The organism is Agrobacterium sp. NPDC089420, from assembly GCF_044900305.1.
Classification (GTDB): domain Bacteria; phylum Pseudomonadota; class Alphaproteobacteria; order Rhizobiales; family Rhizobiaceae; genus Agrobacterium.
Window position 1 is genome coordinate 171223 of record NZ_JBJDMY010000008.1, and the last position, 56035, is coordinate 227257.

53 protein-coding genes and 2 pseudogenes (2 of these 55 running past the window's edge) are annotated in these 56035 nt (G+C 60.5%); 29 read left to right on the top strand and 26 right to left on the bottom strand.

The genetic code is table 11. The annotated features are described in order from the left end of the window. From ACI2KA_RS14865 to ACI2KA_RS14880, 4 genes and pseudogenes are all read left to right on the top strand, one after another. Positions 1-4255, top strand: the 3' portion of a protein-coding gene (locus ACI2KA_RS14865; protein WP_404503239.1) for an MG2 domain-containing protein. 1202 nt of this gene lie to the left of the window's left edge; the window shows 4255 of its 5457 coding nt (coding positions 1203-5457); its start codon lies beyond the left edge, outside the window; its stop codon occupies positions 4253-4255. Next, positions 4252-6330, top strand: coding sequence for a penicillin-binding protein 1C (gene pbpC / locus ACI2KA_RS14870; RefSeq protein WP_404503240.1), 2079 nt, complete (start codon positions 4252-4254; stop codon positions 6328-6330). The genes ACI2KA_RS14865 and pbpC overlap by 4 nt, the downstream gene beginning before the upstream one ends. 69 nt (positions 6331-6399) lie before the next feature. Then, positions 6400-6640 (top strand): annotated as a pseudogene (locus ACI2KA_RS14875) (ABC transporter permease); the annotation flags it as partial. Positions 6641-6696: 56 nt separating this feature from the next. Then, a complete protein-coding gene (locus tag ACI2KA_RS14880; protein WP_404503241.1) occupies positions 6697-7452 on the top strand; it encodes a sulfite exporter TauE/SafE family protein in 756 nt (251 codons plus the stop codon). A gap of 158 nt (positions 7453-7610) precedes the next feature. On the opposite strand, the gene ACI2KA_RS14885 is transcribed toward ACI2KA_RS14880, so the two are convergent. Further along, positions 7611-8423: an HpcH/HpaI aldolase/citrate lyase family protein gene (locus tag ACI2KA_RS14885; RefSeq protein WP_404503242.1), complete on the bottom strand. Its 813-nt coding sequence runs from the start codon at positions 8421-8423 to the stop codon at positions 7611-7613. 27 nt (positions 8424-8450) lie between these two features. Then, a complete protein-coding gene (locus tag ACI2KA_RS14890; protein WP_404503243.1) occupies positions 8451-8591 on the bottom strand; it encodes a hypothetical protein in 141 nt (46 codons plus the stop codon). A gap of 458 nt (positions 8592-9049) precedes the next feature. On the opposite strand from ACI2KA_RS14890, the gene ACI2KA_RS14895 reads away from it, so the two are divergent. Beyond that, complete coding sequence (locus ACI2KA_RS14895) at positions 9050-10747, top strand: SEL1-like repeat protein (protein WP_404503244.1); 1698 nt, start codon at positions 9050-9052, stop codon at positions 10745-10747. Positions 10748-11058: 311 nt separating this feature from the next. Here ACI2KA_RS14895 and ACI2KA_RS14900 read toward each other — a convergent pair whose 3' ends face one another. Next, positions 11059-12024 carry a LuxR family transcriptional regulator gene (locus ACI2KA_RS14900; RefSeq protein ID WP_404503245.1) on the bottom strand — a complete coding sequence of 322 codons (966 nt, stop codon included), beginning with the start codon at positions 12022-12024 and terminating at the stop codon, positions 11059-11061. A 33-nt stretch (positions 12025-12057) separates the two neighbouring features. Next, entirely contained in the window at positions 12058-12459 is a 402-nt protein-coding gene (locus tag ACI2KA_RS14905) for a hypothetical protein (RefSeq protein ID WP_404503246.1), read from the bottom strand. Between ACI2KA_RS14905 and ACI2KA_RS14910 the strand changes: the two genes are divergently transcribed. The 5 genes from ACI2KA_RS14910 to pip all read left to right on the top strand — a co-directional run bounded on the left by ACI2KA_RS14910 (position 12458) and on the right by pip (position 15564). Beyond that, a complete protein-coding gene (locus ACI2KA_RS14910) occupies positions 12458-13054 on the top strand; it encodes a hypothetical protein (RefSeq protein ID WP_404503247.1) in 597 nt (198 codons plus the stop codon). The two genes, ACI2KA_RS14905 and ACI2KA_RS14910, sit on opposite strands and share 2 nt — an antisense overlap. Before the next feature lie 119 nt (positions 13055-13173). Then, positions 13174-13896, top strand: coding sequence for a DUF6892 domain-containing protein (locus tag ACI2KA_RS14915; protein WP_404503248.1), 723 nt, complete (start codon positions 13174-13176; stop codon positions 13894-13896). 9 nt (positions 13897-13905) lie between these two features. Next, a complete protein-coding gene (locus ACI2KA_RS14920) occupies positions 13906-14064 on the top strand; it encodes a hypothetical protein (protein WP_404503249.1) in 159 nt (52 codons plus the stop codon). Positions 14065-14128: 64 nt separating this feature from the next. Then, positions 14129-14626, top strand: coding sequence for a GNAT family N-acetyltransferase (locus ACI2KA_RS14925; RefSeq protein ID WP_404503250.1), 498 nt, complete (start codon positions 14129-14131; stop codon positions 14624-14626). A 125-nt stretch (positions 14627-14751) separates the two neighbouring features. Continuing rightward, complete coding sequence (gene pip / locus ACI2KA_RS14930; protein ID WP_404503251.1) at positions 14752-15564, top strand: prolyl aminopeptidase; 813 nt, start codon at positions 14752-14754, stop codon at positions 15562-15564. Between the two features lie 80 nt (positions 15565-15644). Here pip and ACI2KA_RS14935 read toward each other — a convergent pair whose 3' ends face one another. After that, positions 15645-16277, bottom strand: a complete 633-nt coding sequence (locus ACI2KA_RS14935) for a CatB-related O-acetyltransferase (protein ID WP_404503252.1) — start codon at positions 16275-16277, stop codon at positions 15645-15647. Positions 16278-16751: 474 nt separating this feature from the next. On the opposite strand from ACI2KA_RS14935, the gene ACI2KA_RS14940 reads away from it, so the two are divergent. After that, positions 16752-17558, top strand: coding sequence for an alpha/beta hydrolase (locus ACI2KA_RS14940; protein WP_404503253.1), 807 nt, complete (start codon positions 16752-16754; stop codon positions 17556-17558). A gap of 344 nt (positions 17559-17902) precedes the next feature. Next, positions 17903-19843 (top strand): GTP-binding protein, encoded by a 1941-nt coding sequence (locus ACI2KA_RS14945; RefSeq protein WP_404503254.1) that lies wholly within the window; start codon positions 17903-17905, stop codon positions 19841-19843. A 237-nt stretch (positions 19844-20080) separates the two neighbouring features. Here the strand turns inward: ACI2KA_RS14945 and ACI2KA_RS14950 are convergent. Both ACI2KA_RS14950 and ACI2KA_RS14955 read right to left on the bottom strand, forming a co-directional pair. After that, positions 20081-20459, bottom strand: a pseudogene (locus ACI2KA_RS14950) (transposase); the annotation flags it as partial. Between the two features lie 622 nt (positions 20460-21081). Continuing rightward, positions 21082-22245 carry a M20 aminoacylase family protein gene (locus ACI2KA_RS14955; RefSeq protein WP_404503255.1) on the bottom strand — a complete coding sequence of 388 codons (1164 nt, stop codon included), beginning with the start codon at positions 22243-22245 and terminating at the stop codon, positions 21082-21084. A 223-nt stretch (positions 22246-22468) separates the two neighbouring features. Between ACI2KA_RS14955 and ACI2KA_RS14960 the strand changes: the two genes are divergently transcribed. Together ACI2KA_RS14960 and ACI2KA_RS14965 are read left to right on the top strand one after the other, a co-directional pair. Beyond that, positions 22469-23527 (top strand): D-alanyl-D-alanine carboxypeptidase family protein, encoded by a 1059-nt coding sequence (locus ACI2KA_RS14960; protein ID WP_404503288.1) that lies wholly within the window; start codon positions 22469-22471, stop codon positions 23525-23527. A gap of 197 nt (positions 23528-23724) precedes the next feature. Beyond that, positions 23725-24864 (top strand): CobW family GTP-binding protein, encoded by a 1140-nt coding sequence (locus ACI2KA_RS14965; protein ID WP_404503256.1) that lies wholly within the window; start codon positions 23725-23727, stop codon positions 24862-24864. Between the two features lie 96 nt (positions 24865-24960). On the opposite strand, the gene ACI2KA_RS14970 is transcribed toward ACI2KA_RS14965, so the two are convergent. From ACI2KA_RS14970 to ACI2KA_RS14990, 5 genes are all read right to left on the bottom strand, one after another. Then, positions 24961-25197, bottom strand: coding sequence for a sulfurtransferase TusA family protein (locus tag ACI2KA_RS14970; RefSeq protein ID WP_404503257.1), 237 nt, complete (start codon positions 25195-25197; stop codon positions 24961-24963). Next, entirely contained in the window at positions 25194-26489 is a 1296-nt protein-coding gene (locus ACI2KA_RS14975) for a L,D-transpeptidase family protein (RefSeq protein WP_404503258.1), read from the bottom strand. Before ACI2KA_RS14975 ends, ACI2KA_RS14970 begins: the two co-directional genes overlap by 4 nt. A gap of 194 nt (positions 26490-26683) precedes the next feature. Next, positions 26684-27637 carry an acetyl-CoA carboxylase carboxyltransferase subunit alpha gene (locus tag ACI2KA_RS14980; protein ID WP_404503259.1) on the bottom strand — a complete coding sequence of 318 codons (954 nt, stop codon included), beginning with the start codon at positions 27635-27637 and terminating at the stop codon, positions 26684-26686. A gap of 62 nt (positions 27638-27699) precedes the next feature. Next, positions 27700-28686 (bottom strand): site-specific tyrosine recombinase XerD, encoded by a 987-nt coding sequence (locus ACI2KA_RS14985; protein WP_404503260.1) that lies wholly within the window; start codon positions 28684-28686, stop codon positions 27700-27702. Next, positions 28683-28856 carry a histidine kinase gene (locus tag ACI2KA_RS14990; RefSeq protein ID WP_404503261.1) on the bottom strand — a complete coding sequence of 58 codons (174 nt, stop codon included), beginning with the start codon at positions 28854-28856 and terminating at the stop codon, positions 28683-28685. The genes ACI2KA_RS14985 and ACI2KA_RS14990 overlap by 4 nt, the downstream gene beginning before the upstream one ends. A gap of 189 nt (positions 28857-29045) precedes the next feature. Between ACI2KA_RS14990 and ACI2KA_RS14995 the strand changes: the two genes are divergently transcribed. Continuing rightward, the gene (locus ACI2KA_RS14995; RefSeq protein WP_404503262.1) at positions 29046-29627 is read left to right on the top strand and encodes a shikimate kinase; all 582 of its coding nucleotides are present in this window, start codon (positions 29046-29048) and stop codon (positions 29625-29627) included. Between the two features lie 5 nt (positions 29628-29632). Further along, a complete protein-coding gene (aroB, locus tag ACI2KA_RS15000) occupies positions 29633-30766 on the top strand; it encodes a 3-dehydroquinate synthase (protein WP_404503263.1) in 1134 nt (377 codons plus the stop codon). 117 nt (positions 30767-30883) lie between these two features. On the opposite strand, the gene ACI2KA_RS15005 is transcribed toward aroB, so the two are convergent. Next, positions 30884-31165, bottom strand: a complete 282-nt coding sequence (locus ACI2KA_RS15005) for a BolA family protein (RefSeq protein WP_404503264.1) — start codon at positions 31163-31165, stop codon at positions 30884-30886. Positions 31166-31279: 114 nt separating this feature from the next. Between ACI2KA_RS15005 and ACI2KA_RS15010 the strand changes: the two genes are divergently transcribed. From ACI2KA_RS15010 to ACI2KA_RS15025, 4 genes are all read left to right on the top strand, one after another. Further along, positions 31280-31915: a J domain-containing protein gene (locus ACI2KA_RS15010; RefSeq protein WP_404503265.1), complete on the top strand. Its 636-nt coding sequence runs from the start codon at positions 31280-31282 to the stop codon at positions 31913-31915. 68 nt (positions 31916-31983) lie between these two features. Next, a complete protein-coding gene (cobS, locus tag ACI2KA_RS15015; protein ID WP_003509875.1) occupies positions 31984-32973 on the top strand; it encodes a cobaltochelatase subunit CobS in 990 nt (329 codons plus the stop codon). A 107-nt stretch (positions 32974-33080) separates the two neighbouring features. Beyond that, positions 33081-34985 (top strand): cobaltochelatase subunit CobT, encoded by a 1905-nt coding sequence (gene cobT, locus ACI2KA_RS15020; protein ID WP_404503266.1) that lies wholly within the window; start codon positions 33081-33083, stop codon positions 34983-34985. Between the two features lie 37 nt (positions 34986-35022). After that, positions 35023-35997 (top strand): esterase-like activity of phytase family protein, encoded by a 975-nt coding sequence (locus tag ACI2KA_RS15025; RefSeq protein ID WP_404503289.1) that lies wholly within the window; start codon positions 35023-35025, stop codon positions 35995-35997. Positions 35998-36031: 34 nt separating this feature from the next. Here ACI2KA_RS15025 and ACI2KA_RS15030 read toward each other — a convergent pair whose 3' ends face one another. Further along, entirely contained in the window at positions 36032-36667 is a 636-nt protein-coding gene (locus tag ACI2KA_RS15030) for a queuosine precursor transporter (RefSeq protein ID WP_404503267.1), read from the bottom strand. Between the two features lie 154 nt (positions 36668-36821). Then, positions 36822-37112 carry a 50S ribosomal protein L28 gene (rpmB, locus tag ACI2KA_RS15035; RefSeq protein WP_003509888.1) on the bottom strand — a complete coding sequence of 97 codons (291 nt, stop codon included), beginning with the start codon at positions 37110-37112 and terminating at the stop codon, positions 36822-36824. A 252-nt stretch (positions 37113-37364) separates the two neighbouring features. Here rpmB and ACI2KA_RS15040 point away from each other — a divergent pair, with 252 nt between their 5' ends. Further along, a complete protein-coding gene (locus tag ACI2KA_RS15040) occupies positions 37365-38138 on the top strand; it encodes a DUF3108 domain-containing protein (RefSeq protein ID WP_404503268.1) in 774 nt (257 codons plus the stop codon). Between the two features lie 111 nt (positions 38139-38249). Here ACI2KA_RS15040 and ACI2KA_RS15045 read toward each other — a convergent pair whose 3' ends face one another. Together ACI2KA_RS15045 and gloB are read right to left on the bottom strand one after the other, a co-directional pair. After that, the gene (locus ACI2KA_RS15045; protein ID WP_404503269.1) at positions 38250-38690 is read right to left on the bottom strand and encodes a cupin domain-containing protein; all 441 of its coding nucleotides are present in this window, start codon (positions 38688-38690) and stop codon (positions 38250-38252) included. Further along, on the bottom strand, positions 38690-39460 hold the full coding sequence (gloB, locus tag ACI2KA_RS15050) for a hydroxyacylglutathione hydrolase (protein ID WP_404503270.1): 771 nt from the start codon (positions 39458-39460) through the stop codon (positions 38690-38692). The genes ACI2KA_RS15045 and gloB overlap by 1 nt, the downstream gene beginning before the upstream one ends. A 119-nt stretch (positions 39461-39579) precedes the next feature. Here gloB and ACI2KA_RS15055 point away from each other — a divergent pair, with 119 nt between their 5' ends. The 3 genes from ACI2KA_RS15055 (at position 39580) to ACI2KA_RS15065 (ending at position 42461) form a co-directional block, all read left to right on the top strand. Next, positions 39580-40341, top strand: a complete 762-nt coding sequence (locus ACI2KA_RS15055) for a class I SAM-dependent methyltransferase (RefSeq protein ID WP_404503271.1) — start codon at positions 39580-39582, stop codon at positions 40339-40341. An 84-nt stretch (positions 40342-40425) separates the two neighbouring features. Continuing rightward, complete coding sequence (gene hisC, locus ACI2KA_RS15060) at positions 40426-41532, top strand: histidinol-phosphate transaminase (RefSeq protein ID WP_404503272.1); 1107 nt, start codon at positions 40426-40428, stop codon at positions 41530-41532. Further along, complete coding sequence (locus ACI2KA_RS15065) at positions 41532-42461, top strand: prephenate/arogenate dehydrogenase family protein (protein WP_404503273.1); 930 nt, start codon at positions 41532-41534, stop codon at positions 42459-42461. Before hisC ends, ACI2KA_RS15065 begins: the two co-directional genes overlap by 1 nt. A gap of 68 nt (positions 42462-42529) precedes the next feature. Here ACI2KA_RS15065 and ACI2KA_RS15070 read toward each other — a convergent pair whose 3' ends face one another. Further along, complete coding sequence (locus ACI2KA_RS15070; protein ID WP_404503274.1) at positions 42530-43531, bottom strand: DUF2125 domain-containing protein; 1002 nt, start codon at positions 43529-43531, stop codon at positions 42530-42532. Between the two features lie 49 nt (positions 43532-43580). On the opposite strand from ACI2KA_RS15070, the gene ACI2KA_RS15075 reads away from it, so the two are divergent. Next, positions 43581-44132: a gamma-glutamylcyclotransferase gene (locus ACI2KA_RS15075; protein ID WP_404503275.1), complete on the top strand. Its 552-nt coding sequence runs from the start codon at positions 43581-43583 to the stop codon at positions 44130-44132. Here the strand turns inward: ACI2KA_RS15075 and ACI2KA_RS15080 are convergent. The 4 genes from ACI2KA_RS15080 to ftsE form a co-directional block, all read right to left on the bottom strand. Continuing rightward, positions 44105-44902: a lysophospholipid acyltransferase family protein gene (locus ACI2KA_RS15080; protein WP_404503276.1), complete on the bottom strand. Its 798-nt coding sequence runs from the start codon at positions 44900-44902 to the stop codon at positions 44105-44107. The two genes, ACI2KA_RS15075 and ACI2KA_RS15080, sit on opposite strands and share 28 nt — an antisense overlap. A 116-nt stretch (positions 44903-45018) precedes the next feature. Beyond that, positions 45019-45735, bottom strand: a complete 717-nt coding sequence (locus tag ACI2KA_RS15085; protein ID WP_404503290.1) for a YdcF family protein — start codon at positions 45733-45735, stop codon at positions 45019-45021. 128 nt (positions 45736-45863) lie between these two features. Then, positions 45864-46871 (bottom strand): cell division protein FtsX, encoded by a 1008-nt coding sequence (locus ACI2KA_RS15090; protein WP_404503277.1) that lies wholly within the window; start codon positions 46869-46871, stop codon positions 45864-45866. Next, positions 46864-47523 carry a cell division ATP-binding protein FtsE gene (gene ftsE / locus ACI2KA_RS15095; RefSeq protein ID WP_003497447.1) on the bottom strand — a complete coding sequence of 220 codons (660 nt, stop codon included), beginning with the start codon at positions 47521-47523 and terminating at the stop codon, positions 46864-46866. Before ftsE ends, ACI2KA_RS15090 begins: the two co-directional genes overlap by 8 nt. A gap of 200 nt (positions 47524-47723) precedes the next feature. Between ftsE and ACI2KA_RS15100 the strand changes: the two genes are divergently transcribed. The 3 genes from ACI2KA_RS15100 (at position 47724) to ACI2KA_RS15110 (ending at position 49510) form a co-directional block, all read left to right on the top strand. Continuing rightward, on the top strand, positions 47724-48395 hold the full coding sequence (locus ACI2KA_RS15100; RefSeq protein WP_404503278.1) for a hypothetical protein: 672 nt from the start codon (positions 47724-47726) through the stop codon (positions 48393-48395). Between the two features lie 70 nt (positions 48396-48465). Beyond that, the gene (hpt, locus tag ACI2KA_RS15105) at positions 48466-49008 is read left to right on the top strand and encodes a hypoxanthine phosphoribosyltransferase (RefSeq protein WP_077985217.1); all 543 of its coding nucleotides are present in this window, start codon (positions 48466-48468) and stop codon (positions 49006-49008) included. A gap of 142 nt (positions 49009-49150) precedes the next feature. Then, positions 49151-49510: a response regulator gene (locus tag ACI2KA_RS15110; protein ID WP_279655841.1), complete on the top strand. Its 360-nt coding sequence runs from the start codon at positions 49151-49153 to the stop codon at positions 49508-49510. Positions 49511-49771: 261 nt separating this feature from the next. Here ACI2KA_RS15110 and ACI2KA_RS15115 read toward each other — a convergent pair whose 3' ends face one another. The 4 genes from ACI2KA_RS15115 to argH form a co-directional block, all read right to left on the bottom strand. Next, positions 49772-52486: a TIGR02302 family protein gene (locus ACI2KA_RS15115; protein WP_404503279.1), complete on the bottom strand. Its 2715-nt coding sequence runs from the start codon at positions 52484-52486 to the stop codon at positions 49772-49774. A 164-nt stretch (positions 52487-52650) separates the two neighbouring features. Next, complete coding sequence (gene lysA, locus ACI2KA_RS15120) at positions 52651-53919, bottom strand: diaminopimelate decarboxylase (protein WP_404503280.1); 1269 nt, start codon at positions 53917-53919, stop codon at positions 52651-52653. A gap of 13 nt (positions 53920-53932) precedes the next feature. Continuing rightward, on the bottom strand, positions 53933-54136 hold the full coding sequence (locus ACI2KA_RS15125) for a lipoprotein (protein WP_404503281.1): 204 nt from the start codon (positions 54134-54136) through the stop codon (positions 53933-53935). Positions 54137-54230: 94 nt separating this feature from the next. Continuing rightward, positions 54231-55631, bottom strand: coding sequence for an argininosuccinate lyase (argH, locus tag ACI2KA_RS15130; protein WP_404503282.1), 1401 nt, complete (start codon positions 55629-55631; stop codon positions 54231-54233). 24 nt (positions 55632-55655) lie between these two features. Between argH and ACI2KA_RS15135 the strand changes: the two genes are divergently transcribed. Next, on the top strand, positions 55656-56035 hold the 5' portion of the coding sequence (locus ACI2KA_RS15135; protein WP_404503283.1) for a TlpA disulfide reductase family protein. Its footprint extends 283 nt past the window's final position; 380 of the gene's 663 nt are visible here — the first part of the coding sequence; its start codon is at positions 55656-55658; its stop codon lies off the right edge, out of view.

The window sequence follows — 56035 nt, forward strand, 5'->3', positions numbered from 1 at the left end:
CTCGCTGCTTGCGAACTCGCAGTTTCTGACACAGATGGACGGTTACAATGCCGACCGTATCGAAAACGAGCTCGGCGAACTCGTCTGGCAGGGTTCGATCGATATCCAGCCCGATCTCAACAAGGATGTGATAACGAGCTTCCCGGTGGATGAGGCCCTCCCGGAGCGGAAACCCGGCATCTATGTGCTCACCGCCGTACCGCCGGGCACCGCGCCGGAAACCTGGGATTCGCGCGCCACGCAATGGTTCCTGGTGTCCGATACCGGCATCACCACCTATGCCGGAACCGACGGCCTGAATGTCTTTGTCCGTGCACTCGGCAGCGCCAAGCCGCTCGCGGATGTGGATCTGCAGCTGCTCGCCAAGAATAACGAGGTACTGGGCACGGCAAAAACCGACGCGGACGGCCGTGCGGTATTCTCGGCCGGCCTGATGCGCGGCACCGCTGCGCTGGCGCCGGCAATCCTGACGGCGCGCAACGGCGACAAGGATTACATCTTCCTCGACATGACCCGTGCCGGCTTCGACCTCTCCGACCGCGGCGTGACGGGACGTGCCGCCCCCGGCGCGATCGACGTGTTCAGCTGGACCGAGCGCGGCATCTACCGCGCCGGCGAGACCGTGCATGCGGCAGCCCTTGCCCGTGATGTCGACGGCAAGGCAATCGAGGATCTGCCGCTCACTTTCATCTTCTCGCGCCCCGACGGTGTCGAGGACCGGCGCTTCGTCAGCGATGGCAAGGCGCTTGGCGGCCATGCGGTCGATCTGCCGTTGCAGGCCAATGCCATGCGCGGCACCTGGACATTGCGCATCCATACCGATCCGAAGACGGCTGCCATCAGCGAAAAGAGCTTCCTCGTCGATGATTTCGTGCCGGATCGCACCGAGTTCGATCTTTCCAGCAAGGCAAAACAGATCGACCCGGCTGCGGAAACCGCAATCGACGTCGATGGCCGTTATCTCTATGGCGCGCCCGCAGCCGGCCTGACGCTGGAAGGCGAGGTCGCGATCAAGCCGACGCGCACCAGCGCCGATTTCGAAGGTTATTTCTTCGGTCTGGCCGATGAGGAAAGCGAAGAGGAAAACCGCACCACGCTTGCCGATCTGCCCGCGCTGGATGAAGAGGGCAAGGCGAGCTTCAATGTCGATCTGACCGACCTTCCTTCCACCACGCAGCTTCTTTCCGCCAACATCACCGTGCGTATGCGCGAGGCTGGCGGCCGCGCCGTCGAGCGCTCCTTGACGTTGCCCATCAAGGCGGATGCCCCTGTCATCGGCATCAAGCCGCAATTCTCCGGCGATCTTGCCCAGAATTCCGTCGGCCGTTTCCACATCATCGGGGTCAGCGCCGACGGTGCCAGACAGGCGATGAATGGCCTTACCTGGAAGCTCATCAAGGTGGAGCGGAACTATCAATGGTATCGTCAGGGCAATTCCTGGCGTTACGAGCCGGTGGAATATACCAAGCAGCAGGAAGCCGGCACGCTGTCGGTCGATACCAATGGCGGCGAGATTTCCGTGCCCGTCACCTGGGGCCGCTACCGGCTGGAAGTGGAGGGTGCGGGCAATGGCGCACCTGTTTCCAGCGTTGAATTCGATGCCGGTTTTTATGTCGAGGCAAGTTCGACGGAAACGCCGGATGCGCTGGAAATCGCTCTCGACAAGCAGAGCTACAAGATCGGCGATACGGCCAAACTCAAGGTTTCCTCGCGTTTTGCCGGCGAGCTGATGATCACTTCCGGTTCCGAGAAGCTGATTTCCGTTCAGAATGCCGAGATCGGCGCGGATGGCGGCGAGATCGACATTCCGGTCACCGAGGAATGGGGTGCGGGCGCTTACGTCACGGCCACGCTGTTCCGGCCCGGCGATGCGCAGGAAAGCCGCATGCCGATGCGCGCCATCGGCATCAAATGGCTCGCCGTCGATCCGGCCGAGCGCAAGCTTGCCGTCACCCTCGGCGCGCCGCAGAAGACGCTGCCGCGCCAGCCGATTGAAATTCCGATCACGGTTGCCGGCGCTGGTGTCGGCGAAAAGGCCTATGCCATCGTCGCGGCCGTGGATGTCGGCATTCTGAACCTCACCCGCTATGAACCGCCGAAGCCGGATGAATGGTATTTCGGCCAGCGCCGGCTGGGGCTTGAAATCCGCGACCTTTATGGACGCCTGATTGACGGTTCGCTCGGCGCCACCGGCCGGTTGCGCACCGGCGGTGACGGCGGCGGGGCGGCCCTTCAGGGCAGCCCGCCCACCGAAAAGCTGGTGGCCTTCTTTGCCGGTCCGGTCGAACTCGACGCTGACGGCAAGGCGACGGTGAGCTTCGATATTCCGCAGTTCAACGGCACCGCCCGCATCATGGCGGTGGCCTGGACAAAAACGGGTGTTGGCCATGCGGTCTCCGATGCGGTCATTCGTGATCCTGTCGTGGTCACGGCCAGCGCGCCGAAATTCCTCGCCCCCGGTGATGTCTCGCAATTGCGGCTCGATATCGCCAATACCGACGGCGAGGCCGGCGATTACCGGCTGGATGTGACCAGCAACACGGCCTTGACGGTGGATCAGGGCGAGATGTCGCAGACATTGGCGCTGCAAAAGGGTGGAAAGTCGTCACTGACAGTGCCGCTGACGGGTGAACAGCCCGGCAATGGAGCGATCACCATCAAGGTCTCCAACGCATCAGGTGTCTCGCTGGAGCAGGTGCTGAATGTTCCGGTGCGCCCGGCCGTTCTGCCTGTCACAACGCGGCGCGAAATCAAGATTGCGCCCAATAGCAGCCTGACGATCAACGGCGATCTTCTGGCCGACAGCATGCTGCTCGGCTCTTCGGTCGCCGTCAACGTCACGCGCTCGCCGGCCTTCGATATTCCGGCGCTGGTGATGATGCTGGACAAATATCCTTACGGCTGCGCCGAGCAGACGACGAGCCGCGCCTTGCCGTTGCTCTACCTTTCGGAGCTGACGAAGGATAGCGGCATGGCCGAAGACCCCGATACCCGCCGTCGGGTGCAGGAGGCGATCTACCGCGTGCTGTCCTTCCAGTCGAGCTCCGGCAGTTTCGGCCTCTGGTCGCCGGGTTATGGCGATCTGTGGCTGGATGCCTATATCAGCGACTTCCTGACCCGGGCGAGGGAGCAGAACTACGACGTGCCCGAAGCGGCCATGGTGCAGGCGCTGAACAACCTGCAGAACGGCCTGTCCTATGACAGCAACGTCAAGGATCGCGGCAACGAGATCGCCTATTCGCTTTATGTGCTGGCGCGCAACCGCAAGGCGGCGATCAACGATCTGCGATATTATGCGGATACGGCGCTCGCCGATTTCCCGACGCCGCTTGCCAAGGCGCAGGTTGCCGCCGCCCTTTCGCTTTATGGCGATCAGGCCCGTTCCAAGGCTGTGTTCGGCGCTTCGCTCGACATGGCAAGCCGTGCCACCAATGTCAGCTTCGCGAGAGCGGATTATGGCTCCGCCCTGCGCGATGGCGCAGCGACGCTGGCGCTTGCGGCCGAAAGCCGTCCGGTTCCGGCCGTCGTGCCGCAGCTTGCCGGTGCCGTGGCCAAGGAATGGGAAAAGAAGCCCTATACCAGCACCCAGGAACAGGCCTGGATGCTGCTGGCTGCCCGTGCCGTCAAAGGCGAGGACAAGGACATCCGGCTCGACGTGAACGGCGACCTGCAGACCGGCGGTTTCGGCAAAAGGATGAGCGGCGATGAATTGCTGGCGGCCCCCTTGAAGATCGCCAATGCCTCGGCCGATCCGGTCACGGCTGTCGTCACCACGGTGGCGCCGCCGGCGCAGCCGCTTGCCGCCGGCGGCGAGGGCTTCACCATCACCCGCACCTATTATTCCATGGATGGCGAGGAGGTGAACCCGAGCGAGGTCACGCAGAACGAGCGTTATGTCGTGGTGCTGAACGTGGTGCCGCAAAATAACTGGCAGTCGCGCATTCTGGTGACGGATCTTCTGCCCTCCGGTTTCGAAATCGACAATCCGAGCCTCGTCAATTCTGCCGAGCTGTCGAATTTCGACTGGCTGCCGGAAACGGAAGCGGCGCATACCGAATTCCGCTACGACCGTTTCGTCGCGGCCTTTGACCGCTCAGCCGGCGACAGTTCGGAGATTGCGCTCGCCTATGTGGTCCGCGCTGTCACCCCCGGCACCTATGATCATCCGGCGGCTTCGGTCGAGGATATGTACCGGCCGCAATTTGCCGCCCGCACGGCAACCGGCCGCATGGAGGTGCGCTCGGCAACCCCATGAGGCGAAAAAAGGCGATCATTGTCGGCATCATGACGGCCGCGTTGCTTGTCGGCGGCGCGGCCTTCGGTCTCGATGCGCTCGACAGGGCCTATCCGCCGCCGCTGGATGCTGCGCGGCAGCGGTCTTTCGAGGTGCTGGATCGTGACGGCAAGCTGTTACGCGCCTTCGCGACCCCGGATGGACGCTGGCGGCTGAAAACGACGGCCGTCGAGGTCGATCCGCAGTTCCTGCGCATGCTGGTAGCGTATGAGGACCAGCGTTTCTACGAACATCACGGGGTCGATCCCTGGGCGTTTTTGCGCTCCGCCTGGCAATTGGCCAGCAATGGCCGGATCGTTTCCGGCGCCTCGACGCTGTCCATGCAGGTGGCGCGGCTGATCGAGCCGCGTGCCGACCGGTCGTTTTCGGCGAAAATCCTGCAGGCTGCGCGCGCGCTCCAGATCGAGAGACGGCTGGATAAGGCCGAGATTCTGGATCTTTATCTGAATATCGCCCCCTATGGCGGCAATATCGAGGGTATTCGCGCCGCAAGCCTTGCCTGGTTCGGCAAGGAGCCGGGCCGGCTCGACACGGCGGAGGCGGCCCTGCTGGTGGCGCTGCCGCAACTGCCGGAAAAGCGACGCCCGGACCGTTTCCCGGAGGCGGCAAGGCAGGCGCGCGAGCGGGTGCTGCAACGGCTTGCCGTCGAGCGCGTGGTGGGCGAGGGAGAGGCGGAGCGTGCGGCGCTTGCGGGTGTGCCGGCCAGCCGGCGCGATCTTCCGGCCTATGCGCCGCATATGGCCGTCGCCGCACGGGTGAAATTCCCAAATACCGCCGAGGTGCGCTCCACGCTGAAGCTACCGATCCAGCAGGAGCTGGAAGGTGTCGCCCGTCATGCGGCGGAAAAGCTGGGTGACAAGGTTTCCGTCGCCATCGTCATGGCCGACGCGCAGACCGGCGATATTCTGGCGGAAGTCGGCTCGGCGGATTATCTCGATACGGCAAGGCGTGGTTTCGTGGAGATGAGCCGGGCCGTTCGCTCACCGGGCTCCACCCTCAAGCCGTTTATCTATGGCCTTGCCTTCGAGGACGGCCTTGTCGGGCAGGAAACCATTATCGAGGATCGCCCGGCCGATTTTTCCGGTTACCGGCCGCGTAATTTCGACATGCATTATCAGGGCGATGTCAGCATCCGGCAGGCGCTGCAACTGTCGCTCAACGTGCCTGCCGTCAAGCTGCTCGATGCCGTCAGCCCATCGGCGCTGATGGTGCGGTTCCGGCGGGCGGGCGTTCGGCTTGTGCTGCCCGCCAGTGAGGCGCCGGGGCTTGCAATTGCACTCGGCGGCGCCGGCATTTCTCTTACCGATCTGGTGCAGCTTTATGCCGGGCTTGCCGGTGGCGGCGATCCCGTGCGTCTCGGCGACGGGGTCCGCTCGGCTCCGGAACGGCTGGGGGGTGACCGGCTGTTTTCCGATGCCGCGATCTGGAATGTCTCCGATATTCTCTCCGGCGTGCTGCCGCCGCTCGGCATGAAGCAGCGTGGCATCGCCTACAAGACCGGCACCAGCTATGGTTATCGCGATGCCTGGTCGCTGGGCTATGACGGGCGGCACGTGATCGGTATCTGGGTCGGCCGGGCCGACAATGGCGCGGTGCCGGGCATTGCCGGTTATGCGACGGCGGCTCCGATCCTGTTCGAGGCTTTTGCAAAATCCGGTGTGGCGATCACGCCGCTGCCTGGCGCACCCTCCGGTGTCGCGCGTGTTGCCGTGAGCGACCTTCCCGCCAACCAGCGGCGTTTCACCACGACGGCCAGCGGCCTGCTTTCGGCCTCGAGACGGGAAAGCGCCCCGCGCATCGTTTACCCGCCGGAGGGCGCGCGGGTGGAGCTTTCCGGCCAGTCGGGCATTTCGCCGCTGGTGCTCAAGCTGCAGGGCGGGCGTGCGCCTTTCCGCTGGCTTGCCAATGGCAGGCCCCTGCCGGACGCTTCCCACCGCCGCAACAGCGAATGGCGACCGGAAGGCCAGGGATTTTCGACATTGACGGTGATCGACGCCGATGGCCGCGCTTCGAGCGTGCGCGTTTTCATCGAGTGAGCGTTGCGGACTGCCGGCTGCAACGCGCTTCGCCATATCTGCTTTTTTGCCAAATCGAATATCGCCGGTCAGGCCGGCATGGACGTTGTGTCCGGACGCGATGCCGTCTCGCCGCGGCGGTCATCGACGGGGCGTCGTTTCGGGCGGCCGGGGTCGCGTCTTCGGCAGGGTGAGCCCGGGGCTGATGATGTCGGGCTTCACATTTCCGCGCGCGGATGCTTACTATCGGGAGATCATCAAGGGACTGATCATCGTCAGCGCGGTCGTTGCTGATGCCCACCGTCAAAAAGCCCGGCTTCGGAAGGGCTGATATCCATGCGCGCGGTGCCCCGGCGGGGTGCCGGCGGCAATGCTGAGGAGATGCATGTGAACCTTTTCAACTCTCCTCTGGAACTGGGCGTTACCGTGCTTGCCGTTGTCCTTGTCGGGCTTTCCAAGGGCGGGCTCGGTGGCATGAGCCTGCTCGGCGTGCCGCTGATGGCGCTGGTGATGTCGCCGGTTACGGCGGCCGCCATCCTGCTGCCGATCCTTGTCGTCATGGACATGGTCGGCGTGGCGGCGTGGCGCAATTGGGTCGACTGGCGGATCATGCGTCAGCTTCTGCCGGCGGCCGTCGTCGGCATCGGGCTCGGATGGATGACCGCCGAGATTACCTCGGACGCCGTGGTGCGCCTGATTGTCGGCCTGGTTTCGGCCGTGTTCGTGCTGCGTGTCGTTCTCGCCAGAGGCGTTCTGGCGACGGTCGCCAGGGAACGGCCGATGGCGGGGCGGTTCTGGAGCCTGCTTGCCGGTTACACCAGCTTCGTCGCCCATGCCGGCTCGCCGCCGCTGCAGGTTTATCTGCTGCCGCTTCGCATGGACCCGAAGGTCTTTACCGGCACGAATGTGATGTTTTTTGCCATCACCAATGTCCTGAAACTCGTGCCTTATGCGGCTCTTGGCGGTTTCGGCGCGCAGAATCTCGGCCGTGCCGCCCTGATGGTGCCGCTGGCGATCGCCTCCACGTGGCTTGGCGCCTGGACGGTGCGTCACATGCGCGCCTCGATCTTTTATCCGCTGACCTATGTGTCCGTGGCGCTGGTGGCGGTGAAGCTGATCTGGGACGGCGTGACGGGGCTTTAGAGCGCCAGCGCGCTGCCGCCGGCCGGGATCGTGACGGCAGACAAGGCCGCCGGTTCCGATTGCCGGGCCTGGTCCCCTCGAAATATGCTCGGAAAAATAATCCGTTCAGCCGCCTGGCCGCAAGGATCGAATTTCCCGGCCCCAACCAGGTTCGGCGTTCAATATCCCCCTTTGCCGTCGGTTTTTCGGGTGGTCTTTTCAACCAGCCGGCGCCAGGTCGCGGTCGATTCCGCCGCTGCCGCTGCCAGAAGGCGTGAATCGCCGGAAACGGTCGTCATGTCGAAACCCCATTCCACCGCACGCGCCGCATAATCCGCCGTGCCGCAATGGATGGCCGCCTTGATGCCGTTGCGATGGCAGGCATCGCGAATGCGCTTGATGGCGGCGATGACTTCGGGCTCCTCCCGGTCGAAGGCGGGCGTCAACTGCCCTTTGGAAAGCGAAAAGCTGAGATCGGCCGGGCCGACATAAATCCCGTCAAGCCCGGGGGTGGCGGCGATCTCCTCGAGATTGTCCATCGCCTCCGCCGTTTCGATCATGGCAAAGGCAAGGATTTCGTCATTGGCCTCTGCGGCATAATTGCCGCCGGCGGCGTAAACGGCGCGAGTGGGGCCGAAGCTGCGTTCCCCGAGCGGGGGATATCGCATATATCGCACAAATTGCTCGGCCTGCGCCCGGTTGTTGATCATCGGGCAGATGATGCCATAGGCGCCCGCATCCAGAACCTTCGATATCCAGGCTGCGTCAAGCCAGGGCACCCGCGCCATCAGCACCTTGTCGGAGGCGCGCATCGCCTGAAACATGCCGAGTACGTCCTTGTAATCGACCGCGCCGTGCTGGATGTCGATGGAGATGGCGTCGTAATCCTGCGCCGCCATGATCTCGGCGCTGAACGGGCTGGCGATCGACAGCCAGCCATGCAGCACCGGACGCCCGTCGGCCCAGATCTCCTTCAACTTGTTCTTTCGCATGGGATTCTCCTGCAGAAACAGCCATCTTTAAAAGACGATCTCGGCTCGTGCGGTTTCGAGAGAGTCGCTAATCACCTCGATACCACCTTTGCGCCCCGTGTCGGAATGGTTCGTGCCGCCGAAAACTGCTTCGCGTGCGGCGGGCGCGAAACTGTTGATGCCGGCCATAGGATGATTGAACTCCACAGATTTGTCGCATCACTCTGTTCTCCAGAGACTGGTTCATGGATGCAGGCGCAAGGAAGCCGAGCCCCTGGCGTTTCTGCTAAAGATATTGGGCGACTTTATGGGAGTGACGCATTCCGATCTCCTGCGATAATCTCGCTTGCCGATGCGTCCTGTCGGAAATTTCCTGGCTCAGGGAGATGTAAAACCTATGGTGCTTGCGACCGTCATCATGCGTCCCCATTGTTTCTCATGCTGTCGGTGGCGAATATCGCGTCGAGCAGGCTCTCGTGGGCAAGACGTAAATGAAAGGCGGGATTTTCTCGCGATTTCTTCTAATCTGGCGCGCTTTTTATCAGAAACCACTTGTCTACGGTCATGAAAAAATGCGTCGGTTCCCCTGGAATAGCCCGTTCTTGCACCAATCACAGACTTTCGCCTAAAGCCGGAAACGACCCCAAATGCCATCCATGATGACAAAATATCTGACGACGCTTGCAGACCGTTATTTCGAGAAGCGCATGGCAGGCCCTGTGCCGGAAAAGCGCTGGCACGGGCTTTACGATGTTCCACTCGACGATTTGAAGCAGCGGGCAATCTCCGGCGATGCCGATGCTGCATTCGTACTGGGCGACATTTACGACCAGGGTTATTCCAACGTCACCCTCGATAGGGTGGTGGCGGTCGAGTGGTACGAAAAGGCCGCCGCGCTCGGGCATGGCGACGCGATGAACAATATCGCCAGCATGTACCAGCACGGCGACGGCCCTTTCCCGGTCGATTTCGGCAAGGCGCGCGATTACTACGAGCAGGGCGTCAAAGCCGGTTGCGGCACGGCCATGGGCAATCTCGGCCATTTTTACACCGATGGCAGGGCCGGGCTGAAACAGGATCATCGCCGCGCGGTCAAGCTCTTCAGCCGGGGAGCCCACCTCGGCGACAGCGATTCCATGGTCAGCCTCGGCCATCGCTATAGTACCGGCACCGGTATCCGCAAGAGCCCGATCCGGGCGCTGTATTGGTATCGCCGCGCTTTTCAGGCCGGAAATCCGCGTGGCGCCAACAATCTTGGCGTCGCCTATTATTATGGAACGATCGTGAAGCAGGATGCGGAAAAGGGCGTCCAGTTGCTTCTCGCCGCGCTTGAAGCCGGTTTCGACCGCGCGGCCTACACGCTCGCCGTCGCCAACGAGGAGGGCAAAGGCACGGAGCACGATCTGGAGGAGGCGCTCTATCTGTACCGCCGCGCGCGCATGGGTGGCCGTGAGGATGCGGATGAAGCAATCGAACGGGTACTGACAAGGATGGGTGAGGAGTTTTCTGCGGCCGACGATCCCGAGCAACGGCTCGAAGACCTGCGGATCATGATCCGCGATCGGGAGAAGCGCTTCAGCGTGGAGGCGCTGCTTCTGGAACTCGCCCGTGTCTGTGAGCAACTGGTCGAGGATGAGGAGAACCCCGCCGCTGATCAACCCCATGTGCTGGGCAGATCGAGCCTGATCCGCGGTTTCGTGTTGTGGAAGCAGCGTAACCCCGCCTATATCGAGCCGGTTGAAACCGCGCTTGCGATCGATGACCGGCACCCCTTCCTGACGCCACCCGAACGCGCTTCTCTGATGACCGCCAGGGCCGTTGCGTTCGCCCGTGATCGTAAGTGGCAGGAGGCGGTCGATCTGCATCGTGGCGCGCTGGCGATCGTTGAGGCCGACCCGGAAGCGGAGGAGAATGTCGTGCTCGCCGCGATGACCGATCTTGCTTTCTGTCTGCATGAAGCTGCCGAATTCAAAGAGGCGCGCAAGCTTAATGCGGAAGCTCTCGAACGAGCCGAGATCGTCTTCGGCAAGGACGATCCGGCTCTGTTGCGTATAATCGGCAATCTCGCCCAGAACGAGTTCGCGCTCGAACATCCAGACAGGTCGGTGGAACTTATGCGCCGACGGCTGGCAATCGCCGAACAGCATGAAATTCTCGACGTGATCGGCGCGACGCTACGCGATCTGGCGATTGCCAGCTTTTCGGCGGGTGACCATGCCGGCGCGGAGGATTTGTTTCGTCGGCAAGTCGCTTTTGCAGAGCGCAACGGCGACGGTGACGACATCGCCCGTGCTCGCGCAGACCTGGACGGCCTGTTTGAACGGTTGGGAAAGAGGCCGCGATAAGTTGGGGTGGGCCTCGCAGATGAACATCGCTTGTGCGGGTTGTTTTGTCTCTTGATGCATCCACGCGTGGTTCAAGTCAGCTGTAAGCCCCGATCATGGATTTCGTAACGTTTTTTGTAAAACAGATGGGCGCGTCGCCGCGAGGCTTTGAATATGCACTTCGGTTGCCCCATCGTCGGCCTCTGCGATCTGTGCTGTAAGAACAGGCACACGTGCCGGGATGGGACGTGGCCTGGAAGGAGCCATAGATGGCCAGAGGAAGTCAGCGCATTAAGGCGATGGGAGAGGTAAATGGTCCACCTGCGGCCGGATCACTTATTCCGCGCTTCCATGCTGAGAAGGGCTCGGACTAGGGCTGCCTGATGACGAACACCGGTTTTGTCGAAGATGCGTTGCATCTGGGTACGGACAGTGTTGACACTGACGCCCATTTGCTTGGCTGCACTGGCAAGGTCATCTCCAGCGACGATATGGTGTGCCAACCTGATCTGTGCGGCAGACAGGCCATAAACCTCCCTCGCCACATTAACTCGGCGCGTGACGGTCTCCGCATCTTCGAAAGAAACGAAGGTCCTTCCATCTTCCAATAGGACCCAGCAGTGCATAGGCGCACCAGCCTCGTCTTCTCCGAGCGGCACCGCCCAAGCTTGCTTCGGCGATAAACTTAGCCTGGTCTGGCCTTTCAGCTCATGGTGCGCCAGGCGCACCGTCTCACAGAGTGCATGATCTGCCTGCGGCCGCCGAGCACGTATGCGACCCGTCGCCATCGCAAGGCCCTGATGGTCTTGTATCCGCAGCTGCGCTTGGCGGTTCGTCCACAGAACACGCGCGTCCTCATCAACCTCTATCAGCGGACATTCGGCCTGTTCGACGGTGCTTTCCATCATCACTACACAGCCGATCTTCCACATATCCTCCACCTTATGAAGGATTTTCAGCTCACGTTTAAGGTCTTCACCGCCATCGATGCCAATCTGGTCATATGTCACCCACGCCATAGTCCCCGCGATAACGATGTTTACCCTCTCCCACCGAATATTGTCGGTGAATGCTCGCTTCTCAGGGTATCGCTCAATGATGTTTTTGAGTCGCGTCTCGATCGCATCCCAACCTTCGTCGATCCTGATACCCAAGGAGGCATAATATTCCATTCGCCGGGTCTGCGGTGAATGAAGCCAATGTCTCCTCAAACCCTCGAAGTCTCGTTGTAGCCATGCCTCGGTTTCAGCATGGATCACCGCTAGTATCGCGGCCTTGTCGGCCTCGCTTCCAGCCATTCGGCCATCCCCTCAGATTGATCAGTCTTCACGCTAAACCGCCATACTCAGCACGACGACGACCACAGCCGCAAGTGCGGTTGCACGAAGGAGCGCAGGTCCGACGTCGATTGCAGCTATGCATTCCGAGTAATAGTAATCCTCGTCGCGGGCGGTGGTAATCGCCCGCATTGAATTCCGAACCTGAACTAGAGCGAGACCGTAGATATCCATGACTACCTCGTGAGAGCTTTGATCTTCGGATTGTGGCACGGAACGATCTGGCAACGTGTCATCCGAGCGGATGACAGCGGGATTTGGCGCGTGACGGCGGCGACGGATTCCATAATGGCCGTTCACGGCTGCGGCGGAACTCATATGCGCATGTCTGAAACCGGGTGGAAACCAGACCTGCCATGTTCTATCGAACAATTCACACGCTTTGGAGACGAACATGCCCGATAGGTTTCCGCGAGGTTCAAATATGCGCTTTACGTCGGATGGCGAATTGAGCCGCTCCGCTCGACTGCGGGGTCTGGAGACGTTTGCGGCGGCTGTTGAATATGTTCAGCGCCTTCCGTACGGTCGCACCAGCAAGCCGGACTTTCGAATTGTGCTGACTGAGGGCAGAGGCACGTGCAGTAGCAAGCATGCTTTCCTTGCGGCACTTGCGCGAGAGAACGGGTTGGTCATCGAACTTGTTCTGGGCGTTTATGAAATGACGGAAGAAAACACTCCGGGCGTCGGAACCGAACTGGCCCAAAACGGGCTCTCCGCTATACCTGAAGCACATTGCTTTCTGCGCACTGATCGCGGTGTTATTGATGTGACCATGCCGGAAGGATCACGAAACAGCGATAAGCGACATTTCTTACATGAAGAAGTGATCACGCCAGAGGACGTGGGTATCTACAAGGCCATCGTACATCGACGCGTACTTGCAGATTGGCTAAATAGCGCAGATCGCGAGGGACTTGACCTCGAGGCAGCGTGGCAAATTCGAGAAGCGTGCATTGCTGCGCTCAGCCGTGCAAGGGCTAAACCCGGCTAGAAGGTGGCAGCTGCGGCCAGTGTCTGGACTGCGGTTAGGTTACTTTCGGTTAGAACTGCGATGATGCAGCAGTTCAGCGTGGTCAACGGGCTCAATGTCATGGAGATACAAGCACATTTATGCTGAAACGACGTGGTCTTCTAGCCATCGGAGCTATTCTCGCAACTCTTGGGCAGTCTCGGGTGGCTGCTGCATCACGCTACCCTGCGCCTGAAAATAGGCCGGGGGTACCGTTCGATGATCCCAATCTGAAGCTGGCGATCCTATCCAGCCTGATCGACAAGCAACTGATCGATCTCGGAACTCCACAGCAGCTCGCTGAGCATGTTCTTGGAAGGCCCGTTGATCTTGAGAACGAAGGCTACAAGCCTATTCCCGCAGTTCGAGCCTATCTGGATCGCTACCCTCTCTCGTCCGACCTCCTGTATCAGATCGACGAGCTTGTTCTAGATGGAGGGAACTCCATCTATCGATATGTCTGGTTCTTCTGGGATGGAGAGGATGATATCTTTGACATCAACAGCCTTGCCGGGATCAAGCACTGCCCGAACATCAAGAGCCTTGATCTGACGTCGATGATCGGGACTGTCGACCTTCGTGACCTCCTGCCGCCATTCAAGGTCGAGACCATCAATGCAGGAATTGGGTTAGAGAACATCCCGGCTCTGCTCGACATGCCCAGTCTACGAAGCGTCCGTATCCTCGACGACCAGCTTTACACAGAGGTGACCACTCCGGATCATCCCAATCGACATGTGATGGAAGCGTTGAAGGCTAGGGGAGTCTCCGTCTGGGTCCATTGGGTATCCAGTTACGATGAGAACCGCCCCGCATACCAATGAAACTTGATCTTGGGCACGCTTTCGGAAATTGACGCGGCCAAGCGGGCCGTCAACAAGGGCATCGAAAGCGACCTTCACAAAAGATTTGGGTCGATGCCTTCTATTGGTGCTGAGCACGATGATGACTTCTGGGTCTTGGTGGTCATCAATGAACCAGAAATCGATTGACGAATACTCTGCGCGTACGCTGTCCTTCTAATTATTGAGTCGATGCGTGTCGGAGGTGGCGATTATGCTGGAAACTGAACGATTGATCCTGCGCCCATCAAAAAAGGCGGACGTTCCGGAGCTGTTTGAATTCCTCGGAGACCCTGCGGCAATGCAGCATACCCATAGCGATAAAACGCTTCGGGAGTGCCGCCGGCGGGTATTGGTTCATGAATGGCGAAGACGCCGTGATGGCTGTGCGCCATGGGTTGTCGTACGCCGTGAAGACGGCCGAATCATAGGATGGGGTGGACTATATGAAGACCCTTTCGATCCGGGTTGGGATTTTGAGGTCGGGTATTATTTTCGTCCCGAGGCCTGGGGAAGGGGTTATGCTTCCGAGCTCGTTCGCGCAGCATTGGGTGTTTCGGATCATCAGCTCAAGCTTCCAGAAGTCTGGGCTATGGCACATCCAGACAACGGTGGCTCAAAACGAGTTCTGGAGAAGGCGGGTTTTATGTTAGCCCGTCATCTCCCCGATCGAAACCGCTTGTTGTTTCGAAGGTCACGTCCGCTCGAATAATGATGAGCGCACTTAGCGCTTTTGCGTCCTGACCTCGTTCGACAATTTGTGATCAGAAGGCAAGACTACGTGCCACTTCTGTATCTCGCGAGCGCAGCCAGCAGCGCGCGGCAGCCAGCATCAGTATGCCGACGGGTGGCAACGCCGACTACCGACGACTGTTCAATCCCGACCGATACGATGTCTTGTTGTTCGACCAGCGTGGATGCGGACGCTCGACGCCCTATGCGAGCCTGGAAGCGAATACGACGTGGCACCTCGTGGCTGATATGGAACGTCTGCGCGAGTTCGTTGGCGTCCAGAAGTGGCTGGTGCTGGGCGGATCGTGGGGATCAACGCTGGCAATGGCTTACGCACAAACCCATCCCGGGTGCGTCAGCGAGCTGATCCTTCGGGGAGTTTATACACTCACACGAGCCGAGCTTGACTGGTACTACAAGTTTGGTGTCTCCGAAATCTTCCCGGAAAAATGGGGATGCTTCATCGCACCTGTTTCTGAAGAAGACAGGGGCGATCTGATCGGAGCCTATCGAAAGCTGCTGACATCAGACGACCCTGCTGTCCAGGTTGAAGCAGCCAAGGCCTGGACGTTATGGGACGGCGAGACCATCACGCTGTTGCCGGAACCGAGCTTCTCATCCAAGTACAGGGATGGTCACTACGCCCTTGCCTTCGCACGGTTTGAAAACCACTACTTCATTCACGATTGCTGGATGGAAGACGGACAACTCCTGCGCAACGCTCATAGGCTTCAGGGAATTCCCGGTGCGATTGTTCACGGTCGCTATGACATGCCGTGTCCTGTGAAAAACGCCTACCTTCTGCATAAGGCATGGCCTGATGCTTCGTTCAGCCTTGTAGAGGACGCTGGTCACGCGACTACCGAGCCCGGCATTCTGGACCAACTCATCAGAGCGACGGATCGGTTCGCGACGTAGCTTCCTCAACTGTAGCGGCGCATTGCACACCTGTTGCTTCGGGCATCTATCCCGATGCCGGAAATGCCGAACATTCACCTTCAAGCCAGTCTGAGCGCGGCCATGTCGCCGCTGCTGAGCGCAGCCAGATTGGCTTCGATTTTCTCTATCGGCCAGTCCCACCAGGCGAGATGGAGCAATTCGCCGATGACTTCATTCGAATAACGCATTTTGATGATAGATGCTGGATTTCCGCCGACAACTGCGTAGGGTGGTACATCCCGGGCGACGACCGAAGCGGCAGCGACAATCGCACCCGCTCCTATGTGAACCCCTGGCATGATTGCCGCGTTCTGGCCAATCCATACATCGTGGTCCACGATCGTGTCCTTGACGGGCAGGTCTTTGTAACCAAACGTCTCTGGCTTGAAGATGCGAAATGGATAGGTGGTAAAACCAGTCATTGGATGGTTCGCTGAACTGGTAATAAAGTAGCTTCCTCTCGCGATCTGCACAAACTTTCCGATCACCAGTCGCTCACGCACGCCGTGACCGAGGTAGGGGGCCAGGATCACGGCCGTCTCGTCGGGTTTCCCAGCATGCGTATAATAGCTGAAATCACCGATCTCCATACGGGGGTGATCTATGACGTTCTTCAGATACACCGTCTCCCGATATACAGTTCCGTCCGGCAAAGTAATCGGATGGATGGCATTTGCGTCAAGAAGAGGCATGGAGGACCTTTCAAGCATACCGCTAGTCAACGGTTCCGAGACGGAATCCTATAGAAAAATTGCGGATGATTTTGTTGCTGCCAAACTATTTTCTCCCGATCGGGGAATCCATCACGAGCTGAGTATCGCTCCGATGAATAGTTTTGATGGCAAAGCTCCCGTGCCGTACACGTCTACCTGCGTCACCATTCTGGCAAAACAGGACTGCAAGGCCAGTTTTCCTCCATAACTCGACGCTGGACAGGTCGCCTGCGCATCTCTCCGCAGCACTTGGAAGCGGATGTACCGAAGCAGGGGGGCTTTCTTGGTAGTCCGCGAAATCCGGGGTAAATTTCGTTGGATGGCGACGCCTGATGTACAACGATTTTGTCCGTCAACGAAGGGCATCTTAGACAAGAAATCAAGTGCGCGATATTCGCCGAGTTGCGGTATGTTCTCATCGATTCCGTGCAAGAATACCGAGAGATAAATGTGATGACGTCAGAGAAAACTGTTTCATTCAAATCTGGCGGGCAGACGATTATGGGAACCATACGTCATGCTAAAACCTCTGAAAACCCGACGTTTTTGCTGCTCCATGGCTTTGCAGGCACGCGGAATGAACTTGTGATTCCGTCACTCGGGATCGGGATTTTTGAATACGTTGCCGCCGCGTTGGCTGATCTGGGCCATTCCTCCTTGCGAATTGATTTTCGCGGCTCGGGCGACAGTGATGGTTCTACCGAAGAGATGAGCTACTCAACACAGATTGACGACTGCTTGGCCGCCATGGATTTCATCGCCGCCCAACCGAGTCTGGGAAATGGCAAGATTGTCTTACTTGGTTGGAGCCAAGGCGGACTGGTCGCGGCGGCGGCTGCGGGCCGAACCAATCGCCTATCAGGGGTGGCACTGTGGGCCGCTGTGGGAGAGCCCCATATTTCTTTCCCCGGCTTGATCGGCCAAGATGCCTATCTGCGAGGTCTGGACAGCAAGGGGGCAACGAAATTGACGTTGCCTTGGGGAGCGTCCATTACGCTGGGACCACAATTCTTCTTGGAGGTTGCAAGTTTTGCTCCTGTGGCGGAACTATCCCGGTACGTAGGCCCCGCTTTTATTGCAGAGGGCACCCTTGATGACGCAATACCTCGCGGAACCGCGAAAAAGTTTGCCGCAGCTCATGCTGGAGAGAACATTGTCTGGGAGGTCGCCATGGACCATGTGTTCAACACGGCCTCCAGCGTAGAAACCCTGAATAGTTTAATCGGCGCTACAGTCCGCTATTTAAGAAATCATGGATAATCTCATCGCAAGCTCCAGCAGCAATTAGACTGCTTAGCCAACGAACAAAGCGTTCGTACTCCCCAAGGCTTTCGAAGCCATGGATTTTGAATAGTTCGATACGCGAATATTTCTGATCCATCGCCATCTTCGAACGCAAAACCGCTGGACGTGACGCTCTGGTGCGAAAGTTGCCCCAAACTCCACCGGCAATCCGTATTGACGATCCCGGCCCGCTGTCACTAATATCGGTCGCTCGCCTGAACTTCAGACGCTGCCTCAATAGACGTTCACCTTGGAGGTCCCAATGCGCCGAGTCCCTTCTCAAAAAACTCAGATCAGAAATTTTGAGAAGATGATTGGACATGCGCACTTTGAATCTGGGCATTCTAGCCCATGTGGACGCAGGCAAAACCAGCCTCACTGAACGACTCCTTTTTGATACCGGTGCCATCGACAAGCTGGGAACCGTTGATGGTGGAAATACCCAGACGGACAGTCTGGAACTCGAACGGCAGCGCGGTATCACTATCGCTGCTGCCGTCGCTGCGTTTCGGATTGGAGACCTTTCCGTCAATCTGATCGACACGCCTGGCCATCCCGATTTCATTGCCGAGGTGGAACGGGTGTTGCGATTGCTGGATGCCGCGATTGTCGTCGTCTCGGCCGTTGAAGGCATACAGGCCCAGACGCGAATTCTTGTTCGCGCGCTTCAGCGCCTGGGAATTCCTTTCCTGTTTTTTGTGAACAAGATTGACCGGGTCGGAGCGCGGTACGAGGACGTGCTAGCCGATATCGCCCGGCAGTTGGCCGTCCGGCCACTTGCCATGTCGAGCGTCACCAATATCGGTAGCCGTCGTGCCGTGGTAGAAGCGATCGATATGGAGCGGGAGCCCCACTTTTCCCGAATGTGTGAAATACTTGCCTTGGACGATGCAACTTTGCTTGACGACTATGTCCTAGCTCCTGAGCGATTGGGTACGCAGAGACTGCAAAAGGCCATCGCGACACAGGTATCCAAGGGTCTTGTACACCCGGCTTACGGTGGGATTGCGATGACCGGAATCGGGGGGGCCGACCTCATCGATGCGATAGAAACTCTGTTGCCCAGTCGCCTTCCCAACCCGTCGCTCCCTGTACGGGGTAGCGTCTTCAAGATTGAACGCGGCTGGGGTGGCGAAAAACTCGCCTTCATTAACCTCGAAGCCGGAACTGTAAGCGCTCGCGACACTATCGAATTGCCAACCGGGCCCACCAAGATAACGAGCCTCCAGGTGTTCGGCGAACCGGGATTGCGCAGATGCGATCACGCCAGAGCCGGACAGATCGTGAAGGTCGGAGGTCTCGCGGGAGCGCGGATCGGCGACTTGATCGGACCGGACACGGGACGCGCTTTTATGTACCAGTTTGCGCCGCCAACAATTGAAACACGTGTCGTGGCACGGCGGCCGTCGGAAAACAGGGCATTGTGGCTTGCCTTGCAGCAGCTTTCGGAACAGGACCCGCTCATCAATCTGCGTAGCACGGAGGATGCAAACGAGATGTATCTGTCACTTTACGGAGAGGTGCAGAAGGAGATCGTTCAGGCCACCCTTCTTGCAGAATTTGGGGTCGATGCGACTTTCGAGGAAAGCACTGTCATCTACGTTGAAAGACCAGCTAGGCCGGCAAACGCGCTCGAAACAATATTCAGAGACCCCAATCCGTTTCTTGCAACAATCGGCCTGAGGGTCGAACCTCGACCATCTGGCTCAGGAAACGCATATACGGTGGAGGCCGATGTCGGGCAGATGCCGATCAGCTTCTACCGTGCAATAGAGGAGACGGTATTGGAGACTCTCAAGGCTGGTGTTTTCGGTTGGCAGGTCATCGATTGTCAGGTCGTGCTCACTGGCGTCCGGCACAGTTCCCCATCCAGCACTGCGGCAGACTTCCGTGGGCTCACACCTTTGGTTCTGGCCGAGGCACTTTCTCATGCGGGAATGGTCGTCTGTGAACCCGTCGAGCATTTCCAACTGGAGATTCCGTTACCTACGCTTCCGGGGATGGCAACACTTCTCGCCAAGTGTGGTGCCTTGATATCGGAGACATTGATCGAGAACAGCGTTGCTCGACTGGACGGCATGATTGCGTCCATCCATGTTCAGGGTATCCGCCGCCAGCTTCCAGGGCTTACCAGTGGTGTCGGTACCATGGAAAGCACGTTCGATCATCACGCACCTTTGAGCGGTCCGCCACCCCGTCGCTCCCGTACGTCGGCAAACCCGTTCAATCGCGTAGAATTTCTTGCAATGACCCGACGATAAACAAATGGCCTGTCCCAGCCATAACAGTCATTCTTACGCGATCCCGGAGTCATTGCTTTGGCGGCATCTTCGGAGCTGGTTTGGAGCCAGTTGTCTATCATCGTGCGCGTAACCGCACTGAAAGGGGGGGCTCATTGTGGCCTGCCCCCACGGGGTGATCCGTTTGGAATGTTATTGCATGCTCGGCCTGCTGGCCACTATTGGTTTTGACGCCGGTCCATTTTGGCGAGACCAGGCCGCTGCTTCGTCATCCGGGGTCTTGGCGATCTTGCGCTGCGTGGAGCGATGCTGACCGAGAACCCGGCATGCCCGACGCTCGGATACCTTCAGTTCATCGATGACATGGTCCACGCAAGCGCGGCGACGGGCGGGGCTCAGAAGTTTCCCTTGGCGGCCTCGGCAAGGATCATCTTGTCCAGCGTGAGGTCGGAAACTGCACGCCTCAGCCGGGCATTCTCCGTTTCAACTCTTTCAGGCGCTTCACCTGGCCGCCCTTCAGGCCGTCATATTCGCTCCGCCATCGATAACATGTAACTTCCGTCACGCCTATCGACCGGATCGCTTCCGCCATCGATTTTCCCTGCGCATTCAGCACGTCAACTTGACGAAGCTTCATGACGATCTCTTCTGCCTTTTTGCTGCCATTTCAATGTCCTTCTGAGGCTCATAAGCCATACTTCATGAAGGATCACTTTTCAGGGGGGAAGACCACATTTTTGGCTCCAGGCAAACCTATCGGAGCATTTCGACCCAACCAAGTGAAATAGCGACAAACCTATGGAGCGCAATCATTTATCAATGACTTACATCATAATCGCTTCAGGAAATTTGGTGTCCACGAGAGGATTCGAACCTCCGACCCCAGGATTCGTACCACTTCGGCTTTAACCGCCGTCCCGTCGCCAATGGACAGGACGTTCGTGGTCTGGACTGTCCCTTCACCATGGGCCTTACGGCCTTTAGGTGCTGCCCATCCAGTCTCTACACCTTCACCGGATTTCTCCGGAGCTTGGCTCGGGATTGGCATGCTGGAAGACCAGCGAAGCTTTCCCCGACTTTGAGCAGATCGATTGCGTCGTTTCCGGGCGCAACCCCCAATTTGTCTTAGGAATCCTGTGCTCTATCCTGCTGAGCTACGTGGACACTGAACTGCTCTTTAACCCGAGGCAGCCGGCGGATCAACCGCGTTCTTCATCACGGTCGATCTCTTCCTCGGCTTTCTTCGCATCCGCCGGCAATCAGCGCGTCAGGCGCTGTTCGGCCAGCTTCACCCAGTAGGAAATGCCGTGGGCGATGGCCTCGTCGTTGAAGTCGTAGCCCGGATTGTGAAGTCCGGCCGAATCGCCATTGCCGATGAAGATGAAGCAACCCGGTCTTTCCTTCAGCATAAAAGAAAAATCCTCGCCCGCCATGGACGGATCGACGTCGGGATCGACATTCGGCTCGCCAGCCACATCGCGGGCCGCATGAATGGCGTAGTCGGTCTCAGCGGCGTGGTTGAAGGTCACCGGGCAATAACGCTCGTAGACGACTTCGGCTTCCGCGCCATTGGCAAGCGCGATGCCTTCCGCCATCTGCTTGATGCGCTCCTGGGCGAGGTCGCGCACCGTTTCGTCCAGGCTGCGGACCGTGCCGGCGATCAGCGCCTCATTGGGGATGATGTTGTGGCTGGAGCCGGCGTGGAAACGGGTGACGGAGACGACGACGGAACGGATCGGATCGGCGTTGCGCGAGGCGATCATCTGCAGGTTGCCGACAATCTGCGCGCCGATGGTGATGGGATCGATGGTGCGGTGCGGCTGCGCGGCGTGACCGCCGCGACCCTTGACCGTGATCGAGAACTTGTCCGGTGCCGCCATGATGCCGCCCTTGCGGATGGCGAAGGCGCCGAGCGGAATGCCCGGCATGTTGTGCATGCCATAGACCTCGTTGATGCCGAAGCGCTCCATCAGCCCGTCCTCCACCATGGCGAGCGCGCCTGCACCGCCTTCTTCGGCGGGCTGGAAGATGACGGCGATCGAGCCGGCGAAATTGCGGGTCTCGGTGAGATATTTGGCGGCGCCGAGCAGCATGGCGGTGTGGCCATCATGGCCGCAGGCATGCATCGCGCCCGCCGTTTTTGATGCCCAGGGCTTGCCGGTTTCCTCGATTATGGGCAGCGCGTCCATGTCCGCCCGGAAGCCGATGGTACGGTTGCCCGGGAGATTGCCCCTGATGATGCCCACTACACCGGTGCGGCCGAGACCGGTCACGATTTCGTCAACGCCGAAGGATTTCAGCTTGTCGGCGACGAAGGCCGCGGTGTTGTCGACATCATACAGAATCTCGGGATTTTCATGCAGGTGACGCCGCCATTCGCTGACTTCCTGCTGAAGTTCGGCGGCTCTGTTCAAAATCGGCATTCGTTCATTCCTGGGTTCATCGGTGCGGCGCGTGGTAAAAGCCATCCTCCGTGGTGGATAGTGCGCCGCATAATTGACGTAATCAATGTACTTTGCCATTGCTAGGACATATATGGTGAATATTGCCATTCCCCGACCGAAGACGGGAATTCGAGGACAAGCCTTGCCACAGACATTCAAATCGCCAAACGCCGCCCGGCGGCTTTCCGCAGCCATTGCCATCATGGCCGCCGGCCTTGTTGCCACGGCGCCCGTGGCCAATGCCAATCCGAAAATGGTGGTGGATGTCAAAACCGGCAAGGTGATTTCCCATCAGGAAGCCTTCGCCAAGTGGTATCCCGCCTCGCTGACCAAGCTGATGACCGCCTATATCGCCTTTTCGCAGATGAAGGCCGGCAAGATCAGCCCGCAGACGGAAGTGGTGATGAGCAAGAAGGCCGCCGATCAGCCGGCCTCGAAAATGTATTTCAAGCCGGGCCAGAAGCTGACGATGGACAGCGCGCTGAAGCTGCTGCTCATCAAGTCCGCCAATGACATCGCCGTGGCGATTGCCGAGACCATCGGCGGCACCAGCGAGAATTTTGTGGCGCAGATGAATGCGCAGGCGCAGCGCCTGGGCATGAGTTCCACCCGTTATGTGAACCCCAACGGATTGCCCGGCAAGGGACAATACACGACGGCCCGGGATCTGGCGCTGCTGGCGCTGATCATCAAGCGTGAGTTCCCGGAATATGCCGGCTATTTCTCGCTGGAAGGCGTCACCACCGGCAAGAAGAACTACGCCAATTTCAACATGCTGGTCGGCCGTTTCGATGGCGCCGACGGCATGAAGACAGGCTTCATCTGCGCCTCCGGCTTCAACCAGGTCTCGTCCGCCGTGCGCAATGGCCGTTCGGTCATCACCGTGGTGCTGGGCGCAGACAGCCTTGCCGGACGAACCGACCAGTCCGCCGATCTGCTGCAGATGGGGCTGACGGCGCCTTCCGGCCAGGGCGTTTCGCTCGCGTCACTGGCGCCCTATGGCGACACCGGCGATGTGAATGACGTCAGCGCCGAAATCTGCAATCCGAAGGCTGCCAAGGTGCGCAGCGAAAGCCGCGATGAGGCGGGCCGCATGGTCATCCATTCGCCCTACGTGACGGAAATGACGCGACCGCCGGAATATTCCTTCGCCGGCCTCATTCCGGGCAGCGAGACCGTGGCCGTCAACACCGCCAAGGGCGCGGCCGGCAAGGGTGAACTGGCCAACGTGCCGATCCCGATTCCGCGGCCGACATTCTGATTGATCGGGGCGGCTCCCTTCAGCGCTTGAGGCTGGACGCGGCTTTCGGATTGGCTATTCGCAGCATCGATCTGTTATGATATTACAGTGTCGCCCGTGGCATTCAGGCTCCGGGCGATTTTGTGACTATCGCGCTGTTCCGGGTCGAATATCATCCATCGATGTGCCGGAGCCGCGCTCAACCATACAGGCAAGGCATGTCTCGCGAGCGTATACCGGTCACCATCATCACCGGATTTCTCGGCGCCGGAAAATCGACGCTGCTCAACCGGCTTCTCAAAGACCCCGAGATGAGTGACGCCGCAATCATCATCAATGAATTTGGTGACGTCAGCATCGATCACATGCTGGTCGAAAGCGCGGGTGAGGGCATCATCGAACTGGCGGAAGGCTGCCTGTGCTGCACGGTGCGCGGGGAACTGGTGGATACGCTGGCGGAACTGATGGATGGAATCCAGACTGGCAAGCTGAAGCCGGTGAAGCGGGTTGTGATCGAGACCACGGGCCTTGCCGATCCTGCCCCGGTCATGCAATCGATCATGGGCAATCCGGTGATTGCGCAGAATTTCGTACTCAACGGCATGATTACGGTGGTGGATGCCGTCAACGGCTTGTCCACGCTCGATAATCATCAGGAATCCGTGAAGCAGGCGGCGGTGGCCGACCGTCTGGTCGTGACCAAGCGCGCGCTCGCCGATGCCGCCACGATTTCAGCGCTGACGGCACGCCTGCAGGCGCTCAATCCGCGGGCAACGATCGAGGATGCTGACAGCGTCGACTGGAGCGCTGCAGAACTTCTCGACAACGGCCTTTACGATGCCGGCAGCAAAAATGCCGATGTCGGCCGCTGGCTGGGCGAAGAGGCGGTACACGATCATGACCACCACCATGATCATGACCATCATCACGGTGATGATCATCACCATCACCATCACCATCATCACGACGTGAACCGGCACGATGCATCGATCCGTTCCTTCTCGATCATTCACGATCAGCCGATCGAGCCGATGGCTGTCGAAATGTTCGTGGATCTGCTGCGCTCGGCGCATGGGGAAAAGCTCCTGCGCATGAAGGCCATCGTCAAGCTGTCGGATAATCCGGCCCGGCCTCTGGTGCTGCATGGGGTTCAGGCTATTTTCCACACGCCGGAGCGCCTCGCGGCTTGGCCGGACCCGGCTGATCAGCGCACGCGCATGGTGCTGATCACGAAGGATTTGCCGGAGGCTTTCGTACAGGACCTGTTCGCCGCCTTCACCGGCGTGCCGGGCATCGACCGGCCGGACAGGCAAGCGATCACGGATAATCCGCTGGCGGTTTCGGGGTTGCGGTTCTAGGGCGTGCCGTGATGGTCCAGGCCGGTGGGTGTGGTTCACCCCCCTCTGTCCTGCCGGACAAAGGGGTAAGCCCCGAGCGCCGCCGTCGAATGTCGCTTACCCGCCCTTCACAATCCGAAACCGATGCCCCTTGTCCACCGCAACCGTCTCGACCAGACTGTGGCCATCCTCATTGCACATATGGGCAATATCGATCACCGCCAGCGGATCGGTCGTCTCGACGGTCAAAACATCGCCTGTCTTCAGCGCCGCAAGCTTCTTGCGGCTTCTCAAAACCGGAAGGGGGCATTTAAGCCCCCTCAAATCGTAAATTACTTCGGTCGCTTCGCTCATTCCTTGGCCCAGAACTTCCAGAACGGCTTCTTTTCCGGTGCTTCCGGTGCCGGTGCCGCGGAATAGGCAAGCGGGTTCAGGGCCGGGACCGGGATGCTCTGGGCTGCAGCACCGGTCTGACCGGCTGCTGCGGGGGTGGCCGCGGCAACCATGGTCGGGGCCGCGGGAGCAGGGTTCGACTGTGGTGCGACGGGCTGGACAGCGGAAGGTCGCGGGCCGCGCAGGGACGAGGCGGTTGCGGTCGTCGTCGGTGAGGAAGACGTCACCTGCTGCGCCTTTTTCTCCATCAGCGCGGCATATTCCGTTTCCTTCATCAGCTTGCCGGCCTTCAGCGCCGAGCCGGTCGGGGCATAGGCGGGCTCGCGGCCCTTGCGCTTGTCGGCCACCAGCGCCTTGCGCTCCGCCTCGCTCGGATCGTACCAGGCCATGCCGTCATATTTCTTCATCGCCTTTTCATAAGCGAGATCGTAGGTCTTCTCGTAGCTCGACAGCGCGCTGACCAGCGCCGGCGGCGTGCTCATGGCCGGGCATTGGGCAGACGCGTTGAAGCTGCCGCCTTCCGTCTGCTGGTTGAAGACATATTTCTTCTCGCAGACATTCACGTCCGGCGGGCGCTTGGTGACTTCGAAATTGTCGTAACCGACCTTCAGCATCTTCCAGAATTCCAGATGCTCGCTCTGGCGGTGGCGGGCCATGTTTTCCGCCGTCATGCGGAAGGGAAAGGCCTGCAGCTGCACGGTCTTCTGGCCGCCCTTGAAGGCGTCGCGCGCGAAACCGTAGATTTCAAGAATCTGCGCATCCGTCATCGAATAACAGCCGGACGACGAGCAGGCGCCGTGGATCATCAGGTTGGTGCCGTTGCGGCCATTGGCGGCATCGTAACGGTTCGGAAAGCCGGTATTGATGGCAAGATAATATTTCGAGTTCGGATTGAGATGCGCGGGCGTCAGGTTGTAGAAACCTTCCGGCGCCTGGCGGTCGCCTTCCTTCACCTTCGGGCCGAGTTTGCCGGACCAGGCGCAGATCTGATATTCCGCGATCTTGTCGAAGCGGTTGTCGCGCTTGGCCTTCCAGATTTCCAATGCACCTTCTTCCTTGAAGATGCGGATCATGATCGGTGAGGTGCGGTCCATGCCCCGCTTGTCGATTTCGGCCAGAATGGCGGGAGACAGCGGGTAATCGACCTTGTTCTTGACGTGGGAGACGTCACGTTCGACGGTTTCGAGCGTATCGTTGCAGCCGGCGAGAATGAGCGCGGTACAGGCAAGAAGTGCAAAATGTGTCAAACGCATGATCTGATCCGAAAGACGATGGCACGAAGCGGCGCAAGTTCTACACCGTCCCGCGTGTATTTTAAATACGGTATTAACCGTTTACATCTTCTTAACTGAATCGGATGTCGTCCCACCACGGCCGCCGATACATCGATTGATGTGATCGGACTATGGCCGAGTTGGGGCGATATTCAAGGAAAATAAGGCTGGATTTAAAGGTTTCTGCCGATATCCAGGAACTTCTGGCGGCGTTCGGCGCGCAATTGCGTGCCCGAACGCTGCGAAAGATCGGAAAGCGCCTTGGCAATCACATCGCCGGTCGCGCCGATCACCGTGGCCGGATCGCGGTGCGCGCCGCCGATCGGTTCGGGGATGATTCCATCGATGACGCCGAGCGATTTCAGGTCTTCCGAGGTGATCTTCATGTTGGTTGCGGCTTCCTTGGCGCGGGTGGAATCGCGCCACAGAATGGAGGCCGCACCTTCCGGCGAGATCACCGAATAGATCGCATGTTCGAGCATGTAGACGCGGTTGCCGGTGGCGATCGCGATTGCACCGCCCGAGCCGCCTTCTCCGATAACGACGGAGACGATCGGAACTTTCACATTGAGGCACATCTCGGTCGAGCGGGCGATGGCTTCCGCCTGGCCGCGTTCTTCCGCGCCGACGCCGGGATAGGCGCCTGCGGTATCGATGAGGGTGATGACCGGCAGCGAGAAACGATCGGCCAGTTCCAGCACGCGGATCGCCTTGCGGTAACCTTCCGGGCGCGGGCTGCCGAAATTATGCTTCAGGCGGCTCTTGGTGTCGTTGCCCTTTTCCTGGCCGATGATGGCGACGGGCTGGCCGTTGAAACGGGCAAGACCTGCCTGAATGGCGGCGTCTTCGGAAAATTTGCGGTCGCCGGCCAGCGGCGTGAAATCGGTGAACAGCGCCTTGGCGTAGTCGACGAAATGCGGACGCTGCGGATGGCGCGCGACCTGCGTTTTCTGCCAGGCGTTCAGCTTGGAATAAATGTCCTGCATCGCGTCGTTGACGCGCGATTCCAGCCGGTTGATCTCCTCCGAGGTGTCTATGCTCTCGTCTTCATCGGCAAGCTTCTTCAGCTCGATGATCTTGCCCTCAAGGTCCGAGATAGGTTTTTCGAAGTCGAGATAATTGTGCATGAGATCCGTTTCCGATCGTTTTGCGCAAGGTTTGACCGGATTATCCGGCGGTTCCGGTCGCTCTAATCAAGGTTTTTGCCCTGTTTGGCAAGGGGGTGATGTGTTTGTACCAGCTCTTGCAAGCGTTCTTCCAGCACATGTGTATAGATTTGTGTCGTGGAAATGTCGGAATGGCCGAGCAGTTCCTGCACGGCGCGCAGATCCGCGCCGTTCTGCAGCAGGTGGCTGGCAAAGGCGTGACGCAGGACGTGCGGCGATACTGCGGATGGAGTGAGACCGGCGCGAATGGCGATGTCCTTCAGGTCGCGGGCGAAGACCTGGCGGGGCAGGTGTCCTTCCTTGCCGTTCGAGGGAAAGAGCCACGGGCTTTCCGGCGCGTCGGCTTTTTTCCGCGCCCCGCTCCTTTCCGGGGCGAGCGCTTTTCGGGCGGCCTCATATTTTTCCATGGCCTCGATGGCGGCGCGCGACAGCAGCACCATGCGATCCTTATTGCCCTTGCCGCGGATCATCAGGAAACGGCCCTCCTGGCGCAGCACCTTGACAGGCAGGGAGACCAGTTCGCTGACGCGCATGCCGGTGGCATAAAGCAGTTCGAGCAGCAGGTGCATGCGAATGCGGGCAAGCTGGCCGGGGCCGGGCGTGGCCGCTTCCTCTGCGGCGAGGCCGAGCAGCCTGTTGACGTCGGCGACGCTCATCGTCTTCGGTAAAGCGAGCCCCTTTTTCGGCGCGTCGATGATGTCGGTCGGCTCATCGCCGCGCAGCCCTTCCGCATAGAGAAAACGATAGAACTGCCGCATGGAGGAAAGGCGTCGCGCCTGTGAGGTGGCGGCGAAACCCTGGGCGGAAAGATGGGTGAGATAGGCGGAAAGCTCAGGCGTCTGCGCTTCCGTCAGCGATTGACCGCGGCCAGCCAGAAATTCGCGCAGGTCGGCGAGGTCGCGCTCATAGGAAGAGAGCGTACTGGCGGCCGCGCCCCGCTCCGCGCTCATCATTTCCAGAAAACTTTCAAGCCGCGCCCCATCGCGCCCTCCCGCCTGCCGTGCGCTCATGGGCTGCGCCTTGCCGGCTCCGCCGCCGGCGGATTCAGCCGCTCGGAGGGGATGCGTACTGTCACTTCGCGGTCGCGCGGTTTCACGACCATGACGAGCAGCACCATGCCGCCATAGATCAGCCCCGCGATGGTCGCCAGTATCATCGTGAAGCGGAAGAGGGTGGGCATGCTGGCTCCATCAGGGTGGCGGTCTCAACCTATATGCGGTGCGGCGAAAGCGGCGGCAAGCTCAAAAAGCCCGCTGACGCCCCGCGCCGCATGCGGCGATGATTGTGATTCACCGCAATTCAGTCAGCAATTTGGCTTGACGCTTCGTAAACATTTGCCGATATCCATGCCAAACGGGCTTTCAAATTTATGAATGAAACGAATTTATCGGTCCCGGCCACGCTCGGGGAGCAAGCGCGGGCAAAGATCGGACGGCGCAACATCGTCTTCGTCGGACTGATGGGGGCTGGAAAGTCGGCGGTAGGCCGTATCGTCGCCCAGCAGCTCAGGGTTCCGTTCGTCGATACGGATGTCGAAATCGAGCGCGTGTCGCGCATGACGATCTCCGAGCTTTTCGCCACCTATGGCGAGGAGGAGTTCCGGGCGCTGGAAACGCGGGTCATCAAGCGGCTTCTGCGCGGCGGTCCCAAGGTGATTTCCACCGGCGGCGGCGCCTTCATCAACGACAATACCCGGCGGCACATCACGCGCGGCGGCATTTCGCTGTGGCTGAAGGCCGATCTCGATGTTCTCTGGGAAAGGGTCAACAAGCGCGACCATCGCCCGCTTCTCAAGACCGAAAATCCCAAGGCCACGCTGGCGGCCCTGATGGAAAAACGCTACCCGATCTATGCGGAAGCGGATATCACCATCCTGTCGCGTGATGTCCGCAAGGAAATCATCGCGACCGAAGCGCTGGCCGCCATTGCCGGCCTCGAACAGAAAGACTGATCCCCATGACGCCTTCCGAAATCCATGCCGATGAACGCCTTGTCCATGTGCCGCTCGGTGAGCGCGCCTACGACATTCTGATCGGGCCGGGCCTGATCGGTAGGGCGGGCGGCGAGATTTCGGCGCGGCGGAAGGGCAGGCGCGCGGCGATCATCACCGACGAGCATGTCGCGCCGCTTTACCTCGAAGGCCTGATGGACGGTTTGCAGACGGACGGCATCGAGGCGGTGTCGCTGACCCTGCCGGCCGGTGAAAAGACCAAGAGCTTCGAGCATCTGGTCACCGTCTGCGATGCGGTTCTCTCCGCAAGGGTGGAGCGCAACGATGCCGTGATCGCGCTCGGCGGCGGCGTGATCGGCGATCTTGCCGGTTTTGCCGCCGGCATCGTGCGCCGCGGCGTGCGCTTCGTGCAGATACCGACGTCGCTTCTGGCGCAGGTCGATTCCTCCGTCGGCGGCAAGACCGGCATCAATACTCGCCACGGCAAGAACCTAGTCGGTGTTTTCCACCAGCCCGATCTGGTGCTGGCCGATACGGCGGTGCTCGATACGCTGAGCCCGCGGGAGTTCCGCGCCGGTTACGCCGAAGTGGTGAAATACGGCCTGATCGACAAGCCGGATTTCTTCTTCTGGCTGGAAAAGAACTGGGATGACATCCGCGCCGGCGGCCCGGCCCGCATTCAGGCGATTGCCACGAGCTGCCAGGCCAAGGCCGATGTGGTGGTGGCCGACGAGAAGGAAAACGGCGTGCGCGCGCTTCTCAATCTCGGACACACCTTCGGCCATGCATTGGAAGCCGCGACCAATTACGACAGCAAGCGGCTGGTTCACGGCGAAGGTGTCGCCATCGGCATGGTGCTGGCGCACCAGTTCTCCGCCCGCCTCAACCTTGCCAGCCCCGATGATGCGGCCCGCGTCGAGGCGCATCTGAAGGCTGTCGGCCTGCCGACGACGATGAAGGACATTCCCGGCGAATTGCCGCCGGTCGAGACGCTGATGACGGCGATCGCGCAGGACAAGAAGGTCAAGGGCGGCAAGCTCACCTTCATCCTCACCCATGGCATCGGCCAGTCCTTCGTCGCGGATGACGTGGCGGCGTCCGAGGTGCAGTCCTTCCTGTCGGAGAAACATCCGGGGTGAATTGGCGCCGAGCAGTGCGGTGAACGCCCCCTCATCGCCTCGCGTGCCCCCGACCTTCTCCTTGGCGGGAGACGGTTGCCGAAAGGGCCGGATGAGGGGAGAGGACTTGCTCGGGGTTTAAAACCGCACCGTTTCCCCGGGGGCGGCCGCCTCAATCGCCAGCGCATGAAGGCCGGCATCGAGTTCCGGCTTTAAGAGCGCGTTGATTGCCCGGTGACGCTCGACGCGAGACTTGCCGGAGAAACTCTCCGACACTATCTGAACACGCATGTGCGTCTCGCCCGTGCCGGTGATATCCGGCTGGTGGCCCGCATGCATCCGGCTTTCATCGACCACCCGCAGGCGCTCCGGTGAAAAGCTCTCACGGAGCTTCGTTTCTATACGGTCTCGCAGGGACATGCGAAGGGCTCCATTCCTGTTGGCTGGTCTTGAAGGGGGCTACCTAAAAGCCAGCAACATTCCGCTTTGTCAATTCTTGTTGTGCGGCTTTTCGCACCCCATAATCAGGGCATCATGAAACTGGATTCGAAATATTTCGACCGCATCCGCACGCGCCGGAAAAGGGAGCGGGAACCTGAGGTTCAGGCCCCCACCTGCCAGTGGGACGGATGCGACAAGCCGGGCGTTCACCGGGCACCTGTCGGCCGCAATGCCGAGGGGCAATTTTTCCTGTTCTGCTTCGAGCATGTGAAGGAATACAACAAGGGCTATAATTATTTTTCCGGCCTGTCCGACAGCGAGATCGCCCGATACCAGAAGGAAGCGATCACCGGGCATCGTCCCACCTGGACGGTGGGTGTCAACAAGACGGCGCGCGACAGCCCGCTGCATTCCACCCTGCGGTCGGGCACCGCTGGCGCAAATGCCCGTATCCGCGATCCTTTCGGCTTCACAGGCGGGTTTGCGGGCAGTGCAAGGGCTGGCGGACAGCGCCTGCAGCAGGACCGCAAGCTGAAGACGCTGGAGGCAAAAGCCTTCGATACGCTCGGTCTTTCTGCCGGTGCGAAGCAGGAAGAGATAAAAAGGCGCTACAAGGAGCTTGTCAAAAAGCACCATCCTGATGCTAATGGTGGCGATCGTGGTTCGGAAGAGCGTTTTCGGGCTGTTGTTCAAGCATATCAATTGTTAAAGCAGTCAGGTTTCTGCTAAGCCAACTTACGTGTTTACCGCCTGATTGATGATGTGGCCGGGTGGCTGCCGCCCGCCTTGGAGACGTGATGAGCAAAATCGACCTTGATATTTCCAACCTGCCCGACACGACGGTGTCCGTGCGGGAGGTTTTCGGCATTGATACGGATCTGCGGGTTCCCGCCTATTCCCAGGGCGACGCCTATGTGCCGGACCTCGATCCCGACTATCTTTTCGATCGCGATACGACGCTTGCGATCCTTGCCGGTTTTGCTCACAACCGACGCGTCATGGTGTCCGGTTTCCACGGCACGGGTAAATCCACCCATATCGAGCAGGTCGCCGCCCGCCTCAACTGGCCGTGCGTCCGCGTCAACCTCGACAGCCATGTCAGCCGTATCGATCTCGTCGGCAAGGACGCCATCGTTCTGAAGGACGGCAAGCAGGTCACCGAATTCAAGGACGGCATCCTGCCCTGGGCCTACCAGCACAATGTCGCGCTGGTTTTCGATGAATATGATGCCGGCCGCCCGGACGTGATGTTCGTCATCCAGCGCGTGCTGGAATCCTCCGGCCGCCTGACCCTGCTCGACCAGAGCCGCGTCATCCGTCCTCACCCGGCCTTCCGCATTTTCGCGACCGCCAACACCGTAGGCCTCGGTGATACGACCGGCCTTTACCACGGTACGCAGCAGATCAACCAGGCGCAGATGGACCGCTGGTCCATCGTCACCACGCTGAACTACCTGCCGCACGAGCAGGAAGTGAACATCATCGCCGCCAAGGTGAAGAGCCTCGACAATCCGAAGGGTCGCGAAACCGTTTCCAAGATGGTGCGCGTGGCCGACCTTACCCGTTCGGCCTTCGTCAATGGCGACCTTTCCACGGTCATGAGCCCGCGTACCGTCATCACCTGGGCGGAAAATGCGGAAATCTTCGGCGATCTCGCCTTTGCCTTCCGCGTGACCTTCCTCAACAAGTGCGACGAGCTGGAGCGCACGCTGGTGGCCGAGCAATATCAGCGCGCCTTCGGCGTCGAGCTCAAAGAAAGCGCCGCGAACATCGTTCTCAGCGCCTGATCGTCCCCGGTCTGTCCGGAGAAGATCACCGATGACTTGAAGACGCTGGCGGCCGCGCATCCAGGGGATGGGCGCGCCGCGAGCGTCGGCAACTGACAGGAAAGACAATGGCAGGGCGCGGCGACAATTCCAGAGCGAAACCGGGTACGGCGGTCGATACGGAGCCGTTGCGTCAGGCGATTGCCGGATGCGTGCGATCCGTTGCCGGCGATGCCGAGGTGGAGGTCGTCTTCGCCAATGAGCGGCCGGGCCTTGCCGGCGAGCGCATGCGTCTGCCGGAAATCTCCAAGAAACCGACCGCGCAGGAAATCGCCATCACCCGTGGTCTCGGCGATTCCATGGCGCTGCGCCTTGCCTGCCATGATGCCGATACCCATGCGGTGATGTCGCCACAGGGTGCAGAAGCGCGGCTGATTTTCGACGCCGTCGAACAGGCGCGGGTGGAATCCATCGGCGCGCTGCGCATGCCCGGCATGGCCTCCAACATCCAGGCGATGAACACCGAAAAATACGCCAAGGCGAATTTTTCCGGCATCAACAACAAGGACGATGCCCCGCTTGCGGAGGCCGTATCCCTTCTGGTGCGCGAAAAGCTGACCGGCGAAAGGCCGCCGGCAAGTGCGGGCAAGGTTCTCGATCTGTGGCGCGATTTCATCGAGGACAAGGCCGCCGGCGACCTCAACGATCTCTCACGCGTCATCACCGACCAGAAGGCGTTTTCGCGGCTGGTGCGCAAGATGCTGACCTCCATGCAGATGGCGGAGGATTTCGGCGACGAGGATAACGAGCCTGACAGTCAGGAAGCGGAGTCCAACGAGGACCAGCCGCGCACCAACGAGACCGAAGAAGAGCAGGTCGAGGAAGAGGCCGGCTCCGACGCGACGCCGGCCGATGAAAACGAGGCCTCGCAGGAGGAAATGGAAGAAGGCGAGATGGACGGCGCCGAGATGTCGGACGAGGAAATGTCCGACGATCTCGACGAGGATTCCGAAACGCCCGGCGAGACCCGCCGTCCCAACAGCCCTTTCGACGATTTCAACGAGAAGGTCGATTACCGCATCTTCAGCCAGGAATTCGACGAGGAAATCCATGCCGAGGAACTGTGCGACGAGGCTGAGCTCGACCGTCTGCGCGCCTTCCTCGACAAGCAGCTCGCCCATCTTCAGGGCGCCGTCGGGCGTCTTGCGAACCGGCTGCAGCGCCGCCTGATGGCGCAGCAGAACCGCTCCTGGGATTTCGACCTGGAAGAGGGTTATCTCGATCCGGCCCGGCTCGTCCGGCTCATCATCGACCCCATGCAGCCGCTTTCCTTCAAGAAGGAGCGCGACACCAAGTTCCGCGACACCGTTGTCTCGCTCGTCATCGACAATTCCGGTTCGATGCGCGGTCGTCCGATTACGGTTGCCGCCACCTGCGCCGATATTCTGGCGCGCACGCTGGAACGCTCGGGCGTGAAGGTGGAAATTCTGGGCTTCACCACCAAGGCGTGGAAGGGCGGACAGTCGCGCGAACAATGGCTCGCCAACGGCAAGCCCGCTTCGCCCGGCCGCCTCAATGATCTGCGCCATATCATCTACAAATCGGCGGATGCCCCGTGGCGGCGCGCGCGGCGCAATCTCGGCCTGATGATGCGCGAAGGCCTGCTCAAGGAAAACATCGACGGCGAGGCGCTGATGTGGGCGCATAACCGCCTGATCGGCCGCCCCGAGCAGCGCAAGATCATGATGATGATCTCGGATGGTGCGCCGGTCGATGATTCGACCCTGTCGGTCAATCCGGGCAACTATCTGGAGCGCCACCTGCGCGCCGTCATCGAGCAGATCGAGACACGGTCTCCCGTCGAATTGCTGGCGATCGGTATCGGCCATGACGTGACGCGTTATTACCGCCGCGCCGTCACCATCGTCGATGCGGATGAACTGGCTGGCGCGATGACCGAGCAGCTCGCGGCTCTTTTTGAGGATACGAGCAGTGCCTCCGGTTCGTCCCGCAGGGTCCGCCGTGCTGGATAAACGCGGCCGGGCTTCTTCCGCCTGCAAGACGCTGTCGATGGCCGCCATTCTGGCGGTCGCGTTCTTCCCCGTTTCCATTGGCGCTTCCACCATCGATGTGCCGGTCAGCGTTCGTCAGCTGTCCGGTTTCGAGGTCGGTACGCGCGCGAAACATTTCGGAAAGCTGGAATTCATCGGCGGCATGGTGATGAGTGCGCCGGAAAAGTTGTTCGGAGCCATATCCTCCATCCGCTTCCGCCCCAACGGGGAGGACTTTATCGCGGTGCTGGATACGGGCCATTGGCTGACGGGCAGGGTGACGCGTGACGCAGTCGGGGCGTTGTCCGGCCTCGCTGAGGTCCGTATAACGCCCATGCTGGATATGAACGGGCGCGAACCGCCACGCAAGATGGAGATGGATGCGGAGGGCCTGGCGCTGCGTGACGGCAAGGTTTTCGTCAGCTACGAGCAACGCCACAGGATTGATATCTATCCCGATCCGGGCTTTGCCACGGCGAAGCCGCTCGGCCGCCTGCCGCATCTCATCCCCAATAACGAGCTGCGCCATAATGGCGGCATGGAGGCGCTGGCGGTATCGCCGGCCGATTCGCCGCTCGCAGGCGCTCTTGTCGTGGTGGCGGAGAAAAGCATTGATGCCGACGGCAATCTTCTCGCTGCGATTCTTGAGGGACCGCTGAAGGGCACATTCGCCGTTGCCCATCATCCATCATTCGACGTGACGGACGGCGCCTTTCTGCCGAACGGCGATCTGTTGCTTCTGGAGCGGCGCTTCAATTTTGCCGAGGGTGTTGGCATGCGTATCCGCCGCATCCGCGGGGGTGACATCCGGCCGGCAGCGGTGGTGGACGGCGAAATCCTCATGGAAGCCGGCATGGCCTATCAGATCGACAATATGGAAGGCATGGACGTGGTGAAGGGGCCGGACGGCTCCACGCGCCTCATCATCGTTTCCGATGACAATCACTCGTTTCTGCAACGCAATCTGATGCTGGAATTCAGGCTGGTGGAGTGAAGAAGCCCGCAGGCGCGGGCGTTCCAAACCGTCCTTAAAGGGCCTTGGCCGGCGGCATTGGCTTCAGCGTGTTCATCAGCGCGCCGTAAGGCAGCAGCATGACAAGGCCGACCAGAACCTTCACCGACAGATCGCCAAGCGCCCAGGACATCCAACGGGGCGCTTCCATGGCGAAAACGCCGAGGATGGGGGCGTTTTCGATGGCGAAGGCATCGTTGGGGCCGACGAAGGAGAAGCTTGCCGCAAAGGCGATGGAGAAGAACAGCGCCGTATCCAAAACCGAACCCAGCATGGAGCCGGCCAGCGGCGCATGCCACCAGCGCTGGCGGCGCAGGCGGTTGAAAACGGAAATATCGAGCAGCTGGCCGATCAGATAGGCCGTGCCGGAGGCGACTGCGATACGTGGGATCGATGTCCAGAACGATAGCGTGACCCCGACGACGAAGCCGGCAAGCACGACGCGGCGCGCGATGGACGGGCCGAACTGGCGGTTGGTCAGGTCGGTGACGAGGAAGGCGATCGGATAGGTGAAGGCTCCCCAGGTCAGAAGGTCGCCGAGATTGACGCCGAGGAGCGATCCGGAAAGCGGATATTGCACCAGAATATTGGAGGCGACGACCACCAGTGTCATCAAGAGAACGTAGATCAGCGTATGGCGCAGATAGGGCATTTTTTTATCCTGGGTGATGCCACCAGTTGGAGCCAAACATCGGACCGAAACATTTTCGGAAAACCCGATGCGATTAAAACCTGAAACAAACAAAAGGCTTGAGCGGCAAAAGCCATTCAAGCCTTCCGAATATCAGATGGTGTCGAAACCGCTATTAAGCAGCTTCGGCCGTCTTCTTGGCGATCTGGCGGCGCAGAAGGCGAGCGCGCATGCTCAGTTCGTTTTCGCCGGACTTCAGAAGGAAGGCATCGAGGCCGCCACGGTGTTCAACGGAGCGCAGAGCAGCTGCGGAAACACGCAGGCGGAAACGCTGGCCGAGAGCATCGGAGATCAACGTGACCTGGCAGAGGTTCGGAAGGAACCGGCGCTTGGTCTTGTTGTTGGCGTGGCTGACGTTGTTGCCCGTCTGGACGCCCTTGCCGGTCAATTCGCATACACGGGACATGGGTACACCTATTTCGTTTCGTCTGTTTCACCACTGGCTCGCCACCGGCAAAACCGGGGTGGCAATCCAACTGGCCATGATTGGAAAGTTGCGGTTCTATAGTCAGACGAGACTTAACAGTCAAGCCGCTCGCGATCAAATGAAAGGAAATTCCGGCGTTTTCAACCGGCATCCGCTTTTTTATTGCCACAAGTCAGCGTATATCATCGCCCGATAAGGCCGCTTCCGCGCCTCTTTTAAGGTGATATCGAAATGATTGCCAGAGGAAAAAGCATTTTCATGGCCGCTGCTGTGGCGTTTGCGGGCGTCTCCCCCTCGCTCGCCGCCGAAGCGCGCCACACAAGCGAATACAGCATCAATCTCGGCATTTTGCCGATCGCGCGGGCCAGTTTTTCGACTCGCATGGATGGGCCGAATTATTCGATCTCCGGTTCCTTCAGCGCCGCCGGCCTGGCCAGCATCCTCAAGGACATTTCCGGCAAGACGACGGTCTCCGGCGCCAAGCGCGGCCACCGGCTGCAGGCAAACGAATATTCGCTGGTCTACAAGGACGGCAAGCGGGTGCGCACCTATGACGTCGTCTATCGCAACGGCAACGTCACATCGACCACCGTGAAACCCGAACCGAAGACCCGGCCCGACAACTGGGTGGATGTGAAGGACCGCGACCTGCGCTCCGTTCTCGATCCGATCTCCGGCCTCATCATCCCTTCGGGCGGCCGCATCTGCCCGACGCGCCTGCCGATCTATGACGGTGAGTCGCGGCTGGACCTCGTTTTGAGCCCAAGCGGCACCAAGCCCTTCAAGACCAACGGCTTCAGCGGCGACGCCATCGTCTGCAAGGCGCGTTACGTGCCGAAGTCGGGTTACCGGCAGGGACGCAAGGATATCGAATATCTGAAATCCATCTCCATGGAGATATGGTTCGCCAAGTCGAACAATATGGATGTCTATGCGCCGGTTTATGCGATCATTCCGACGCGGGTGGGGCAGGTTTACATTACCGCCACGAAATACGGCGGCTGACGGCGGTTTATTGCCAGGTGAGTGACGCCTGGCAGTGCGGCGAATTTCTTCTCCCCGCCGGGGAGAAGAGACAAGTTGCGCCCGCTCGCTTCACGGGCAGCGCTCTGGGAGTTAAGCCGCATCCCCCGGCGACCAGCCGGTTTCGGCCATGACGAAGCTTGAAAAGGCAAAACCCGGCGAGACGGTGCAGCCGACCAGTGTGAAATCGCCAAGGCTTTCCGCCGATTGCCAGCAATTGGCGGGCACGATCACCTGTGGGCGCTCGCCCTCCAGAATGGCGGGGCCGAGGGTGAAAGTCTGCGTCTCCCTCCCATCCTGCGAAAGATGCAGCGCGATTGGCGCGCCGGCATAATAGTGCCACACCTCCACCGCATCGGTGACGCGGTGCCAGTGCGAGCGGTCGCCCTTTTCCAGAAGATAATAGATCGCCGTCGAATGGCCGCGCTCGCCGCCGGCTCTGTCGCGAAAGGTCTGGTGATAGAAGCCGCCCTCGGGATGCGGCTCCAGCCCCAATTCGCGAATGATCGCCTGTGCTGTGAAATCCGCTCGCATCAGAAATTGTCCTTGCGCGTGCGGATTTCCGCAAAGACATCGGCATCGGCGGCGGCTTCGAGGCCCAGATGCCTGCGCAGGCCGGCATCCGCCACCCGCATATAGGGGTTGGTCTGTTTTTCCAGGCCGATGGTGGTGGGAATGGTGAATTGATTGGCCTGCCGCGTCGTCTCGATATGCGCCGCGCGTTCCCGCAGCGCGGTATTGTCGGGATCGACGGTCAGGGCGAATCGGGCATTGGACAGCGTATATTCATGGCCGAAATAGACGCGTGTCTCGTCCGGCAGCGCCATCAGTTTCTGGAAGGAATGCCACATGTCCGCTGCGGGGCGTTCGAACAGGCGGCCGCAGCCCATGGCAAACAGCGTGTCGGCGGCAAACAGCAGCCCGTCATCCGGCAGATAATAACAGATATGGCCTGCCGTGTGGCCGGGCGTGGCGATGACCTGAACGCGGCGTCCGGCAAATTCGAATTCGTCGCCATCGGCCTGCGCGCGGTCGAGGCCCGGAATCGCGACCGCCTCGTCATAGGGGCCGTGCACCTCGCAGCCGAACTTGTCCTTCAGCGCCAGATTGGCCTCCACATGGTCCTGATGGTGGTGGGTGGTGAAGATATGGGTGAGCTTCCAGCCGTGGCCGTCGAGAGCGTGCAGGATAGGCCCTTCTTCCGGCGCGTCGATGGCGGCTGTCGCGCCGCTTTCGGGGTCGTGCAGGAGCACCCCGAAATTGTCGCTGCGGCAAAGAAAGACGTCTATCTCCAAAGGTTTCATCGTATCCTCTCCGTTTGCCGGTCAAAACCGGCGCATTCACCCGCCTGACTTTCCCAACTGATTTCCAATGTAGGGGCAGACGCCTTGAAGTCCAACCGCCTGATGCTACATTCTCGCCCATGAATACCGATATCGTCGATCTGCGCGAATTCTATCATTCCCCGCTTGGCCGCTCCGCCGAGCAGGCGATCACCATGGCGCTTTCGACGCTGTGGCCACCCTTGCCGGAAGAGCGGCTGGTCGGTCTCGGTTATGCGGTGCCGTTTCTGGAGCGGTTCCGCCGCGATACGGAGCGTACATTCGCCTTCATGCCGGCGGGGCAGGGTGCTGTGAACTGGCCGGCGGGCGAATTTTCCTCCACCGCGCTGGTGTTTGACGAGGAATTGCCGCTGCCCGATTCGTCGATAGACCGTGTCCTGATGGTGCATGCGCTGGAATTTGCCGAAAATCCGCGTGAAAGCTTACGGGAGCTGTGGCGGGTGCTGGCGCCAGGTGGTCGCCTGGTGATCGTGGTGCCGAACCGGCGCGGCGTCTGGGCGCGCATGGAACATACGCCCTTCGGTTCCGGCCGGCCCTATTCGCGCGGGCAGCTGACGGCGCTCCTGCGCGAAACCAACTTCACGCCGGGCGCCACCGCCGAGGCGCTGTTTTTCCCGCCTACCACCAGCCGGCCGGTGCTGAAGTTCCGCCGTTATCTCGAACATACCGGCCGTCGCCTCTGGCCACTGTTTTCCGGCGTCATCGTGGTGGAAGCCCAGAAGCGCCTCTATCAAGGGTTGCCCGTTACCCAGCGCGCCTCGCGGCGGGTGTTTGTGCCCGTGCTTGCACCGCAGGGGGTGCCCACAACCCGCGCGGCCGCAAACCAGGGAAAGCCGTTCTGACCCTCGACAAAGCGGCTATTCCGGTCTAATGCCTCCGGCATTGCTTTTGCCGGGTTCTCCGGCGTTTTTCCGAAGGTCGATCAAATGAGTGCAGAGCTTAGCCAACCTGTTCCGCGTCCGGGTATTCTGGATATCGCCGCTTATGTTCCAGGCAAGGAACATGTGGACGGCGTCGCGAAGGTTTATAAGCTCTCCTCCAACGAAACGCCGCTTGGGCCGAGCCCTAAGGCCATCGAGGCTTTCGGCGCTGCCGCCAGCCATCTGGAAATCTATCCGGACGGCCAGGCGATCGCGCTGCGTCAGGCGATTGCCGACGTGCACGGCCTCAATATCGCAAACATCCTGTGCGGCAACGGTTCGGACGAGCTTCTCGGCCTGCTGTGCCATGTCTATCTGGGCGCCGGCGATGAGGCGATCATCACCGAGCACGGTTTCCTCGTCTACAAGATCCAGATCATGGGCGCGGGCGCGACCCCGGTGACGGTGAAGGAAAAGGATTGCGCGGTGGATGTGGATGCGATCTTCGCCGCCGTGACGCCGAAGACGAAGATGGTTTTTGTCGCCAATCCGGGCAATCCCACCGGCACCTATGTTCCCGTCGCGGAAATCCGCCGTCTGCAGGCCGGCCTGCCGAAACATGTCGTGCTGGTGCTGGATGCGGCCTATGCCGAATATGTCCGCAAGAACGACTACGAGGCCGGGCTGGAGCTGGTTTCCGGCAACCGTAACGTGGTGATGACCCGCACCTTCTCCAAGGTTTACGGTCTCGCCGCCCTGCGTGTCGGCTGGATGTATGGCCCTGCCGCTGTCATCGATGCTTTGAACCGCGTGCGTGGCCCCTTCAACATGAGCGCGCCGGCCATCGCGGCCGGTGCTGCGGCCATCCGCGATCAGGCCTTCGTCGAAAAGGCGGTGGCGCATAATGGGCTGTGGATGGAAAAGCTGGTGGCAGCCTTTACCGGTCTCGGCCTCACCGTCACGCCCTCCGTCACCAACTTCATCCTCATCCATTTTCCGGATCGGGACGGCAAGCGCGCGGCGGATGCGGATGAGTTCCTGAGCCGCCGCGGTTACATCCTGCGCGCGGTGCGCGGTTACGGCTTCCCGAATGCGCTCAGAATGACCGTCGGCTCGCAAGAGGCCAATCTCGGCGTCATCGCCGCCCTTACCGAGTTCATGGGGCAGGCGTGATGGGTGAGATCATGTTTGAACGCATCGCGCTGATCGGCATCGGCCTGATCGGTTCGTCGATTGCCCGCGATATCAAAGAGCTGGGGCTTGCCCGCCACGTGACGATTTCCACCCGCAGCGACGACACGCTGAAACGGGCGGAGGAGCTGGCGCTTGGCACGGATTACACCGTCTCGGCGGCGGCGGCGGTGAAGGATGCCGATCTCGTCATCGTCTCGGTGCCGGTCGGTGCTTCCGGCACCGTGGCGCAGCAGATCGCGCCGCATCTGAAGCCCGGCGCCATCGTCACCGATGTCGGTTCCACCAAAGCCTCGGTCATCGCGCAGATGGCCCCGCATATGCCGGACAATGTGCATTTCATTCCCGGCCATCCGATTGCCGGAACGGAAAAATCCGGTCCGGATGCCGGTTTTGCCGGCCTGTTCCGCGATCGCTGGTGCATCTTCACACCGCTGCCGGGTACGGACGGTGACGCGCTGGAAAGGCTGAAGGATTTCTGGCGGGCGCTCGGCTCGCGCGTGGATGAGATGGATGCCGAACACCATGACAAGGTCCTGGCGATCGTCTCGCATCTGCCGCATCTCATCGCCTATAATATCGTCGGCACGGCGGACGATCTGGAAACGGTGACCGAATCGGAAGTCATCAAATATTCGGCCTCCGGCTTCCGTGACTTCACCCGTCTTGCCGCCTCCGATCCGACCATGTGGCGCGATGTCTGCCTGCACAACAAGGACGCCATCCTCGAAATGCTGGCGCGGTTTTCCGAAGACCTCGCCTCGCTGCAAAGGGCGATCCGCTGGGAGGAGAGCGACAAGCTGTTCGAGCTGTTTTCCCGCACCCGCGCCATCCGCCGCTCGATCGTCGAGGCCGGCCAGGATGTCGACGCGCCGGACTTCGGGCGTCATGCGCTGGATCAGAAGAAGTAGGACGTATTTAGTCTCCCTCCGTCGTCCTCGGATAAAACCCGAGGATGACGGAAGGCATAGTCAATTGCTCAGATCGGCGGAATCTTGCCCAGCGGGATGAAGCCGCTGACGGTGGCGCGGCCACGATCCACCACCAGGTCGACGGATGCCCGGTCACCGCCGCCGGCAAGCGCGCCGAGCAGCTTGCGGGCCGTGTCGATGGTGGATTGCAACTGCGGAAACGCCTGTTTGGCATTGTCCGACCATGCACCGAGCTTTTCGATTTCGAGCTTGAACTGGCCGGAGAGATAACCCTCATTGTCGAAGGAGAAGGGACCGCTGATGCGCATGGTACGACCCTCGCCTATATCGGCCACCAGCCGGCGAAGCTCGCCGCTTGTGCCATAAAGGCCGGATCTGTCGCTGCCATCCACCATGCCGGCCTTGCCCGCGAGCGTGACATCGACGATGGCGTCGAGGCGGGGAAGCACCTGCGGCCAGTCCTTGATGACGGTGGCCGAATCGGTGAGCGTGATCGCACCGTCAAGATCGGCGCCGTTCTGGCGCAGGTGCATTTCGGTCTTGACGGCATCGAAGTCGATCGTCTGGCCGGTGACGGAGGACACCGCCTGCGCCTTCAGCCCGTCGATGACGAGCGAGCTGCGGTCGATGCCCTTCAGCTTGGTGACGATGCTCGACTGCATGTTCTGCCATGTGGCAGAGACCGTCAGGCCATGGGCGGAGCGGATTTCCGCAGGCGAATCCAGCTCCCAGACGATATGGCCGGGATTATAGACCTGTGCGGCCGAACGCAATTGCCCGAAAGACGCGGAAACGCCGTTGCCGCTGTCATCCACCGTCACCCTGGAGCAGAAGAGGCCGATGCGGAAGGGATACCCCTTGAAGGCGATATCGCCGCATTCGCCGCTGACGCTGCGGGCCTGCGAGGGGGCAATGACGTTCAGAACCGTCTGCTTCAGCCTGTCGGCGGCATAAAACCACCCGGCGGTGTAAAGTCCGATGACCACCACGATGGCGATGGCGAGCCAGAGGAATTTCCTGGCCGTGCCGGATTGGCTTGACGCTGCCATATTGATCTCCGATGAACAGACTTCAGACAATTTCGATTTGGCTTGGGATATGGACGATTTTTGGGTCTTTGGCTACGGTTCGTTGATGTGGAACCCCGGCTTCGCTTTCGAGGAGCGGCAGCAGGCCCGGCTGCACGGTTATCGGCGCTCGCTCTGCATCAGTTCCAATTTTTACAGGGGTACGGAAGAAAAGCCCGGCCTCGTCCTAGGTCTGGAGCGCGGCGGTTCCTGCCTGGGTGTCGCCTTCCGCGTAAGGGGTAAGGACCACGATCCCGTCATGGCCTATCTGCGCGAGCGCGAACTGGTGACGAATGTCTATAAGGAGCGGGTGGTTTCCATCGCGCTCGCCAATGGCCGGCGCAGCAGCGCCGTGACCTATGTGGCCGATCCCGCGCATGAACAATATATCGGCGGTCTCGGCGTTGCCGAATCGGCTGTCATCATCGCGGCCGCATCCGGCCGCTCCGGGCCGAACACGGATTATGTCTTCAACACCGTGCAGCATCTGCAGGAAATGGGCATCCGCGACTCGCTGCTGGAAAACATCGCGAAAAATGTCGGAACGCTTGCCGCTCAGCCGGCTGGAGTTTCCTTGCCCTGAAGTTCGGCGATCCGTTTCACGGCGGTCGGCGGCAGCGGCAGGTGCGGATTGTTGCGCACGGTTTCGAGCAGCAGTTCGTCGCTCGCCTTTTCCGTCACATCGATCAATCGTTTGAAGAACACGTCGGGGTCGAGCCCCGGCTCGATCGCCGGCAGGATACGCACCTTGAAATGGCCGGGATAACGCATGGTGGAACGGCGCGGCCAGAAAAGGCCGGGATGCATGGCGACGGGAATGACCGGAACCTGCAGATCGCGGTAAAGCCGGGCAATGCCATAACGATATTCGGGTTCGGCGCCGGGCGGTCGGCGCGTGCCTTCGGGATAGATGATGAGCTCGCGGCCGGCGGCCATTTCCTCGCGCGCCCGCTCCATCACCTTCAGCATCACCTTGCCGCGCGCGGCGCGGTTGACCGGGATCATACGCTGTTTCATCACATACCAGCCGAACAGCGGAATCCACATCAGCTCCCGTTTCAGAATATAGACGGGGTCTGGCAGATTGGGCAGCAGCGCGTAGGTATCCCAGAAGGACTGGTGCTTGGGCGCGAAGATGCAGCCGGTTTCGGGAATATTCTCCAGCCCCTCGATTTCGAAGGTGGTGCCAACGATTGTTTTCATCAGCCAATGGTTGGATCGCGCCCAGTTCTTGGGAATTTCAAAGGCGATCTTGCGCGGCAGGATGAAATAGATCGGCGTCAGCACGATCATGCGGACAATCAGATTGAGGTAAAACAGCGTATTGAAAAGAAAAGAGCGCAGCTTGAGCATCAACAGCCTTCCCGGAGCGCAGCCGTTGCGAAACCTTGGACAGGCCTCGACGCCGGATGCCGATGCCAGACGCCTACACGAAAACAAGGGGCGGCAGCAAGCGCGTTTCTCGCCGGTCACGGAGAAGCGGTCACCACCTTCGGTGCGGAATGCTCGGCCGCCGCCTTGCGCAGGCCATCACCCTTGCCAAAGCCGGTGAGGTCGCGTCCGGCCGCAGCCACGAACTTCAGATATTCATAGAGCATGGTTCTCACCACGTCCGGCTCCACGAACCAGTTGGTGCGGGCAAGGTCGGCGCTGATGACGGGATAGGCGATGAATTGGGTCTGCGGGCTGGCGCTGCGCAATTCATGCAGGCTGCGGTGCATGTGATAATTGTTGGTGACGACGACAATGGAGGAATAATTGTGGTCGCGTATCCAGCTGGCCGCCTCATTGGCGTTGCCGATCGTATCGATCGCCTTGTACCCCATATCCACGCAGCAGGTGAACATGTCGGATGACCCTTGAGTCATCTTGCGGATCTGCGAGCGGGTGGTGGCGGGGTTGACGCCGGAAATCAGAAGCCGCTTGCCCACACCGTCTCTCAGCAGGCCGACCGCCTGTTCGATGCGCTGGTAACCGCCGGTCAAGACAATGATGGCATCGCCGCGCGCCCCCTCGGGCGGACGCATGGAGGCGACCGAATCGGCAAACCACAGGAAGCCGCCGGAAAAGGCGCCGAGTGCGATGACGCAAAGCAGGATGAGGCCGCGGATAAAACGGCGCAGAGGCCCACGCCGCGACAACAGGCCCTTTCCGGCCGGCCGCGTCGCCGTCTGATCCTGGTCCATCCGACTCACAAACATTCCTCCTGGATACTCGCCGATTAAGGCAAGGAACAGGCATTTTTGTCCACCGTCCGCAGGTTACATCCGACGTGTGACGGTTACAGTTTTCCCTTGGAGTTTCGGGGACGATCTCACGATGCCAGACCATCGCTTTTTGAAGGATCGGACCGGACACGGTCAATATCGTCGATGGTGCGTATGACGGTCATCCGCGCCGTGATGGTGGTGAGGAGCGCGATGATGATCATCGTCATGGCAATGCCGAGATACCCGCCGAGACCGACGGAAAACGAGCCGAACAGCGCGCTTGCCTGATCACTCTGTGGCGTCGCGACCGTGCTCGACTGCCAGAAGCCGGCGACCAGGAACACGGCCGCCGCCAGCGCGCTGCCTGCCGCGGCCCCCTTGAGGCTGATCTTCAGGAAGTGCTTCTGGAATTCGCGTGCCACGAAGCTGCTCTCGGCACCGACGAAATGCAGCACCTCGACGATGTGCCGGTTGCCGGAAAGCGCGCCGCGCGTGGCAAACACCACCGTCAGCACCATGGCGGTGAAGACGAGGATGAGCACGCCGAGGCCGATCATGACCGTGGTGCGGGCCATCGAGACCAGCCTGTCGACCCAGGTGCGGTGGTCGTCGAGAAAGGCTTGAGGAATTTCCGCCTTCAGCATGTCGCGCATCGCCTGGAAATCGGGCGGGTTGTTTTCATCGATGGTGATGACGACGAGGCGCGGCACCGGCAGTTCGGAAAGGTCGAGGCCGCTGCCGAGCCATGGCTCCAGCAGACGCGACGTCGCCGCATCGTCGAGGATCGTGCCGTCGCGTGTGCCGACGAAGGTGAGGGCCAGATTGCGCGCCTTGTTCAGCGCCGCGGTCATGTCCAGCCCGTCCTCCGGCTTGATCTGGATGGTGATCTCGCGGGAAATCTGGCTCTGCCAGGTAGCGGCGGTGGCGCGCACCATGGAGACCGCGCCGAGCGTCAGGCAGGCGAGAAAGGCCATGATGGCGATCACCACCATCAGCGCATTCCCCTGAATGTTGGAGGGCGGCAGGATGGGCGCCATCGGGCGGATGCGCATGGGGGGGCGCTTCGGTTGCGCGGCTTCCGGTTTCAGCGGTTTGCGGTTGATCTCATTCATAGATATCGAGCCGCCCTTCGGTCAGGATCATCCGGCGCGCATCGATCTGGTCCATCAGGCCGAAATCATGGGTGGCGATGACGACGGCCGTGCCCAACCGGTTGAGTTCCAGAAACAGGTTGAGGAGGCGCTTGGCCATCGGCGGATCGACGTTGCCGGTCGGCTCGTCGGCCAGCAATATTTCCGGCTGGTCCATCAGCGCGCGGGCAATGGCGGCGCGCTGCTTTTCCCCGCCGGAAAGGATGGCCGGCAGCACGTTGATGCGCTCGCCGAGCCCGACCCATTTCAGAAGCTCGATCACGTCGTTGCGATAGGCACTCTCTTCCTTGCCGCGCACCCGCAGCGGCAGGGCGACATTTTCATAGGTCGTCAGATGATCGAGCAGCCGGAAATCCTGAAACACGATGCCGACGCGGCGGCGCAGCATCGGCAGCTCGCTGCGTGGAATGCGTGATACATCGCGGTTGAACATGCGGATATTGCCACGGGTCGGCTGCAGCGACATCAAAAGCAGGCGGAGCAGCGTCGTCTTGCCCGCACCCGAAGGGCCGGTCAGAAACTGGAACGAACCCTTGGGGATATCGAAGGTCATGTCCCTCAGGATCTCGGGTCCCATGCCGTAACGCAACCCGACATTTTCGAAATGGATCAACGGACTTCCAGTCTCTTCGTTCGTGGTGGTTCGCAAGCCGCTGGCGCCAGGGGTTCGGATGTCGGGGTTTAACCCGGATCCGGCAGCCTGCGCGAGCCGTTTTTGCGAAGCATTAACCAATTAAATTTAAAACTTGGCAGGATTCGTTGCAATGCCCAGTTTTGCGGGCCGGAAAACCTCATCCAAGGAATTCTATGGCTATGTTCCGTTCATCTCGCCGGCAAGCGGCATTCGATTTTGACCTCCTGATGCCGGAAACGCCGGTGCGCCGGGCGGCGCGGACGGCAAATCCCAGCCATGATGTGGTAGACGCCGAATTTGTCACCATCAAGGAAAACCGTGCGCGCCGGCCCGGAAACGACAATCGCGGCGCAGCGCGCCGGCAGCTTTCAAAACCGCCCGTTACCCTCGCCATGCTCTGCCTCGCCTTTATCGGCTGGGTGGATCGCAGATTGTCGCGCCTGTCGGCAGATGCCTATTCGGCGCTGGTGGCCGGGCTTGCCATTTTTGTCTTCGTCTGTTCGGGCGGTCTGTCTGTCGTCATACCGGAAAAGACCGCCGTTGCGGCCTCGGTCAATCCGCTTGCCATTTCCCATGTCACCGTGACCCCGCAGGAGGCGGGCGGCATGGATATATTGCTCATCAACGGCATCGTCGAAAACAATGGCGGCCATCTGGAAGAGGTGCCGGCCCTTCGTGCCGATCTCTTCGCCGCCAAGGGACAGCTGGTGGCGAGCATGGTCATTGAGCCGCCGGTCAAGGAGATGCAGCCCGGTTTCAGCCACGGTTTTTCGGCAAAGTTGCGCCATCCCGGTGGAAAAACGCCGGAGATCAAGCTTTCCTTCGTCGAGGCGGGTGCGCCCGAACGTTGACTGTGCTAACGCGTGGTCTTCGTATTTTTACTGAAAGGTAAAATCGGCAAGGCGCAGCACAGGAGTAAGAATGCCCGTCGTCCGTGGAAAAAACATCGAGCCGCTTTATAGCGCCGAGCAGATCGCCGAGCGCAATCGCGATATGGCCAAGCACATTGCCAGCGGCCCGACCAAGGATTTGCTGGTTATCGCCGTGCTCAAGGGATCGTTCATTTTCGCGGCCGATCTCATCCGCGCGCTGCATGACAGCGGCCTTGCTCCGGAAGTCGAGTTCATCACGCTGTCGAGCTACGGCGCCGGCACGGTGTCCCAGGGCGTCAGGATCGTCAAGGATATCGACAGCGACGTGAAGGACCGCGATGTCCTGCTGATCGACGACATTCTCGAATCCGGCCGCACGCTGCGTTTCGCCAAGGAGCTGCTGTATGAGCGCGGCGCCCGCAACGTCACCATCGCCGTGCTGCTCGACAAGAAGGTGAAGCGCAAGGAAGATCTCGAGGCGGATTATGTCGGTTTCGAATGTCCGGATTATTTCGTCGTGGGTTACGGCATGGATGTCGCTTATGCCTTCCGCGAACTGCCTTTTGTCGGCGTCGTGACAGGTGACGCCTGAGCGTATTTGCCGTGCCGGAACGGCACAGGGCGGAGACGCCTCATTAACCATTCACCCAGCCAAAGCCTGGGTGTTTACCTCTTGAAAAGAGGAGCCTGCGATGTTGCTCACGGCTGGAAATGATGCCCAGGAGCAATGAGTAATGGCGAAGATTCTGATTACCGAAGACGAGGATGCATTGCGGGCTTTCGTCGCCCGCGCGCTGCGTCTCGACGGTCACGAGACCTATGAGGCGGCGGATGGCGAGCAGGGGCTGGAGAAGCTCCAGGAAACCAGTTTCGACCTTCTTCTTTCGGATATCCGCATGCCGGTCATGGATGGCATCGAGCTGGCGCACCGCGCCGCCGAACGCTTCCCGGCGATGCGCATTCTGCTGATGACCGGTTATGCCGAGCAGCGCGAACGCGCCGATGATCTGGCGGAGAAGATTGTCGACGTCGTCTCCAAGCCCTTCGCACTTCCGGATATTCGCAAGGCCGTGGCGCGGGCGCTTGCGGCCTGAACGGCGAGATTAGAGGGATTGAAAGGGCGGCCAGGGGCCGCCTTTTTTGTTGGTTTGACTTCGCCTGCGATTCTGCTCGATTCCCCACTTCCGTCATTCCGGCCTTGAGCCGGAATCCAGCCAGCCCAAGTCCTTGGGCTGAAAGGAATTTTTTCGCCGCGCAGACGCGCGTCTGCTGGATGCCGGATCAAGTCCGGCATGACGGAAAAGTTTAAGCTCTAAGGACGTATCGACGTGCACTATGATCCGTGCGTATAACCTTCACCGAATATCCAGCAACCGCTCTAGATAACGCCGTTCCACTTCACCCGGCGGATTGTTGCCGAGTTTTTCGCGGATCGCCTCGAGAATTTCGCGGGCGCGCTGCACGTCGATCTCGTCCGGCACCTTAACCTGATCGCCGAAATCCGGCCCGGTTGTGCTGCGCGGCCGGCCGAGCGGGTCGCGGCCGTTCTGGCCGCCCTGTCCCGCCATGCCTTCCTGTCCCTGTCCGGGCTGCTGGCCCTGCTGGCGCATGGCCTGCATGATCTGGCCCATCATGTCCTGTGCGCCCTGACGCAGCGCGTTCAGGGCATTGCCCTGTCCTTCGACCGCCTGTTCGCCCTGGCTCTTGCCCAGCGCCTCGCCCGCTCCTTGCATTTCCTGCTGCGCCTTGCCGAAGTTTTCGCCCGGTTCCATGCCGAGATCACGCAGGCCCTGCTGCAATTCGCCGAGCTGCTTGCCGAGCGCGTCCTGCTGCGCCCGCAGGTTTTTCAGCGCCTCGCGCAATTGTTCGGCGGTCATCTGGTCGGTCTGCTGCTGTCCACCCTGCTGGCCATTTTGACCCTGTTGACCTTGCTGGCCCTGTTGCGGCGGCTGACCGTTCTCGCCCATCTGCTGGTCTTCGCTTTCGCCGCCCTGTTGCGGGTCGCCGCGCTGCATGCGGTCGCGAAGCGCCTGATCGAGCTTGAAGGTCTCGTCCATCAGCTTCTGCTGCTGCTGCAGGATTTCGCCCAGCTTGTCGATCTGCTGGCGCATCTTGCTGCTCTGTTGCTGCCCCTGCTGGCCCTGACGCTGCGGGCGGCCAGCCTGCAGATTGTTCATCATGCGCTGCAGCTGCGAGAGCATTTCCTGCGCCGCGTCGCGGTTGCCGGAGCGGGCAAGGTTCTCGATCTGGTTCATCATGTTTTCCAGATCGCGCTGGCGCAATACGTTCTGCGCTTGGCTGTTCATGTTGGCTTGCGGCGCATTCTGCATCCGCTGGGCCAGCTCGCTCATGAACTGCTGCATGGCTTCGCGCAGTTCCTGCATCAGCTTGGCAATTTCCTCATCCGGGGCGTTGCGCTGCAAGGCTTCCGAAAGCGCGGTCTGCGCATCGCGCAGGCGTTTTTCCGCCTGCGAAAGATCGCCATCCTCGATGCCGAGCGCGATTTCCCAGAGATAATCGGCCGTGTCCTTCAGCATCTCCTGATTATAGGCGAGCCGCATTCGGGTCTGGGCGGATTGCAGCAGGAGATAATGCGTCGTGTTGGGAATGGTCTCTTCCGGGCGCAGGCCCACCGCCTCGTTATAGGCGATCGCCTTCGGCATCTGGCGTGTATCCAGCGAGAAGATCTGCCGCTGTTCGGCAACGGAAGCGGCCAGTGGTTCGGAGAAATTGCGGCCCGGCAGCACCATTTCATGTGCCGGGCTGCGGCCGGTCTGGCCGGCGCCATCCGTTGCCACCAGCGTGATGCGCACGCGCTTGCCCGCCATCGGATGTTCTGTCAGGTTGCGGCTGGTCAGGCCCTTGATCTCGCGATTGTTCTGCCGCGGCAGGTCGAGCTTGAATTCCGGCGGCGGATAAAGCGCTGTCGCACCTTCGGCCACGCCGATGGGCTCGATGATGGCATGGGCTTCCTTCAGCCCGTAATCGTCCTTGGCGGTGAAGCCGATTTCCAGCGCGCCATTGACGGCCCGGCGCGGCATGTTGTCGAAGGCGATGCTGGGCGGCTGGTCGGGAATAACGTTGAACACCCATTGCTCGCCATTCGCGGTGATCATGCCGCTTTCGGTAACATCCATGGCGAAGGTGCGCGGCGCGACAGGTTGATCCGCTGGGCGTACCGGTGTTTGAACGGCAATATCACCGCTTGCGCTGTCGGCGCGTGCGGTCTCCGGCGCAAGCTTTTGCAGCGCGCCCGCCATTTCCGGCTCGAAGGTCACTTCCTCGCCGCCATCGCCGCCGGTCATGCGGATCGTCAGCTTGGAGGATTGCGGCACGGACACCGCGTCACGGCCGGTTGCATCGCGTCCGGTCAGGAAAATCGGCGCACGGCCGGTATAGGCGGGCGGTGTGACCCATGCATCGAGACGGATATCGGGATTGAGCGGACCGACGGCCGGGCGGCTGCGGAAGGCATCGGCAACCGTGCCCGCGCCGTTCGAATAGGAAAAGCCGAAAGCAGTGACCAGAAGCAGTGCCGGAACGGCGCGCAGCGCCAGACGGTCATAACGGGCAATGTCGGGTTGCGGCAGACCGGCATTGAGTGCGGCAATGCGCTCCGCCATGCGGATCTGGTGTTCTTTCCAGAGCGTGCGGGAAAAAGGCGTGTCGAAGGCCGGTTCGTCTTCCTGCACGCCAACCGGCTGATGCGCCAGACCGTTGCGATCTTCAAGAAGGCGCGACGCGTCATGATCCGTCGGCCATTTCAGCCTAAGGATCGGCAGGAGCGTGGCGATGAATCCGAAAACCAGAACGAAAACGACGCCGAGCCGCAGGAAATCCGGCATGTGCCGGTAAAGGCCAAACCATGCAAGCGCCAGAAACACGGCGGCGATGGACAGCGGCCACAGCGTTTTCGGCGCTATTTTTTCCGAAAGCAGCACGATCTTTGCGAAGAAGCGCTTGGCCGCGACCCGGCGGGCAAGGTCCGGCCGCTGCGCGAATGCGCCGGTCGGGCGCTTTCTGCCCGTCCTGTCCGCTCCGCCAGTCTTGTCCTCTCCGGCAGTGGTCATCAATCCGTTCTCCCGGTTCTGGCCACGTCGAACGCCATTCATGGAACGGCGCGCTGTTCTATCACGGAAGCAAGGATAACATTCTTTGTGGCGAAGACGAGGGCGCCTCGGCCCTCACCCCCATTTTTTAGGCAGCTTCGCTCAATTGTGATCAATCGGGCAAATCAATCGAGCCATGCCGGTACGGAATCGAGAGCGATCAACTCTTCATAGGTGCCGCGCGGCCGGATGACGTGGAATTTGTCGCCCTTTACCAGTACTTCCGGCACCAGCAGGCGCGAATTATAGGTGCCGGCCTGCACCGCACCATAAGCCCCGGCGGAACTGACGGCGATGAGATCGCCCGGCTGCGGCGCCGCCATCTCGCGGTCCAGCGCCAGATAATCGCCGGTTTCGCAGACCGGGCCGACAATATCGGCCTTGATGCGCGGTGTGTTTTCGGCGGGCTGCACCACCGGGCGGATGCCGTGATAGGCCTCATAGAGCGTCGGGCGGATGAGATCGTTCATCGCGCCGTCGACGATCACGAAGGTCTTTTCGCCGCCATCCTTCACATAGATCACTTCGGTCACCAGAATGCCGGCATTGCCGACGATCAGCCGGCCCGGCTCGGTGACGATCTTGCAGTTGAGGCTCTTCAACTCGTTCTTGACGATATGGGCATAGGCATCCGGCAGCGGCGGCGGGTTATTGTCCTCGCGATAGGGAATGCCGAGACCGCCGCCAATATCGACATGGCTGATCGCATGGCCGTCGGTGCGCAGCACTTCCACGAGTTCGCGCAGCAGCCGGAAGGCATCCTCGAAAGGCTGCAATTCGGTGATCTGGCTGCCGATATGCATGTCGATGCCGGTGACTTCGATGCCGGGCAGGGCGGCGGCATGGGCATAGACCGCGCGCGCGCGCTCATAGGAAATGCCGAACTTGTTTTCCTTCTTGCCGGTGGAAATCTTGGCATGGGTGCGCGCATCCACATCGGGATTGATACGGAAGGAGACATGCGCCCGCTTGCCGGCCTTGACGGCGCGCAGGTTGAGGACTTCCAGTTCCGGCTCGGATTCGATGTTGAAACAGTAGATGCCGGCTTCCAGCGCGTAATCCATCTCGGCCACGGTCTTGCCGACGCCGGAGAACATGATGCGGCTTGCCGGCACGCCGGCTGCAAGGGCGCGGCGCAATTCACCGCCCGAGACGACGTCGATGCCGGCGCCGAGCTTCGCCAGCGTCTTCAAAACCGCCTGGTTGGAGTTGGCCTTCATGGCGTAACAGACCATGGCGTCCACATCCGCAAAAGCGCCTGAAAACACCTTGTAGTGGCGCTCCAGCGTCGCGGTGGAATAGACATAGAAGGGCGTGCCGACCGCCTTGGCGATTTCCGGCACGGGCACGTTTTCGGCGTGCAGCACGCCGTCGATATAGCCAAAATGGTTCACGGCTTTTTACCCGTCAGAGAAGCTTGTCGAGGATGAACGGCCGGTCGTTCGTCGCCGGCTTCGTCTCGGTTCCGTCGGCGGCGCGTTTGTTGCGCATTTCGACCGGCGTGCTCGGCGGATCGATGTCGCCCTTGCGCCCGCAGGCGCTGAGAGCAAGGCTGACGGCGAGCGTCATGCCGATGGGAACGATGAGTTTGCGCGCGGTTTTTGAAAGCATGGACCTGTCCAACGGAAATATGTGCCTCTCTGATAACGAAAAACAGGGCGCTTGTGCACCCTGTTTCTTGTGATCGCAGCGTAACGCAAACTTATCAGTTGCGTCCGCGCCACCAGGCGATCTGCTTCCTGACTTCCGAAGGCGCCGTGCCGCCGAAGCTCACGCGGCTGGCAACCGACGCCTCGACGGACAAAACGTCGAAAACGCCGTTGGTGATGCCGGGGTGGATGGCCTGCAACTCTTCCAGCGAAAGATCGGCCAGATCGCAGCCCTTCTTTTCCGCCAGCGCCACAGCATTGCCGGTCACATGGTGAGCGTCGCGGAAGGGAAGACCGGCCTCGCGCACCAGCCAGTCGGCAAGATCGGTGGCGGTGGAGTAACCCGAACCGGCCGCCGCGCGCATGCGGTCCTTGCGCACTTCAAGGTCGCGGATCATGCCGGTCATGGCGGCAATCGCCAGTTCCAAACTCTCGGCGGCGTCGAAAACCTGTTCCTTGTCTTCCTGCATATCTTTGGAATAGGCAAGCGGCAGGCCCTTCATGACCGTCAGCAGCGCGATCAGCGAACCGTTGATGCGGCCGGTCTTGGCGCGCACCAGTTCGGCGGCGTCAGGGTTCTTCTTCTGCGGCATGATCGAGGAGCCGGTGGAGAAGGCGTCCGACAGGCGGATGAAACCGAATTGCGGCGTCGACCAGATGACGATCTCTTCGGCGAGACGCGACAGATGCGTGGCGCAGATGGAAGCGATCGACAGGAATTCCAGCGCGAAATCGCGGTCGGAAACGGTATCGATGGAGTTGCGGGTCGGCTCGCGGAAACCGAGCGCCTTGGCCGTCATGTGGCGGTCGATGGGATAACCGGTGCCGGCCAGCGCGGCTGCGCCGATCGGGCTTTCGTCCAGGTGCTCGATGGCGTGGCGTACACGGGCGCGGTCACGGCCGAACATTTCCACATAGGCCATGCAATGGTGGCCGAAGGTGACGGGTTGCGCCGTCTGCAGATGGGTGAAGCCCGGCATCACCGTATCGGCATTTTCTTCGGCGCGGTCGAGGAAGGCGGCGATGAGCGCGGTCAGCATGCCTTCGGTCTTCTGCAATTCTTCCTTCACCCACAGGCGGAAATCGAGCGCCACCTGGTCGTTGCGCGAGCGGGCGGTGTGCAGGCGGCCGGCGGCCGTGCCGATCAGCGTCGCGAGCCGCGCCTCGATGTTCATGTGAATGTCTTCAAGCTTGCGCGAAAATTCGAAGCTGCCGGCTTCGATCTCTGACAGGATCGTGTTCAGGCCATGCGTGATCTTGTCTTTATCTTCCTGCGAAATGATGCCTTTTTCCGAGAGCATGGCGGCATGCGCCATAGAGCCGCGGATATCCTGGGCGTAAAGCTTCTTGTCGAAGCCGATGGAGGCATTTATCTCTTCCATGATGGCGGACGGCCCGGACGCGAAACGCCCGCCCCACATCTGGTTGGAGGATTTCTGATCTGTGCCGTCAGCCATGTTCGCAGTGCCCTGGAGTATTCGATGACAGAAAAAAGGCCGTTCAGGCTTCCTTCCGCCAAGTTGGTTGCAATTGCTGCCGTTGCCGGTGTTTTAAGCGGCGCAGGCGCGGTCTGGTTCAGGCATATTGGGTCTGAGAGCCCGGTTCAAGGGGCAGCGGTCGCTGACGCCGGTTTATGTGCGGGTGCGGCAAACCGCATCGCTTCGCTGAAGCCGTTTCTGAAGGGGCATGTGGCGGCCATGTCGGCGGCGGACAGGCCACGTGTCATCCCCTTGTCCTTCAAGGGGCCGAAGGCGCAGGACATGACGCTTGCCGATCTCAAGGGTAAGGCGGTTCTTCTCAATCTGTGGGCCACATGGTGCGTGCCCTGCCGGGAGGAAATGCCGGCCTTGAACGCGCTGGA

Bases quoted from the DNA above. Each gene is read 5' to 3' on its own strand.
- pbpC (WP_404503240.1), top strand. From the start codon at position 4,252: ATGAGGCGAAAAAAGGCGATCATTGTCGGCATCATGACGGCCGCGTTG.
- ACI2KA_RS15100 (WP_404503278.1), top strand. From the start codon at position 47,724: ATGTTCCGTTCATCTCGCCGGCAAGCGGCATTCGATTTTGACCTCCTG.
- ACI2KA_RS14900 (WP_404503245.1), bottom strand. From the start codon at position 12,024: ATGGCTGGAAGCGAGGCCGACAAGGCCGCGATACTAGCGGTGATCCAT.
- ACI2KA_RS14910 (WP_404503247.1), top strand. From the start codon at position 12,458: ATGCCCGATAGGTTTCCGCGAGGTTCAAATATGCGCTTTACGTCGGAT.
- ACI2KA_RS14945 (WP_404503254.1), top strand. From the start codon at position 17,903: ATGCGCACTTTGAATCTGGGCATTCTAGCCCATGTGGACGCAGGCAAA.
- argH (WP_404503282.1), bottom strand. From the start codon at position 55,631: ATGGCTGACGGCACAGATCAGAAATCCTCCAACCAGATGTGGGGCGGG.
- ACI2KA_RS15025 (WP_404503289.1), top strand. From the start codon at position 35,023: ATGGCCGCCATTCTGGCGGTCGCGTTCTTCCCCGTTTCCATTGGCGCT.
- ACI2KA_RS14990 (WP_404503261.1), bottom strand. From the start codon at position 28,856: ATGCCCACCCTCTTCCGCTTCACGATGATACTGGCGACCATCGCGGGG.
- ACI2KA_RS15055 (WP_404503271.1), top strand. From the start codon at position 39,580: ATGAATACCGATATCGTCGATCTGCGCGAATTCTATCATTCCCCGCTT.
- ACI2KA_RS15065 (WP_404503273.1), top strand. From the start codon at position 41,532: ATGGGTGAGATCATGTTTGAACGCATCGCGCTGATCGGCATCGGCCTG.
- ACI2KA_RS15005 (WP_404503264.1), bottom strand. From the start codon at position 31,165: ATGTCCCTGCGAGACCGTATAGAAACGAAGCTCCGTGAGAGCTTTTCA.
- ACI2KA_RS14895 (WP_404503244.1), top strand. From the start codon at position 9,050: ATGCCATCCATGATGACAAAATATCTGACGACGCTTGCAGACCGTTAT.
- ACI2KA_RS14915 (WP_404503248.1), top strand. From the start codon at position 13,174: ATGCTGAAACGACGTGGTCTTCTAGCCATCGGAGCTATTCTCGCAACT.
- ACI2KA_RS14980 (WP_404503259.1), bottom strand. From the start codon at position 27,637: ATGCACAATTATCTCGACTTCGAAAAACCTATCTCGGACCTTGAGGGC.
- ACI2KA_RS14955 (WP_404503255.1), bottom strand. From the start codon at position 22,245: ATGCCGATTTTGAACAGAGCCGCCGAACTTCAGCAGGAAGTCAGCGAA.
- ACI2KA_RS14995 (WP_404503262.1), top strand. From the start codon at position 29,046: ATGAATGAAACGAATTTATCGGTCCCGGCCACGCTCGGGGAGCAAGCG.
- aroB (WP_404503263.1), top strand. From the start codon at position 29,633: ATGACGCCTTCCGAAATCCATGCCGATGAACGCCTTGTCCATGTGCCG.
- gloB (WP_404503270.1), bottom strand. From the start codon at position 39,460: ATGAAACCTTTGGAGATAGACGTCTTTCTTTGCCGCAGCGACAATTTC.
- ACI2KA_RS15010 (WP_404503265.1), top strand. From the start codon at position 31,280: ATGAAACTGGATTCGAAATATTTCGACCGCATCCGCACGCGCCGGAAA.
- ACI2KA_RS14940 (WP_404503253.1), top strand. From the start codon at position 16,752: ATGACGTCAGAGAAAACTGTTTCATTCAAATCTGGCGGGCAGACGATT.
- ACI2KA_RS15070 (WP_404503274.1), bottom strand. From the start codon at position 43,531: ATGGCAGCGTCAAGCCAATCCGGCACGGCCAGGAAATTCCTCTGGCTC.
- ACI2KA_RS14975 (WP_404503258.1), bottom strand. From the start codon at position 26,489: ATGCGTTTGACACATTTTGCACTTCTTGCCTGTACCGCGCTCATTCTC.
- cobT (WP_404503266.1), top strand. From the start codon at position 33,081: ATGGCAGGGCGCGGCGACAATTCCAGAGCGAAACCGGGTACGGCGGTC.
- ACI2KA_RS14985 (WP_404503260.1), bottom strand. From the start codon at position 28,686: ATGAGCGCACGGCAGGCGGGAGGGCGCGATGGGGCGCGGCTTGAAAGT.
- ACI2KA_RS14965 (WP_404503256.1), top strand. From the start codon at position 23,725: ATGTCTCGCGAGCGTATACCGGTCACCATCATCACCGGATTTCTCGGC.
- ACI2KA_RS15040 (WP_404503268.1), top strand. From the start codon at position 37,365: ATGATTGCCAGAGGAAAAAGCATTTTCATGGCCGCTGCTGTGGCGTTT.
- ACI2KA_RS15030 (WP_404503267.1), bottom strand. From the start codon at position 36,667: ATGCCCTATCTGCGCCATACGCTGATCTACGTTCTCTTGATGACACTG.
- ACI2KA_RS14890 (WP_404503243.1), bottom strand. From the start codon at position 8,591: ATGGCCGGCATCAACAGTTTCGCGCCCGCCGCACGCGAAGCAGTTTTC.
- pip (WP_404503251.1), top strand. From the start codon at position 14,752: ATGCCGACGGGTGGCAACGCCGACTACCGACGACTGTTCAATCCCGAC.
- ACI2KA_RS14905 (WP_404503246.1), bottom strand. From the start codon at position 12,459: ATGTTCGTCTCCAAAGCGTGTGAATTGTTCGATAGAACATGGCAGGTC.
- ACI2KA_RS15080 (WP_404503276.1), bottom strand. From the start codon at position 44,902: ATGCTCAAGCTGCGCTCTTTTCTTTTCAATACGCTGTTTTACCTCAAT.
- rpmB (WP_003509888.1), bottom strand. From the start codon at position 37,112: ATGTCCCGTGTATGCGAATTGACCGGCAAGGGCGTCCAGACGGGCAAC.
- ACI2KA_RS15075 (WP_404503275.1), top strand. From the start codon at position 43,581: ATGGACGATTTTTGGGTCTTTGGCTACGGTTCGTTGATGTGGAACCCC.
- ACI2KA_RS15045 (WP_404503269.1), bottom strand. From the start codon at position 38,690: ATGCGAGCGGATTTCACAGCACAGGCGATCATTCGCGAATTGGGGCTG.
- ACI2KA_RS15085 (WP_404503290.1), bottom strand. From the start codon at position 45,735: ATGGACCAGGATCAGACGGCGACGCGGCCGGCCGGAAAGGGCCTGTTG.
- ACI2KA_RS14970 (WP_404503257.1), bottom strand. From the start codon at position 25,197: ATGAGCGAAGCGACCGAAGTAATTTACGATTTGAGGGGGCTTAAATGC.
- hpt (WP_077985217.1), top strand. From the start codon at position 48,466: ATGCCCGTCGTCCGTGGAAAAAACATCGAGCCGCTTTATAGCGCCGAG.
- ACI2KA_RS15090 (WP_404503277.1), bottom strand. From the start codon at position 46,871: ATGAATGAGATCAACCGCAAACCGCTGAAACCGGAAGCCGCGCAACCG.
- ACI2KA_RS14925 (WP_404503250.1), top strand. From the start codon at position 14,129: ATGCTGGAAACTGAACGATTGATCCTGCGCCCATCAAAAAAGGCGGAC.
- ACI2KA_RS14935 (WP_404503252.1), bottom strand. From the start codon at position 16,277: ATGCCTCTTCTTGACGCAAATGCCATCCATCCGATTACTTTGCCGGAC.
- ACI2KA_RS15115 (WP_404503279.1), bottom strand. From the start codon at position 52,486: ATGACCACTGCCGGAGAGGACAAGACTGGCGGAGCGGACAGGACGGGC.
- ACI2KA_RS15125 (WP_404503281.1), bottom strand. From the start codon at position 54,136: ATGCTTTCAAAAACCGCGCGCAAACTCATCGTTCCCATCGGCATGACG.
- ACI2KA_RS14885 (WP_404503242.1), bottom strand. From the start codon at position 8,423: ATGCGAAAGAACAAGTTGAAGGAGATCTGGGCCGACGGGCGTCCGGTG.
- ACI2KA_RS15110 (WP_279655841.1), top strand. From the start codon at position 49,151: ATGGCGAAGATTCTGATTACCGAAGACGAGGATGCATTGCGGGCTTTC.
- cobS (WP_003509875.1), top strand. From the start codon at position 31,984: ATGAGCAAAATCGACCTTGATATTTCCAACCTGCCCGACACGACGGTG.
- ACI2KA_RS14960 (WP_404503288.1), top strand. From the start codon at position 22,469: ATGGCCGCCGGCCTTGTTGCCACGGCGCCCGTGGCCAATGCCAATCCG.
- hisC (WP_404503272.1), top strand. From the start codon at position 40,426: ATGAGTGCAGAGCTTAGCCAACCTGTTCCGCGTCCGGGTATTCTGGAT.